The sequence below is a fragment of the Vibrio sp. J2-3(2022) genome, assembly GCF_021725735.1.
GTDB lineage: Bacteria > Pseudomonadota > Gammaproteobacteria > Enterobacterales > Vibrionaceae > Vibrio > Vibrio diabolicus.
The window spans coordinates 287,311-344,981 of the sequence record NZ_JAKKCK010000005.1 but is presented as its reverse complement, the minus strand read 5'-3'; the positions used below and the strand labels follow the sequence as shown (position 1 = coordinate 344,981).

General features: G+C 45.4%; 54 protein-coding genes (1 of these 54 running past the window's edge). 25 read left to right on the top strand and 29 right to left on the bottom strand.

The window, feature by feature from the left end; all coding sequences use genetic code 11:
* Positions 1 to 925: 925 nt before the first annotated feature.
* The 8 genes from L3V27_RS18775 to L3V27_RS18740 all read left to right on the top strand — a co-directional run bounded on the left by L3V27_RS18775 (position 926) and on the right by L3V27_RS18740 (position 8,090).
* The gene (locus L3V27_RS18775; RefSeq protein WP_012841496.1) at positions 926 to 1,219 is read left to right on the top strand and encodes a hypothetical protein; all 294 of its coding nucleotides are present in this window, start codon (positions 926 to 928) and stop codon (positions 1,217 to 1,219) included.
* Positions 1,216 to 1,665, top strand: coding sequence for a YaiI/YqxD family protein (locus L3V27_RS18770; protein WP_012841495.1), 450 nt, complete (start codon positions 1,216 to 1,218; stop codon positions 1,663 to 1,665). The genes L3V27_RS18775 and L3V27_RS18770 overlap by 4 nt, the downstream gene beginning before the upstream one ends.
* A gap of 194 nt (positions 1,666 to 1,859) precedes the next feature.
* Positions 1,860 to 2,849, top strand: a complete 990-nt coding sequence (locus L3V27_RS18765) for a ketoacyl-ACP synthase III (protein ID WP_237312511.1) — start codon at positions 1,860 to 1,862, stop codon at positions 2,847 to 2,849.
* Positions 2,846 to 3,832: an NAD(P)-dependent oxidoreductase gene (locus L3V27_RS18760; protein ID WP_109169605.1), complete on the top strand. Its 987-nt coding sequence runs from the start codon at positions 2,846 to 2,848 to the stop codon at positions 3,830 to 3,832. Before L3V27_RS18765 ends, L3V27_RS18760 begins: the two co-directional genes overlap by 4 nt.
* The gene (locus L3V27_RS18755; protein ID WP_109169604.1) at positions 3,801 to 4,664 is read left to right on the top strand and encodes an MBL fold metallo-hydrolase; all 864 of its coding nucleotides are present in this window, start codon (positions 3,801 to 3,803) and stop codon (positions 4,662 to 4,664) included. The genes L3V27_RS18760 and L3V27_RS18755 overlap by 32 nt, the downstream gene beginning before the upstream one ends.
* A complete protein-coding gene (locus L3V27_RS18750) occupies positions 4,652 to 5,920 on the top strand; it encodes a F390 synthetase-related protein (RefSeq protein WP_237312510.1) in 1,269 nt (422 codons plus the stop codon). The genes L3V27_RS18755 and L3V27_RS18750 overlap by 13 nt, the downstream gene beginning before the upstream one ends.
* Positions 5,908 to 7,020, top strand: coding sequence for an ATP-grasp domain-containing protein (locus tag L3V27_RS18745; protein WP_237312509.1), 1,113 nt, complete (start codon positions 5,908 to 5,910; stop codon positions 7,018 to 7,020). Before L3V27_RS18750 ends, L3V27_RS18745 begins: the two co-directional genes overlap by 13 nt.
* A complete protein-coding gene (locus L3V27_RS18740) occupies positions 7,017 to 8,090 on the top strand; it encodes a hypothetical protein (RefSeq protein ID WP_237312507.1) in 1,074 nt (357 codons plus the stop codon). Before L3V27_RS18745 ends, L3V27_RS18740 begins: the two co-directional genes overlap by 4 nt.
* A 108-nt stretch (positions 8,091 to 8,198) precedes the next feature.
* Here L3V27_RS18740 and L3V27_RS18735 read toward each other — a convergent pair whose 3' ends face one another.
* The 3 genes from L3V27_RS18735 to L3V27_RS18725 form a co-directional block, all read right to left on the bottom strand.
* Positions 8,199 to 9,785, bottom strand: coding sequence for an AbgT family transporter (locus L3V27_RS18735; RefSeq protein WP_237312506.1), 1,587 nt, complete (start codon positions 9,783 to 9,785; stop codon positions 8,199 to 8,201).
* Between the two features lie 230 nt (positions 9,786 to 10,015).
* Positions 10,016 to 10,141, bottom strand: coding sequence for a type B 50S ribosomal protein L36 (gene ykgO / locus L3V27_RS18730; protein WP_074191703.1), 126 nt, complete (start codon positions 10,139 to 10,141; stop codon positions 10,016 to 10,018).
* Positions 10,142 to 10,144: 3 nt separating this feature from the next.
* Positions 10,145 to 10,405, bottom strand: coding sequence for a type B 50S ribosomal protein L31 (locus L3V27_RS18725; protein WP_012841491.1), 261 nt, complete (start codon positions 10,403 to 10,405; stop codon positions 10,145 to 10,147).
* A 123-nt stretch (positions 10,406 to 10,528) separates the two neighbouring features.
* On the opposite strand from L3V27_RS18725, the gene tsaA reads away from it, so the two are divergent.
* From tsaA to L3V27_RS18700, 5 genes are all read left to right on the top strand, one after another.
* Positions 10,529 to 11,224 (top strand): tRNA (N6-threonylcarbamoyladenosine(37)-N6)-methyltransferase TrmO, encoded by a 696-nt coding sequence (gene tsaA, locus L3V27_RS18720; RefSeq protein WP_109169598.1) that lies wholly within the window; start codon positions 10,529 to 10,531, stop codon positions 11,222 to 11,224.
* 111 nt (positions 11,225 to 11,335) lie between these two features.
* Positions 11,336 to 13,051, top strand: coding sequence for a proline--tRNA ligase (locus L3V27_RS18715; protein ID WP_237312504.1), 1,716 nt, complete (start codon positions 11,336 to 11,338; stop codon positions 13,049 to 13,051).
* Positions 13,052 to 13,227: 176 nt separating this feature from the next.
* The gene (locus L3V27_RS18710) at positions 13,228 to 13,896 is read left to right on the top strand and encodes a tellurite resistance TerB family protein (RefSeq protein WP_046874978.1); all 669 of its coding nucleotides are present in this window, start codon (positions 13,228 to 13,230) and stop codon (positions 13,894 to 13,896) included.
* A 111-nt stretch (positions 13,897 to 14,007) separates the two neighbouring features.
* Positions 14,008 to 14,214, top strand: coding sequence for a YaeP family protein (locus L3V27_RS18705; RefSeq protein WP_005391765.1), 207 nt, complete (start codon positions 14,008 to 14,010; stop codon positions 14,212 to 14,214).
* Positions 14,214 to 14,405 (top strand): DUF4250 domain-containing protein, encoded by a 192-nt coding sequence (locus tag L3V27_RS18700; RefSeq protein ID WP_012841490.1) that lies wholly within the window; start codon positions 14,214 to 14,216, stop codon positions 14,403 to 14,405. Before L3V27_RS18705 ends, L3V27_RS18700 begins: the two co-directional genes overlap by 1 nt.
* A gap of 105 nt (positions 14,406 to 14,510) precedes the next feature.
* On the opposite strand, the gene L3V27_RS18695 is transcribed toward L3V27_RS18700, so the two are convergent.
* Positions 14,511 to 15,875, bottom strand: a complete 1,365-nt coding sequence (locus tag L3V27_RS18695) for a sodium-dependent transporter (protein ID WP_237312502.1) — start codon at positions 15,873 to 15,875, stop codon at positions 14,511 to 14,513.
* Positions 15,876 to 16,251: 376 nt separating this feature from the next.
* On the opposite strand from L3V27_RS18695, the gene L3V27_RS18690 reads away from it, so the two are divergent.
* Entirely contained in the window at positions 16,252 to 18,798 is a 2,547-nt protein-coding gene (locus tag L3V27_RS18690) for an Ig-like domain-containing protein (RefSeq protein ID WP_237312500.1), read from the top strand.
* A 134-nt stretch (positions 18,799 to 18,932) separates the two neighbouring features.
* On the opposite strand, the gene L3V27_RS18685 is transcribed toward L3V27_RS18690, so the two are convergent.
* Both L3V27_RS18685 and L3V27_RS18680 read right to left on the bottom strand, forming a co-directional pair.
* The gene (locus L3V27_RS18685; RefSeq protein ID WP_005385316.1) at positions 18,933 to 19,676 is read right to left on the bottom strand and encodes a YggN family protein; all 744 of its coding nucleotides are present in this window, start codon (positions 19,674 to 19,676) and stop codon (positions 18,933 to 18,935) included.
* A gap of 61 nt (positions 19,677 to 19,737) precedes the next feature.
* Entirely contained in the window at positions 19,738 to 20,217 is a 480-nt protein-coding gene (locus L3V27_RS18680; RefSeq protein ID WP_237312498.1) for a GreA/GreB family elongation factor, read from the bottom strand.
* A 76-nt stretch (positions 20,218 to 20,293) separates the two neighbouring features.
* On the opposite strand from L3V27_RS18680, the gene L3V27_RS18675 reads away from it, so the two are divergent.
* On the top strand, positions 20,294 to 22,219 hold the full coding sequence (locus tag L3V27_RS18675) for a RecQ family ATP-dependent DNA helicase (RefSeq protein ID WP_237312534.1): 1,926 nt from the start codon (positions 20,294 to 20,296) through the stop codon (positions 22,217 to 22,219).
* Here L3V27_RS18675 and dinB read toward each other — a convergent pair.
* The 11 genes from dinB to bolA all read right to left on the bottom strand — a co-directional run bounded on the left by dinB (position 22,216) and on the right by bolA (position 31,862).
* The gene (gene dinB / locus L3V27_RS18670) at positions 22,216 to 23,244 is read right to left on the bottom strand and encodes a DNA polymerase IV (protein ID WP_230198196.1); all 1,029 of its coding nucleotides are present in this window, start codon (positions 23,242 to 23,244) and stop codon (positions 22,216 to 22,218) included. The two genes, L3V27_RS18675 and dinB, sit on opposite strands and share 4 nt — an antisense overlap.
* 111 nt (positions 23,245 to 23,355) lie before the next feature.
* Positions 23,356 to 23,589: a DUF2789 domain-containing protein gene (locus L3V27_RS18665; RefSeq protein ID WP_012841486.1), complete on the bottom strand. Its 234-nt coding sequence runs from the start codon at positions 23,587 to 23,589 to the stop codon at positions 23,356 to 23,358.
* 231 nt (positions 23,590 to 23,820) lie between these two features.
* Positions 23,821 to 24,054 (bottom strand): (Na+)-NQR maturation NqrM, encoded by a 234-nt coding sequence (gene nqrM, locus L3V27_RS18660; protein WP_005436655.1) that lies wholly within the window; start codon positions 24,052 to 24,054, stop codon positions 23,821 to 23,823.
* 22 nt (positions 24,055 to 24,076) lie between these two features.
* A complete protein-coding gene (locus tag L3V27_RS18655) occupies positions 24,077 to 25,081 on the bottom strand; it encodes an FAD:protein FMN transferase (RefSeq protein ID WP_237312496.1) in 1,005 nt (334 codons plus the stop codon).
* A 155-nt stretch (positions 25,082 to 25,236) separates the two neighbouring features.
* A complete protein-coding gene (nqrF, locus tag L3V27_RS18650) occupies positions 25,237 to 26,460 on the bottom strand; it encodes an NADH:ubiquinone reductase (Na(+)-transporting) subunit F (protein ID WP_005380271.1) in 1,224 nt (407 codons plus the stop codon).
* A gap of 33 nt (positions 26,461 to 26,493) precedes the next feature.
* Positions 26,494 to 27,090 carry an NADH:ubiquinone reductase (Na(+)-transporting) subunit E gene (nqrE, locus tag L3V27_RS18645; protein ID WP_005380270.1) on the bottom strand — a complete coding sequence of 199 codons (597 nt, stop codon included), beginning with the start codon at positions 27,088 to 27,090 and terminating at the stop codon, positions 26,494 to 26,496.
* Between the two features lie 7 nt (positions 27,091 to 27,097).
* Entirely contained in the window at positions 27,098 to 27,730 is a 633-nt protein-coding gene (locus L3V27_RS18640) for an NADH:ubiquinone reductase (Na(+)-transporting) subunit D (protein ID WP_005380269.1), read from the bottom strand.
* Positions 27,730 to 28,500 (bottom strand): Na(+)-translocating NADH-quinone reductase subunit C, encoded by a 771-nt coding sequence (locus L3V27_RS18635; protein WP_006742550.1) that lies wholly within the window; start codon positions 28,498 to 28,500, stop codon positions 27,730 to 27,732. The genes L3V27_RS18640 and L3V27_RS18635 overlap by 1 nt, the downstream gene beginning before the upstream one ends.
* Positions 28,490 to 29,734, bottom strand: a complete 1,245-nt coding sequence (locus L3V27_RS18630; RefSeq protein ID WP_006742551.1) for an NADH:ubiquinone reductase (Na(+)-transporting) subunit B — start codon at positions 29,732 to 29,734, stop codon at positions 28,490 to 28,492. Before L3V27_RS18630 ends, L3V27_RS18635 begins: the two co-directional genes overlap by 11 nt.
* 5 nt (positions 29,735 to 29,739) lie before the next feature.
* Positions 29,740 to 31,080 carry a Na(+)-translocating NADH-quinone reductase subunit A gene (locus tag L3V27_RS18625; protein ID WP_041853022.1) on the bottom strand — a complete coding sequence of 447 codons (1,341 nt, stop codon included), beginning with the start codon at positions 31,078 to 31,080 and terminating at the stop codon, positions 29,740 to 29,742.
* A 473-nt stretch (positions 31,081 to 31,553) separates the two neighbouring features.
* Entirely contained in the window at positions 31,554 to 31,862 is a 309-nt protein-coding gene (gene bolA / locus L3V27_RS18620; RefSeq protein WP_005380262.1) for a transcriptional regulator BolA, read from the bottom strand.
* 243 nt (positions 31,863 to 32,105) lie between these two features.
* On the opposite strand from bolA, the gene L3V27_RS18615 reads away from it, so the two are divergent.
* The 4 genes from L3V27_RS18615 to L3V27_RS18600 all read left to right on the top strand — a co-directional run bounded on the left by L3V27_RS18615 (position 32,106) and on the right by L3V27_RS18600 (position 35,831).
* Positions 32,106 to 33,260: a methyltransferase gene (locus L3V27_RS18615; RefSeq protein ID WP_237312495.1), complete on the top strand. Its 1,155-nt coding sequence runs from the start codon at positions 32,106 to 32,108 to the stop codon at positions 33,258 to 33,260.
* Positions 33,261 to 33,292: 32 nt separating this feature from the next.
* Entirely contained in the window at positions 33,293 to 33,862 is a 570-nt protein-coding gene (locus L3V27_RS18610; protein ID WP_012841484.1) for a YajG family lipoprotein, read from the top strand.
* Complete coding sequence (locus tag L3V27_RS18605; RefSeq protein ID WP_053809811.1) at positions 33,862 to 34,407, top strand: peptidylprolyl isomerase; 546 nt, start codon at positions 33,862 to 33,864, stop codon at positions 34,405 to 34,407. Before L3V27_RS18610 ends, L3V27_RS18605 begins: the two co-directional genes overlap by 1 nt.
* A gap of 71 nt (positions 34,408 to 34,478) precedes the next feature.
* Positions 34,479 to 35,831, top strand: coding sequence for an MFS transporter (locus tag L3V27_RS18600; protein ID WP_006742554.1), 1,353 nt, complete (start codon positions 34,479 to 34,481; stop codon positions 35,829 to 35,831).
* A gap of 63 nt (positions 35,832 to 35,894) precedes the next feature.
* On the opposite strand, the gene L3V27_RS18595 is transcribed toward L3V27_RS18600, so the two are convergent.
* The 4 genes from L3V27_RS18595 to L3V27_RS18580 are packed head-to-tail and all read right to left on the bottom strand — an operon-like array spanning position 35,895 to position 39,131.
* The gene (locus L3V27_RS18595) at positions 35,895 to 36,554 is read right to left on the bottom strand and encodes a ChrR family anti-sigma-E factor (RefSeq protein WP_048625904.1); all 660 of its coding nucleotides are present in this window, start codon (positions 36,552 to 36,554) and stop codon (positions 35,895 to 35,897) included.
* Positions 36,551 to 37,135, bottom strand: a complete 585-nt coding sequence (locus tag L3V27_RS18590) for an RNA polymerase sigma factor (protein ID WP_005380255.1) — start codon at positions 37,133 to 37,135, stop codon at positions 36,551 to 36,553. Before L3V27_RS18590 ends, L3V27_RS18595 begins: the two co-directional genes overlap by 4 nt.
* A 44-nt stretch (positions 37,136 to 37,179) precedes the next feature.
* The gene (locus L3V27_RS18585) at positions 37,180 to 38,538 is read right to left on the bottom strand and encodes a DUF4397 domain-containing protein (protein WP_046874987.1); all 1,359 of its coding nucleotides are present in this window, start codon (positions 38,536 to 38,538) and stop codon (positions 37,180 to 37,182) included.
* Positions 38,535 to 39,131 carry an LON peptidase substrate-binding domain-containing protein gene (locus tag L3V27_RS18580; protein WP_053809813.1) on the bottom strand — a complete coding sequence of 199 codons (597 nt, stop codon included), beginning with the start codon at positions 39,129 to 39,131 and terminating at the stop codon, positions 38,535 to 38,537. Before L3V27_RS18580 ends, L3V27_RS18585 begins: the two co-directional genes overlap by 4 nt.
* Positions 39,132 to 39,454: 323 nt before the next feature.
* On the opposite strand from L3V27_RS18580, the gene L3V27_RS18575 reads away from it, so the two are divergent.
* The 4 genes from L3V27_RS18575 (at position 39,455) to csdA (ending at position 43,076) form a co-directional block, all read left to right on the top strand.
* Positions 39,455 to 40,270: an outer membrane protein OmpK gene (locus tag L3V27_RS18575; RefSeq protein WP_109169582.1), complete on the top strand. Its 816-nt coding sequence runs from the start codon at positions 39,455 to 39,457 to the stop codon at positions 40,268 to 40,270.
* A 108-nt stretch (positions 40,271 to 40,378) separates the two neighbouring features.
* The gene (gene panE / locus L3V27_RS18570) at positions 40,379 to 41,269 is read left to right on the top strand and encodes a 2-dehydropantoate 2-reductase (protein ID WP_237312493.1); all 891 of its coding nucleotides are present in this window, start codon (positions 40,379 to 40,381) and stop codon (positions 41,267 to 41,269) included.
* Positions 41,266 to 41,865, top strand: a complete 600-nt coding sequence (locus L3V27_RS18565) for a DJ-1 family glyoxalase III (protein WP_006742560.1) — start codon at positions 41,266 to 41,268, stop codon at positions 41,863 to 41,865. The genes panE and L3V27_RS18565 overlap by 4 nt, the downstream gene beginning before the upstream one ends.
* Positions 41,865 to 43,076 carry a cysteine desulfurase CsdA gene (csdA, locus tag L3V27_RS18560; protein WP_237312491.1) on the top strand — a complete coding sequence of 404 codons (1,212 nt, stop codon included), beginning with the start codon at positions 41,865 to 41,867 and terminating at the stop codon, positions 43,074 to 43,076. The genes L3V27_RS18565 and csdA overlap by 1 nt, the downstream gene beginning before the upstream one ends.
* Positions 43,077 to 43,109: 33 nt before the next feature.
* On the opposite strand, the gene L3V27_RS18555 is transcribed toward csdA, so the two are convergent.
* The 5 genes from L3V27_RS18555 to L3V27_RS18535 form a co-directional block, all read right to left on the bottom strand.
* Entirely contained in the window at positions 43,110 to 44,030 is a 921-nt protein-coding gene (locus L3V27_RS18555) for a GGDEF domain-containing protein (RefSeq protein WP_237312489.1), read from the bottom strand.
* A gap of 309 nt (positions 44,031 to 44,339) precedes the next feature.
* Positions 44,340 to 44,768 carry a cysteine desulfurase sulfur acceptor subunit CsdE gene (gene csdE, locus L3V27_RS18550; RefSeq protein ID WP_124008446.1) on the bottom strand — a complete coding sequence of 143 codons (429 nt, stop codon included), beginning with the start codon at positions 44,766 to 44,768 and terminating at the stop codon, positions 44,340 to 44,342.
* Between the two features lie 19 nt (positions 44,769 to 44,787).
* Positions 44,788 to 45,597: a tRNA cyclic N6-threonylcarbamoyladenosine(37) synthase TcdA gene (gene tcdA / locus L3V27_RS18545; RefSeq protein WP_005380241.1), complete on the bottom strand. Its 810-nt coding sequence runs from the start codon at positions 45,595 to 45,597 to the stop codon at positions 44,788 to 44,790.
* Positions 45,598 to 45,696: 99 nt separating this feature from the next.
* A complete protein-coding gene (gene mltA, locus L3V27_RS18540) occupies positions 45,697 to 46,800 on the bottom strand; it encodes a murein transglycosylase A (RefSeq protein WP_012841480.1) in 1,104 nt (367 codons plus the stop codon).
* A 273-nt stretch (positions 46,801 to 47,073) separates the two neighbouring features.
* Complete coding sequence (locus tag L3V27_RS18535) at positions 47,074 to 47,529, bottom strand: DUF2850 domain-containing protein (RefSeq protein WP_046874994.1); 456 nt, start codon at positions 47,527 to 47,529, stop codon at positions 47,074 to 47,076.
* Positions 47,530 to 47,691: 162 nt separating this feature from the next.
* Between L3V27_RS18535 and argA the strand changes: the two genes are divergently transcribed.
* Complete coding sequence (gene argA, locus L3V27_RS18530) at positions 47,692 to 49,029, top strand: amino-acid N-acetyltransferase (RefSeq protein WP_012841478.1); 1,338 nt, start codon at positions 47,692 to 47,694, stop codon at positions 49,027 to 49,029.
* A 400-nt stretch (positions 49,030 to 49,429) separates the two neighbouring features.
* Positions 49,430 to 49,618 (top strand): hypothetical protein, encoded by a 189-nt coding sequence (locus L3V27_RS18525; RefSeq protein ID WP_005380230.1) that lies wholly within the window; start codon positions 49,430 to 49,432, stop codon positions 49,616 to 49,618.
* A gap of 34 nt (positions 49,619 to 49,652) precedes the next feature.
* Here L3V27_RS18525 and recD read toward each other — a convergent pair whose 3' ends face one another.
* The 3 genes from recD to recC all read right to left on the bottom strand — a co-directional run.
* Complete coding sequence (gene recD, locus L3V27_RS18520; RefSeq protein ID WP_140340112.1) at positions 49,653 to 51,800, bottom strand: exodeoxyribonuclease V subunit alpha; 2,148 nt, start codon at positions 51,798 to 51,800, stop codon at positions 49,653 to 49,655.
* Positions 51,800 to 55,474, bottom strand: a complete 3,675-nt coding sequence (gene recB, locus L3V27_RS18515; RefSeq protein WP_237312533.1) for an exodeoxyribonuclease V subunit beta — start codon at positions 55,472 to 55,474, stop codon at positions 51,800 to 51,802. The genes recD and recB overlap by 1 nt, the downstream gene beginning before the upstream one ends.
* 327 nt (positions 55,475 to 55,801) lie before the next feature.
* Positions 55,802 to 57,671 carry the 3' portion of an exodeoxyribonuclease V subunit gamma gene (gene recC / locus L3V27_RS18510; RefSeq protein ID WP_237312487.1) on the bottom strand. The gene runs 1,622 nt beyond the window's last position, so the window shows 1,870 of its 3,492 coding nt (coding positions 1,623-3,492); its start codon lies off the right edge, out of view — the gene reads right to left on this strand; it ends in the stop codon at positions 55,802 to 55,804.

The window sequence follows — 57,671 nt, the reverse complement described above, 5'->3', positions numbered from 1 at the left end:
TACTATGGCCACATCTGTTCCTTGATTACAACAAACTTTATTTATCCGCAGATCGCAAACTCGATGAGCTTGAATATGCTCAATAACTGCGGGGCATAACACCTTGTAGAGAAGCCGAAAGTTAAACCAACTGATTGGAAAGGATATTGATCTGGATTGTTTTTTATTAAGTGTTATTAGGAATTTATAAATTTTGTGACACTGATATACCCAAGTCACCTCGAGGTGCTTAATTCAACGAGAACGACTAGGTATCTTTTTATATAAGAAAGACCCCGACACATAAGTATCGGGGTCATGGTCTTACTCGCAGCAGTCCGGCTACTAAAAGTGCTCCATGCATCATCCATAATAGTGGCTGATTCCGTCAGCTTATTCCTTACGTCGCCGTCCTAGCGGTGTCCTTATCATCCTGATAGCTAACATTCCCCGTTAGCACACATCACTTGTTCCTTGAGCGGTGTCCCTTGCATCTTCCTGACGCTGTCCATAACCTCTATCCTAGAGGGGTCCATTGTCTATCCTTAGTCATCAACATCCTATTGATGATAGTGTCCATACAATGTCCTACGCTCCATGCTTGATTAATCATCCTGACCAACCAAATCGTCTTCCTGACGATAACCAAATCCTTGGTGCTTTCCTGTTCCATGTCTGCTTCCTGCTGACAACTCTCAATTTACGCCTTTCCTAAAAATTGACAATCTATACTAGATAAATATTTATACGCCACATTGGTTAAATAGTTGTTAAATCATTATTTATCAATAACTTGATGTTTGTAATTTCTATTTTTCCGCTCACGAAATCGTTTTCTCTCACAACCCATGTAAGAGATCTCTCACACCACACATTCCAAATTGCTATTCGCCAAATTAGGGGACTCAACGTATGATGATAGATATATCGTTGTTAAGGATTAAAAATGTTAACTCAAGACGTTACTAAAGAATTAGAAGCGGTAATGGAACAACTGCAACAACAAGGAAAAGAACCAACCGTAGCGTTAGTAAAAGCACGCTTGAAAACGCCCGTCCCAATGCCTGCATTAATCACCGCAATAAAAAGTTGGAAAAGTGCTCAGCGTGTTCCCAAGGTTGAAGTCGCAGCGCAAGCGCATACCGATAATGATCGTCTTGCAGCGCTAGAAAGCACGGTGAAAAAACTAGTCGCTCGCATTGAAGAGCTAGAAGCCAAGCTAAGTGAGAAGTCATCATGAAGTTATGGGTAGATGCAGACGCATGTCCGAAAGTCATCCGCGAAACCATTGTGCGTGCCGCCGAACGCACGGGGATTGAATGTACGTTTGTCGCCAACCACGTTGTCCCGGTGCCCAAAAGAGACAACATCCACTCGCTGCAAGTTCCAGCTGGATTTGACATCGCTGACAACGAAATCGTTAAGCGTGTGGAGGCCAACGATTTGGTGATCACATCAGATATTCCGCTTGCAGATGAGGTCATCTCTAAAGGCGCTCAAGCCCTCAGTTCACGTGGCGAGCTTTATACGAAAGACACCATCAAAGCACGTCTAAATATCCGCGACTTCATGGAAACCATGCGTTCAAGCGGAATTCAGACTGGTGGTCCCGCTGCGCTTTCCCAAACCGATCGCCGCGAATTTGCGAACCATTTAGATCGTATTTTGGCTAAATTTAGGAAGTAATCCTCACTCTATTCATATTGAGCCAGCAAATCAAAGCCTGGCTCATTCCTGAAAATTCATTTTCAGCATTGCACCCAAAGCGTGCTCTTACTCCCATTTGTTTTGTTCTGTTTATTTTTCATCTCGCTCGCCATAGCTTCAATATGCAACGTGGTTTATTTTGAACGACGTTTTTAATAAATGTATAGAGAATAATGGGCTTTAACATCGTTTCTAGTGGAAGCTACCTGCCAACGAATCAATGGTCAGATCGAGAGATGGATCGCTTCCTAAAATTGGCGCCAGGGACCTGCCGAAATAAATTCGACGTTGAATATCGTCATGTAGCCAATACAAAAGAAACCGCTATTTACATGGCGGTGCAGGCGATAAAGCAGTGTTTAGGAAACATACATACCCTGAGCTCCGTTGATCTCCTTATCTACGCCAGTGGCACTCACCACCAGTCTCTGCCCTACGACGCCTCAGCGGTTCTCGCCGCGTTAGACGCTCCAACATGGCTAGACAGTTTTGATTTGAACAGCACCTGTTTATCATTTCTTTCTGCGCTTGATCTTGCTCAGAGTCTATTCTTCGCAAAACGATACCGTCGGATTCTCATTGTTACCAGTGAGCTCGCCACTGGCATCACACTGAATCGAAATTTTACGCTCAAACCAGAAGTTGCAACCTTATTCGCCGACGGTGCCGCCGCGTTTTTGCTCGAAGAACAAAACGGTGATGGATTACTCACCAGTCACTTTGAAACGCATCATACCGGGTATTCATTTTGTCAAATTAAGGGCGGAGGTAGTCATGTCAACCCTCACACCTCAGAGCATCAAGCTTATTTAAAAAGCTGCCAGTTTGAGATGGAGGGCAAAGCACTCTTTAAACATGTGCGTAAAACCTTACCGGCGTTTCTAAAAAAAGGCTTTGACGCCTCTCCGGTAACACTCAGCGATATTGATTACTTTCTTCCGCATCAAGCCAGTGCGCACGGATTAAAAAAACTTCCATCACTCACCGGGTTACCAACCGAGAAAACAGTTAATCACTTTTCGACTTTGGGAAACCAAGTCGCCGCCTCACTCCCAATTAACTTACACTGGCTGCGTAATCAGCCAGAAACAGCAGGAAAACATGTGTTATTAGCTGGCACCGCCGCAGGGTTGTCACTAGGTATGGGAGTGCTAAAACTATGAAGATATTAGTCACTGGCGGCAGTGGGATGTTGGGTAGCGCAATTCTAAGAATGTTTCACCAGCAGCATGAACTGCATTTTACAGCACGAAACACAGTCATCGCTAAACAACTCGCCGAGCAATTCGATGTTATCCCACATATAGTCGATTTAAGAGACCACTCAGCAGTTCATGCGGTATGCCAAGGTATGGATGCAATCATCCATTGTGCCGCTCTCTCAAGCCCATGGGGAAAGTGGCAGGCGTTTTATCAAGCCAATGTAGATGCCACCAAAAACCTCGTCAATGCGGCTAATACGCATCAAATCTCGCGTTTTATCCATATTTCCTCCACCAGCGTCTACTTTGACCATCAAGACCGTTGGAATATTCGAGAAACCGACGCCATTGCTTCACACTGGTGTAATGATTACGCACACACCAAATACCTATCTGAACTTGAAGCCATAAAAGGCCAAAGCAAAGCGATCATTTTAAGACCGCGTGGCATTTTTGGTCCCAACGATCGCGCGATTATCCCAAGAGTGCTTAAGGCGATAAAAAACAACACTCTGCTTCTGCCATCGGGTAGAAACCCAGTGGTTGATCTAACTTATGTCGACAACGTTGCCCATGCGGCGATGCTCGCTTGCACTCAGGCAGACCGGCTTCAGCATGGTGATGTCTTCAATATTTCCAACAACGAACCAATGCCAATTGAGACTGTACTGCAAGCTTTATGTGTGGGGTTGAACCTAAAAGTAACGTTACAATCACTACCATACGGTGTGGTATCACCATTATTAAAGCTCAGTGAGCAAATACGAAGGCGCTTACCACATCAGCCAGAGCCAAGGCTCACTTCATACAGCGCAGGATTGTTTAACTATCATCAAACTCTGGATATCAGCAAGGCGATAAAAAACCTGAATTACCAACCGCTTTTTTCAATTCAAGAAGGAATACAGCAGTATGCAAACTGGTCTAAAAATAAAAATCTTTGAGGCTGGACACTGCGTACACCCAGGCTTTGTTGTCAAACCAGGTTCTGGTATTAAGCCTAGAGCATTTCCGGCAGCCGTTGCGTTAATTCAGCACCCGACACAAGGCAACATCCTGTTTGATACGGGATATCACGAGCACTTTTTTAGCGCGACTCGTCCCTTCCCTGAACGCTTTTATGCTTGGACAACACCTTGCCGCTATCAACAAGAACATGGGATTGTTGCGCAGTTAGCAAAAGAAAATCTCAAACCTCATGATATTGAGCATTTAGTGCTCTCCCACTTCCATGCCGATCACATTGCTGCCGTGTCTGAGTTTTCCCACTCTCAATTGCATTGCCAACAAAAAGGGGTGGATGCAATTACTAAAAGTGGTCGAATTGGAGGCGTAAGAAAAGGCTACCTAAAAGCTTTACTCCCTCCACAGCTTGAATCTAACTTCATCATTCATGGTGATTTTTCTGTGCCAATCAGCCAAATTCTTCCTCAGTGCCAAGGGGTTAACTTGCTCTGTAAAGACATGTTCGACGATGGACTTATTTATATGGTTAGCTTGCCAGGCCATGCAGCTGGCCAAGTGGGCTTGCTGGTTAAAAGAGACCAAAGTTGGCTGTTCTTACTCGCCGATGCATGCTGGTTAATCGAGAGCTTGAGTGAAAATATCGATCAGCATTGGCTGGCAAACATGCTTTGCGATGATACAAAAGCCTATAAAAACACCCTCTCCGAGTTGAGAAGTTGCTACCAACAAACCCACCACGTTGTTCGCTTCGTACCTTCACATTGTCAGGAAACTATCCAGCAGCTAATCAAAGAAGGATGGATGAAGTGAGAACGCTTATCTCAGAATTCTGGCGAACCCGCTACCGCCCTTTCGGCTCAAGGGAACAAGTCGAAACGTGGCAGCAACATCATTTAACGCAACATCTGGATTGGGTATGCCGTCATTCACCGTATTACCGCTCTTTTAAAGGTGCACCACTCAGTGATTTCCCTATCATGAATAAGCAAACTATGATGGAGAACCTCTCAGAGTTAAATACGAAGGGCTTAGATGCTGAACAGTTAATGCAGCAGGCACTCAAAGCAGAGCAGTCACGCAACTTTGCCGCTTCGAAAGTTGGTGATGTTACGGTTGGGCTTTCTTCGGGCACATCAGGCATGCGCGGGCTGTTTCTTGCTGACAAGCAGGAAACACAACTGTGGGCCGGCAATATATTGGCTCGCCTTTTGCCCAACCTATGGCAAAAGCACCGAATTGCACTAGCCTTGCGAGCCAACAGCCCACTGTATAAATCCGTCGCGAAAGGGCCTGTCACATTCTTTTATGCCGATTTAACCAAACCTTACCAAGAATGGATAAAAGAGCTGGATGAGTTCCAACCCACGCTTTTGGTTGGTAGTGCGCAAGCTCTTCAGCTCTGCGCCCAGTTCAGCGGTCAATTTGGTCAACCCGCAATTCAACCACAGCAGATCATTTCTGGGGCAGAGGTTCTAACCGAGAGTGACCGTCACTATATTTCTCAACGGTTCGACAGCGAACTCCATGAAGTCTATCAATGTACTGAAGGTTTTCTTGCATGTACTGATCAGCATGGACAAATGCGCTGGAATCAAGATGTTGTTTACATCGAAAAACATTGGCTGAATACCGAACGTACTCATTACAGCCCAATCATTACCGATTTTCGTCGTAAAACTCAGCCAATTATTCGTTATCAGCTCGACGATATTATTGAGAATAAACAGGATAATGGCGTATTTGAACCTCTTGGCGCAATTGCCGGACGATGTGGTGATCGCCTCACGCTAAACTCAAACCACGTCCCAGTGACGGTGTTACCAGATCTCATCTACCGCGCTATAACACTATCTGCCCAAGGTCGCGTGGATTACCGAATCACCCAAACAGGGTCACAAACCATTCAAATTGAAGCGGATGTTCACCACCATAGGGTTATACATCAAGCCTTGATAAAGTTGTTTGACCAATTACGGCTTGATCCTGTCAGATTTAGTTACCGCCCTGCGCCTATTTGGACGCCAATGAATAAACAACGACGTGTGGTGAACATATGCGGGTCTTAATCACCGGAGCCCGAGCACCAGTTGCACTAGAGTGGGCAACCATGTGTATGCATCATGGCCATGAAGTAATTCTCACCGATTCGCTAAAAAAGCCTCTGGGATCATTTTTGCGAGGCATCGAGTCTTATATACCCACCGCTTCACCTCGATTTGCGTTTCCCACCTATCAACAGCAGATCCTAAAAATCATTACTCAGATGCGTATTGATATGGTGATACCCACTTGTGAAGAAGTGTATTACTTGGCTCATGTTGCCAAACAATGTCCAGAAGTAGATTTTTTTCTTCCCGATGTGGCGCTGCTCAATGCCCTACACAACAAGTTGACCGTCTTTGAACAACTTAAAGGCTTGCCAGAAATTACACTTCCAAAAACTCGTTTGGTCGCTGATAAAAGTGAGATTGAAATTAATAAGAGAACCGTTCTAAAGCCAGTTTACTCTCGGTTTGGCGGGCAAGTAATAAGAGATGTGACAACTCAGTCTATTTCTGCCGCCACGATATCACCCCTTTTCCCTTGGGTTCAGCAACAAAAAATCCATGGGACTCCGGTGTGTAACTATGCGATTTTTGAACATGGTGACCTTAAAGCACACCAAGCTTATGTGCCGAAATACTGTGTAAACGGCTCGGCCGCCAGTGCTTTTCAGCCGCTCTCATGCGAACGACTAGATACATTTATCGCCGCTTTTGGTAAACGTCATACTTATCATGGGCAAGTGTCGTTTGACTTCATCAAATCACAAAATGAACTCTACGTGATTGAATGTAACCCAAGAGCCACCAGTGGTTTGCACCTACTCTCGTCTCGATGCAATCAACTGCTTCCTAATATGGAGTTTACCAGTCCTTCCAAACAGCGATTGCATCATTTAGGGCCAATAACACTCATCGCTGAAGGTGGGTTATCCCTGTTCAAGGCTCGAACTTGGCAAGATTGGTGGTCTGGAGTGAATGTTATGCAACAGCATAACTTACCGGTCGGGAGCCAAATCCGGAGTGTGTTTGAATTACTCCGGTTAGCTAGGCAGAACAAGGCAAAATGGAGCGCCGCTTCTACCGTTGATATTGAGTGGAATGGAGAAGCGTTGCGATCATGACACTTTCCTCTCAAGAATGGCATCAAACCTTTATCACTCTTATGCAGTCGAATCCTATTGATGAATGCACAGCAAGCTTTGGTTGCTACTATATCGATGATGTTGCCATTCCCTACTCCGTAACACCAAAAATACCAAACAACTGTTATGCCGTGTCCCCTATGACACTGCTTAGTGGCTACGCCGAAGAAGAGCTTCACAAAGTCCAAAATGTGGCTGTACGATGGATATGTAAGCTACTTATTAATATGACTAAACCAATCTTATCATTGGCTGGATTGAATCAAGTCCAAACGCTCAACAATCAGTGCTTGTCCACCAATATGTATAGCGAACAATGGGAATCCTTAAACCTTGATGAACTGCGTCGCGTGGCACTCGATCAATACCCCACCTTTCCCTTGGTGCTTCGCTCCCTCAACCAACTTCAGCACTCACACTTAATTCAGCGATTAGAACAGCAACAATGGCAAAGCTTAGTAACGCGACAAGTGTATTTACTTGAGGATTGGCAAGCATTCAGCTTCAACCGAGATTTAACGAAAGACTTCAAGCTGTTTAATGATAAAGATTGGCAGTTTAAGCCACTGGCTACTGATGAAGAGTTTCAGCGTGCCAAAGCGTTATATGACATGCTTTACCTTGATAAATACAGCCGGAATAACATCCAGTTTTCAACCCAATATTTAAAACAGGCTAGCCAGAATAACTTAGTGCATTTAGTGGGACTATTTTATCAAGGAGAGATGCTGGCTACGTTAGGCATAGTAGAAATTGATAACGACATGACTTGCCCAATTTTTGGCTACGATACCAATAAGCCGCAGAGTTTTGCGCTGTATAGAAGAATATCTGCTTATACCATCCGCCACGCAATGATATGCCAGCGTCGCTTTAATATGAGCTCAGGGGCTCCAGCTTTTAAACGCAACCGAAAAGCCCTGCCAGAAATTGAATTTAGCTATGTTTATATTGCGCACTTACCTTGGTACAAACGCGTAATTTGGCAAAGCTTGTGCTGGCTCACTCAGCACTTTTATCGCCCTTTGTTGATGCGTTTTCAGCTATAAAACGACATCGATAGCCAAGCAAGCCTGCGTGCACACAATCTGGATCGATAAAAAAAGCCTGCGACGTTCGCAGGCTTTTGTAATGGAGCTGTGTGAGGTAACCGTTTTTTACGGTGTGTAGTATGTTGCTGCGCCAGGGCCTACTGGTAAACCAAATACGAATACCCATAGATAGAACAACACACTCCAACCGACAATGAAGCAGATTGAGTAAGGTAGCATGGTCGCGATCAGCGTACCGATACCTAAGTTCTTCATGTAACGAGTTGCTACGGCAAGAATCAAACCAAAGTAGCTCATCATTGGAGTAATAATGTTTGTCGTCGAGTCACCAATTCGGTAAGCAGCCTGAATCGTTTCCGGTGCATAACCAACAAGCATCAACATAGGAACAAAAATCGGTGCCGTCACTGCCCACTGTGCCGATGCCGAACCAATCATTAGGTTGATAAAGCCACACATGAGGATGAAGGCAAAGAACAACATTGGGCCAGTTAAGCCAATTTCTTGCAAGAAGCTAGCGCCAGCAACTGCGAATACCTGACCGAAGTTAGTCCATTTAAAGAAAGCAACGAACTGAGCAGCAAAGAAAACTAATACAATGTACATGCCCATAGAAGACATCGATTTCGCCATTGCATCAATTACATCGCGATCCGTCTTCATCGTGCCAACAACTTTACCAAACACAAAGCCTGGGATAGCAAAGAACACAAAGATGAATGCCACGATACTTTTCAGGAATGGAGAACCTGCAATTGTACCTGCATCAGAACGTAAGATGCCGTCAGCTGGAACAACCGTCCAAGCAAGCAACGCGGAAACAACCAGTACAGCAACACCTGCTAGTTTTAGACCTTTCTTCTCAATGTCTGTTAAGCCGCCCATTTTGTCGTTCGACAAATCTTTTGAGGCTTCTTCTTCACTGTATTTGCCAAGCTTTGGCTCAACAATTTTTTCAGTAACAAACGCACCAGTGATTGCAATGAAGAACGTCGAAACAAACATGAAGTACCAGTTAACTTCTGGACCAACAGTGTAAGTTGGGTCAATCATTTGCGCTGCTGTTTCAGTAATACCTGACAGTAGCGGGTCAACCGTACCGATAAGTAGGTTTGCTGAATAACCACCAGATACACCAGCGAATGCCGCAGCAAGGCCTGCAAGTGGGTGACGACCTAGAGAATGGAACAGCATTGCTGCCAGTGGAATAAGTACCACATACCCCAGCTCTGATGCCGTATTTGAAATGATACCAGCGAAAACAACAGTCACTGTTACCATGCGTTGAGATGCGCCCATGACCAAGCCACGCATAGCTGCAGATAGCAAACCAGAGTACTCGGCAATAGCAACACCCAACATCGCAACCAAAACCGTGCCTAAAGGCGCAAAGCCAACAAAGTTTTTCACTAAATTGGTAACGATAAGTTCGAGTCCATCAGCGTTAAGTAAGCTGACGACATGAATCATGCCATCTGCGGCACGACCTTTTGCGCCCTCAGGACGAGGGTCTACAACGGAAACTTCGAAGTATCCTGCAATGCCCGACATCACCAGAATGGCTAAACAGAAAATGGCAAATAGTGTGATCGGGTGAGGTAATAAGTTCCCCAAATATTCGACAGTATCCAAAAAGCGCGTAAACAGCGGCTTCTTAGGCGAGTTTTGTTTAATTGAATCAGATGAACTCATCTGTTCCCTCCTTGTTTTTATTCCTGTGCAAATGTGACAAAAATGTCAAAAAAGCGAGCGAAGGGTACTTGAGTAGAAGGTTAAAGAAAAGCCCTAAATGTTACAAACTGTGACCATTAGAGAGTTTTATAACCAATAATAAACAAAAATGTAGATATTTCATCCATATAAAACAGTTAAGTCAAAATTATCAATTAAACAAAACCATAAGCCAGAAATATGCAGAACGATTACTTCTGCACTGCTTTAAACCTCGGATTCGCCTTACAAATGACATATAGACGCCCTCTTCGTTTTACGACCTGGCAATCCGGATGACGACTTTTTGCACTTTTTAATGATTTTACTACCTTCATGATTTATTCCTTTTCGCTCTTAAATTGACCAAAACGACGGTTGAAGTTCGCAATACGACCTTCTGTTTGAACCACTCGCTGTTTACCGGTGTAGTACGGATGGGATGCTGACGACACATCTAACGTAAAGTAAGGGTAGGTTTTGCCATCTTTCCATTCGATGGTTCTCTCTGTTTTCAACGTAGAACCAACAACGAAGTATTCATCTACGCTGGTGTCGTGGAACACCACTGGACGATATTCAGGGTGGATTCCTGGTTTCATAATACTTTTCCTCTCAATTAAAATGTTATGTTATAACATTTTAATTAATAATCATTATCAACAAGAAAAGCAAGAGAAATTTGTGATACTTTTCATCTCAATGAATTCTTAAAGATGTCCACCATGTATTCCATTGAACCCATCGGCGTCATTGAGACACCGTACAAAGAAAAGTTTGCAGTACCGCGCCAGCCTCGCTTAGTACCAACAGCGAAAGCACGCGTAAAACTGTTAGGCGCAGCGAATAGCCCTGAAGCAGTGCGTGGGCTAGAACAGTTCTCTCACGTTTGGCTGTTATTTTTGTTTGATCAAAATCTGGAAGCAGGTTGGAAGCCAACCGTCCGTCCACCACGACTGGGCGGCAATGAACGAATAGGTGTCTTTGCCTCACGCTCGACTTTCCGCCCAAACGGAATCGGAATGTCAGCCGTTGAAGTGAAAGGAGTCACTAAGCAAGGCGATCAAATCTATCTTGATCTAGGCAGTGTTGATCTCGTGGATGGCACACCGATTGTGGACATTAAGCCCTATATCCCCTATTCGGACTCTATTCCAGAAGCACAAGGCGGATACGCAGACCAAGAACCAGAAAAGTCACAAGTCAACTTTTCTGCTCAAGCATTAGCAACGATAGAAAATCGATCCGATACTGACTATGTAAGATCAGTCATTGAACAAGTTCTGGCCCAAGATCCTCGTCCTGCATACAAGAAAAACAAGCCGGACGACAAAGAATATGCGGTAAATTTGTTCGACTTGAACGTAAAGTTCACAGCAACAAGCAACTTAATAACGGTTACCGCTATTGAAAGCTTTTGACAAACGCAATTGGCTGATATTATAGGCGGCTAATAAATTTCCCTTTCGGGAACTCCTATACTCCAGCTTATTCAAGCTTGAGTATCTAACTTAAATAAACGGATAAATTTAATGCGTACCAGTAATTATCTTCTTTCTACTCTGAAGGAGACTCCAAACGACGCAGAAGTAGTGAGCCACCAGCTCATGCTACGTGCAGGTATGATCCGTAAGCTGGCTTCAGGTCTATACACCTGGCTACCTACTGGTCTACGTGTACTGCGTAAAGTCGAAAACATCGTTCGTCAAGAAATCGACAATGCAGGTGCAGTCGAAACTTTGATGCCCGTTGTTCAGCCGTTTGAACTATGGGAAGAGACAGGCCGCAGCGAAAAGATGGGTCCTGAGCTACTTCGCTTTACTGACCGTCATGTTCGTCCGTTTGTACTTAGCCCAACCGCTGAAGAAGTGATCACTAGCCTTGTTCGCAATGAAGTGAGCTCTTACAAACAGCTTCCGCTAAACCTGTACCAAATCCAAACCAAATTCCGTGACGAACGTCGTCCACGCTTCGGTGTAATGCGTTCACGTGAATTCTCAATGATGGATGCGTACAGCTTTGACATTGATAAAGACGGCCTACAAAAGTCATACGACGCAATGCACGATGCTTACTGCAAAGCATTCGATCGCATGGGCCTGGATTACCGTCCTGTACTAGCAGATAGCGGTGCTATCGGTGGTAGCGGCTCTCAAGAGTTCCACGTACTGGCTGAAAGTGGCGAAGACATCATCGCATTCTCTAGCGAGTCAGATTACGCGGCAAATATTGAAAAAGCAGAAGCACTAGCTCCAGCCTCTGAAGCAGCGGCACCAACGCAAGAAATGACGTTGGTAGATACGCCAAACGCAAAAACAATCGCTGAATTGGTTGAACAGTTCGAGCTGCCAATTGAAAAAACAGTGAAAACTTTGTTTGTGAAAGCGTCTGACGAAGTTGATGCACCAATCATCGCGCTTATCATTCGTGGCGATCATGAGCTGAACGAAGTGAAAGCAGAGAACCTTCCTCAAGTTGCAGCTCCACTAGAGATGGCATCTGAAGAAGAAATTCGTGAGCTTATCGGTGCTGGTCCTGGTTCACTAGGCCCTGTTGGTCTTAAACTGCCGTTCATCGTTGACCGCAGCGTAGCAGTAATGAGTGATTTCGGTGCGGGTGCGAACATCGATGGCAAACACTACTTCGGCATTAACTGGGGTCGTGACGCAGAGCTTGGTCAAGTTGAAGACCTACGCAACGTGGTTGAAGGCGATCCAAGCCCATGTGGTAAAGGCATTATCCAGCTTAAGCGTGGTATCGAAGTTGGCCATATCTTCCAACTTGGCAACGCTTACTCCGCAGCGATGAACTGTGGTGTACTTGGTCCTGATGGTAAGAACGTCATCCTAGAAATGGGCTGTTACGGCATCGGCATCACTCGCGTCGTAGCGGCTGCTATTGAGCAAAACCATGACAAATACGGCATCATCTGGCCAGATGCAATCGCACCATTCCAGGTTGCGATCGTTCCAATGAACATGCACAAGTCAGAAGAAGTAAAAGAAGCCGCTGAGAAGTTGTACGCTGAGCTAACGGCAATGGGCATCGAAGTACTATTTGATGATCGTAAAGAACGCCCAGGTGTAATGTTCTCTGATATGGAGCTTATTGGTGTACCGCATACCATTATTATCGGTGACCGCTCGATGAAAGAAGGCAACTTCGAATACAAGAACCGTGCTACTGGTGAGAAAACGCCAGTCGCAATGACTGATATTATCGAGCACGTAAAAGCTCAACTAAAGTAAGCGCTCGACGAGTTCGCATTTGAAGTAATTTCAAATAATTAGAAAGGGTTGGCTTCGGTCAGCCCTTTTTTATTACTGGGCAACCTTACTACTCCCCTTTAGATCTATTCACTTTGTTAATCTTTGGTTCAGCTTCTTGCTATTAAACTGATTTCATCATCTAAAGGAGGTCAGTTATGGATTTAAAAAGTCTTCTAAACCAAGCACTCAAATCAGACTTACTCAAGCAAGGGGCTGATGCGTTAGGTAAACAAACTAACAACATCAAATCCTCATCAAACTCAAGTAGCCTGAAAACGCTAGGAGCAGGTGCCGTTGGCGGAGGCCTTATCGGTATGCTGATGGGCTCGAAGAAAAGTAAAAAAATGACCAAGAAAATAGGCTCGGGCGCATTAAAAGTCGGTGGCGCTGCTGCGCTTGGAGCATTAGCCTACAAAGTTTATAACGACTGGCAAGCCAAACAGTCCGGTCAAGGTGTTCATGAGACCTTTGATCCCGATGACAGCAAACACAGTGTACTAATTTTAAAAGCAATGATTGGAGCCGCAAAAGCCGATGGCCATGTCGATGAAGAGGAAATGGCCCGCATCGAGCAAGCCCTCGCGGATATGGGCGCAGATGAGCACGTACGTCAACTCGTTCAGCAAGAACTAAACAAACCGCTTGATCCTGCTGAAATTGCTAATCAGGCGACCTCTCCCCAACAAGCGTCAGAAATTTATCTCGCGTCTTTGATTGTTGCTGATGAGCAAAACTTCATGGAAAAAGCGTATTTGCAAGAACTGGCAAAACAACTTCAGCTTTCACCAGAAGTCACTCAGCAGTTAGAAGTACAAATGCAGTGATTAAATCTCGCTCAAGCAACTCCTCAACTTGAGCCAAAACAACTCTGCACTTTGAGTTTCAAATCTGCTGTGTGTATATTGAGATAAGTTATCATTTAGTGGAAAGAAAACATGCAAGTATACGGCTGTTGTGAACTGGTTCGTGAGCTTTATGCTCAAATTGGTAGTGGCGATCAAGCTTACATTCCTCAGGCAATTTCATGTGCTGTTAAAGCGCTGAACGATGTTGCGGCGGATGAGTCTTTGCCTAAAGAAGTGCGTGAAAAAGCGGCATTTGCTGCGGCAAACCTACTGATTTCAGATTTTGAGGATAAGTAATGAATCTAGCGAACTTTGAATCCATGGATCCTGTCATGCTCATGAGCATTGTAAATATGAAGCTACGCGACGACTTCGGTGGTGACTTAGATAAACTGGTAGCTTTCTTCGATATCGATCGCACAGCACTAGAAGCAAAACTGGCTTCTGCTGGTTTTGACTTTCTTCCAGAAGCAGGACAATTCCGTTAACCCGCAGCAATCACCGCGGGTAACTGAAACGGGGAATAACCAACATGAAAAAGGGCTTGATGATCACTCATCAAGCCCTTCTCTTTTGTCCAATAGACGTTTCGATTAGCCGAATGAAGCCCATATGACCGTAGCCACAAGAATTGGACATACAAACTTCACATACGCAGGCCATAACTTACCAAACCAACCTTGCGTAAACTCCGGGCAACCTTGCTCAAGCTCTTTGATTTTTGAGTTGCGATTCCATACCCAACCACCAAATAAGCAGAATAAGAGCGCAGCGGTTGGTTGTAGATACTGAGTAGCAACCGTCGCGACCATACCAAACAGAGCGCCAAAGTTATAAACAATCACCACACTGAGCAAGGCGATGAGACCACCTAAAACCCAGCTCGTTGCGCTACGCTTAGTGTTGAAACGCTCACTCACTAACGCCACTGGACACTCTAACATTGAAATTGAAGACGTTAGCGCCGCAATCGTCAGCAATAAAAAGAACACAATAGAGAACAATTGACCAAGCAAACCTAAGCTATCAAACATCAACGGCAATACGGTAAATACCAACGTATCAGAGCTTAATAGAGAGCCATCTTCAGCATAGATTTGAACGCCTTTTTGCATCGCAACAAACATCGCTGGCATCACCACTAACCCTGCAATGAAAGCAACGGCAGTATCTACCATGGTCACGTTCATCGCCATCTTTGGTAGGTTCTCTTTCTTACTCAAGTAAGAGCCATAAATCAGCATTGAACAGCCACCGATCGTAAGCGAGAAGAAGCCTTGCCCCATTGCAGCAAGAATCAACTTGCGGTCCCATACCTTTTCGAAATCCGGTACCAAGTAATGCTTTAGCCCTTCCATCGCACCGTTTTGCGTCATGATGTAAGCAAACAGCAGGGCAAACAGAACAAACAATGCTGGCATCAAGCGTGTTGACCACTTCTCAATACCTTGTTTTACTCCACCTTGTACGATAAGAATTGTTAGCACATAAAAAGTAATAGTTCCGAACAAGTTACGTTCAACGCTAAAGCCCTTTAGCCATTGAGTTGCAGCTTCTAACCCCATTAGATCTGTGATTGCACCCAGTAAAAAGCAGATCAACCAACCACCGACAATAGAGTAAAACGCTAAAACAGCGCTTGGTACGCTTAAACCAATCCAGCCCACAATACCGCCGAGCTTTTTACCTACCGGATGATTGGTAAGCGAGCACATACTATCCACCGGGTTGGCTTGACCATGACGACCAATCGCCATTTCAACCACCAGCATAGGAAATGCGACGATAAGAATCATCACCAAATAAACCAACAGGAAAGCACCGCCGCCATTACTGGCAGCTTGGGTTGGAAAGCCCCAAATATTGCCAAGGCCAACTGCGGCACCTGCGGCTGCTAAGATGAATCCGAGACGAGAGCCAAAATGCTCACGAGGCTGAGAAGAGGTTTGCTGTGTCATACTACTCACACAAAATATCATTGAACTAGCTAACTAGTACACTATAGCAATATTCACTATTCAACAAGAGCACTCCGGTTAAATACTCGACAGTTGAAACAATTCACAGTCATTCAGCTTGTAAATTTTAACGTACATCTCACATTCATCATTCTAAGACCTGGCGACTTTTGTCTTTTTCACACGCCTAGAATTTGTGATTCTCCCATCGTGAAGTGAGCCGAAAAATAATGAGCTTTGGTGTAAGGAACGAATAGTTCCTCGTGATACTGTGTCGAAAAGCAGAATATTGTGCTTCGCTTTTTCCCCCTTATGTCTATTTATCAGCTAGTTATTACTCTGTTCTCATTTATATCCATGACTCAAGGAGAGGAAAATGAAGGTCACTCTACTTCACGGAGCGATGGTTGCAGCACTCAGCGTCAGCTACCAAGCTCAAGCCTATAACTGCCAAAGCCTACCCGACTGGGACAGCACTGCGACTTATACATCGGGCACTTTAGTAAAAACGCAAGGAGCCGCTTACGAGGCCGCGTATTGGACGCAAGGCAATGACCCTGTTACCAATTCAGGGGCTTGGGAGGCATGGAAAGCGTTAGGGCAATGTGATGGTGGAAGCAACAACCTAGAGCCAACAGTGTCATTCTCCTCTCCAACAAACAACGCACAAATTCCCGAAGGCAGTGCGATCACCTTGCTAGCCAACGCAGCCGACGAAGATGGCCAAATCGCACAAGTTGAGTTTGTTGCAGGCAACCAAACGGTTGCTGCGGTAACTCAAGCACCATTCGAAGCATCTTGGACCGCTATTGAAGGTGTCTCGCAATTGACCGCGATTGCGACCGATAATGAGGGAGCCGTTACCACCACGACGATTTCTATCCAAGTTCAACCACAAGTCGAGTTGCCACCACCTAGTATTTCACTGACAAGCCCATCGGGAACGGAAGCGCTTAACGTGGGTGGGAACCTCACGGTGGCCGCTCAAGCTGATGATATTGATGGTGTGGTCACACAAGTTGAGTTCTTCGTGAACAATCAATCCGTTGCGATTGATACCAGCGTACCTTACGAATATCAATGGACCGCGAGTGCTGGTACACATTCGTTTAAAGCACAAGCGACTGATGACACAAACCTCTCAACCATGAGCCAAGAAATAACGCTTGTTGTTAGTAATTCAGAAACAGGGACGGGCGGATGTGCAGATGCAGTGCCTTACGCGGCGGGAACGAGTTATCAAGTTGGCGACCTAGTTTCTCACTTCAACCAAAAATATCGTTGTGACGTTGCGGGTTGGTGTTCCTCGGATGCGACATGGGCTTACGAGCCTGGTGAAGGGTTATATTGGCAAGATGCTTGGAGTGGCCTAGGTGCTTGTTCGACACCACCGCAAGTTGCCATTACGACACCAACGGATGGACAAGTTGTGCTCGCTGGCAGCAATAACGAAATCACGGCTAACGCAAGCGATGCTGATGGCACAGTCACGCAAGTTGAGTTTTTTGCGAACAACACCAGCTTAGGGGTCATCACTCAAGCACCATATTCCGTTACTTGGAACGCCACACTTATTGGCGCTAACCAGCTTAAAGCCGTCGCAACCGATAATGATAACAACACGTCAGAGTCCTTGGTTGGTGTGGAAGTCAGCGATAAAGATTTGGTCGTCTCACTGACTTCACCAAGTAGCGGTCAAACCGTCGGCTTAGGCAAAAACCTCACATTAAGTGCCAATGCAACGTCTTTAACCTCAGGCATTAAACACGTTGATTTCATGGTCAATGGTGCAGTTGTCGCCACAGATACGACTGCGCCTTATTCTGTGAACTGGACACCAGCCGCAATCGGACAGTTTACCGTAAGCGCCCAAGCTGTGGATTTGTCAGGAAGCAATGCATTGTCTGACGCAGCAGCAATAACGGTGGTTGAGCAAGCAGAGAAACGTCATAAACTCATCGGTTACTGGCACAATTTTGTAAATGGGGCTGGCTGTCCAATTCGTCTAGCGGATATGGCTGATGCGTGGGATGTGATTGATATTGCCTTTGCCGAAAATGACCGCAACAGTGATGGTACCGTGCACTTTAATCTATATTCAGGCGATATTTACAGCGATTGTCCAGCACTCGATCCAACACAATTCAAGCAGGACATGGCAGCGCTTCAAGCTAAAGGTAAGAAGTTTGTTCTCTCTCTTGGCGGCGCAGAAGGCACGATTACGCTGAATACCGATCAAGACGAAGCCAACTTTGTCTCTAGCCTAACAGGTCTTATCGCTGAGTGGGGCTTTGATGGTCTTGATGTGGATTTAGAGAGTGGATCTAACTTGGTTCATGGCTCGCAAATTCAAGCTCGCCTTGGTCGTGCTTTGCTTCAAATAGAGCAAAATATGGGTGGCGACATGTACCTAACCATGGCACCTGAGCATCCTTATGTTCAAGGCGGCTATTTGGCTTACAGCGGTATTTGGGGAGCTTACATTCCTGTGATAAACGAGACACGCAGCACGCTCGACCTACTTCACGTCCAGCTATATAACAACGGTGGCTTGCCAAACCCATATCTGCCAGGCAGTGCACCAGAAGGCTCTGTGGATATGATGGTAGCGCAATCTAAAATGCTTATAGAAGGCTTTGAATTGGCCGACGGCACTCAGTTTGCACCACTACGTGATGATCAAGTCGCAATCGGCTTACCTTCAGGTCCTAGCTCGGCAAATTCAGGGCAGGCTCCGACACAGAATATTATCAGCGCACTAGATTGTTTAACCAAAGGCACTTCATGTGGCACCGTTAAGCCAGCGTTCAATTACCCGAATTATGCAGGGGTAATGACGTGGTCTATCAACTGGGATCAGCATGATGGTTTTAATTTCTCAAAACCTGTCGGCGATAAGCTCACCGAGATGAACGCGCAATAAGCTATCAAAGAACAAGCGGGTAAAACGGAAATATCGTCTTGCTTTCATTAATTGTTCAAGTATGTAAAAACGAAAAGAGAGCACAATTGTGCTCTCTTTCTTTATACCATTGAGTTCTACTTTTTGAAGGGTAATTAAATCGTAAATACTCGGTAATCTTTTAGCTCAGGGATTTTCTTCAACAGATCGTCTTCTTGCCCTGCCATGTCATCCAGCGAATCGCACAAGTCTTCTGCTTGTTGTTCTACCTCTTTCGAATGCTCAGCTAAACGCTCTTCTACTTTCGCGCTGAGCTCAGCCATACTCTCTGATAATGCAGTGAGGTTTATCCCTCCCTCTTCCTTCATTTTTTTCGATAAAGCATCCAACGAACTGGCTAAAAACTCTTTATTGAAGATCTCTTGTGCTTTTGCAAAGTCTTCAGTCCACCCTTGTGTCATGGACTCAAAACTTTCCGCTGGTAGAATGAAATCACCATCTTTGTAGTAACGTGATTCAACATCAGCGAAAAAGTCCTGTACTGCGACTTTGACGTTATCAAACGCGCCAGGTGCGTCTAGGCTTTCCGCAACATCATCGATGATGTCATTTGCAAGCGCTAAACCATCACTCGCCAACTGCTTTGCTTGTGGAATATACGCGTTCATTTTTTCGCGATAGTCTTCAATTGCCGCTTTTTGGTCGGCATTGAGTTCAATTAGCTCACCTTTGATGAATAGGTTGTTATCCTCATCCACGACAGCTTTATCACCTGTCGTTTGGCGAATTTCCAAGCTTTGCCCATCCATACGGACTTCATTATTGATGTCCACACGACACTGCGCTGCATAACCAGTAGCACTGACCATCAGCAATGAGAGTGTAAAAAGCTTTTTCATGTCATTCTCTTTTATTTAACATTACTCGTGTTAAACATAACACTGAGTGATACATGAGATGTCAGCAAACCGTCACGACTTCGTAACAAGTTGTTTTTTCTCCTATTTTCACATCAATCTCATCACCTTCTTCTTTCCCGAATAACGCTCGACCAAGAGGAGATTTTGCTGTTAAGACAAAGACTTCCTGAGCCTGATATTTAACAGTCAGACCACCAGAACAAGGGCCTACAAAGAAGTGCTTTTCAAGCAAATTCTCATCTGCGAGAACGACGTAAGCACCTACACCAACAGGTGCGCCTTTAAACTCGCGAGTCACTAGAGCGCGATATTGACGCAGCTCGTCTTCACTCTCTTGGATTCGCATAGCTTGTCCATGAGCAAGATACGCGGCTTCAAGTGCTAACGTATCGTACTTATGCTCGGGAACAGTTTCTTCATCTGTCGCGGCATCAATGGCTCGCTGAGCCGATGCATGGGCCACTTGAAGTTTTTCTTCCAGATGTTGGATGATAATTTGGACTAAGTCAGCTTTACTCATACTTTTAGGACGCGCGTTTGGCACTCAGGGTGTGTTAATGTACCTAAGTTTACCATCAAAGAAAGGTTTCCCTATTATGCAAAGTGACTCGCTGCATCAAACACTTCAATCCGTATTTGGTTTTGACTCATTACGCCAAGGTCAACAACCCGTAATTGAAGCGGTTATGAATGGTTACTCTGCTGCGGCCATCTTTCCTACAGGTTCGGGTAAGTCTCTCTGTTACCAATTACCAGCAACCGTATTGCCCAATCTTATGTTGGTGATCTCGCCGTTGTTGGCGTTAATGAAAGATCAGCTGAACTTTTTGCAAAGTAAAGGGATCCCGGCCGCTTCTATCGATAGCAGTCAAAGCAGAGAAGAGTCACAACGCGTCATGGCAGGGGTAAAAAATGGACAGATCAAAATATTGATGATTTCTGTTGAGCGCCTAAAAAACGAGCGTTTTCGTGAGTTCATTCGCCAAGTACCGATCTCTTTGATGGTGGTTGATGAAGCGCACTGTATTTCCGAATGGGGACATAACTTCCGCCCTGATTATCTCAAGCTACCGCAATATCAACGTGAACTGAACATTCCACAATCTTTGCTTCTCACTGCAACAGCAACGCCCGCAGTTATTGAAGACATGAAACAAAAGTTCGATATTGCCAGTGAACATATTACCGTTACAGGCTTCTACCGCCCCAATCTGGATATCTCGGTTATCCCATGCGAGGAAGCAACGAAACAAGAAAAGCTAAGTGAAATCATCGCCTCTTCTCCTAAGCTTCCGACTATCGTATACGTGACACAACAGCAGACAGCAGAGCAAGTAGCAAAATCACTAATCCATATTGGCATTAATGCTCACGCGTACCATGCGGGTATGAAAAGCGACATCCGTGAACAAATCCAACAGCAGTTTATGGATAGCCAAATTGACTGTATTGTTGCCACGATTGCATTTGGTATGGGGGTCGATAAATCTGATATCCGCCGCGTCATTCACTTCGACTTACCCAAATCGATCGAGAACTACGCACAAGAGATTGGACGTGCAGGCAGGGACGGGCAACGTTCTGAGTGCATTCTGCTGGGCAATACGTCCGGCTTAACGGTGTTGGAAAACTTTGTCTATGGTGACACACCTGAACTAACCTCGATTAACTATGTAGTCGGGCAAGCGAAAGAACATGCTCCACAATGGGAGGTAGTGCCACTGCGTTTATCGCGTGAAAGTAATATCCGCCAATTGCCACTCAAAACCTTGTTGGTTTATTTGGAGCTACATAAACTCATTGAAGCAAAATACAGTTACTTTGCGGAATATCGCTTTAAGTTTTTGCACGATCAGCAATTTATTGTGAATCAATTTCAAGGCGAGCGACGTCAATTCGTGGAGGCTATTTTCTCCTGCTCGCAAAAAGCCAAAGTGTGGTGCCAAGTTGACCTAGAAGCGTTATGGATGAACTATCAATCGGAACGCAGCCGAGTTGTCGCAGCCCTCGACTATTTTCACCAGAATGGTTGGATAGAGCTAGAGAGCAAACAACTGACCGACGTGTACTCAGTTTCGCCAACCACACAGAGCTCTGATGTTTTAATCCAACAACTGTATGAACTGTTCCAATCCAAAGAAAGCAAAGATATCGAAAGAATTCACACCATGCTGCGCTTGTTCCAGTCAGAGCACTGTTTGAGCTCACAATTGGCGAACTACTTTGCTGACCACAATGCACCAGAGCAATGTGGTCACTGCTCCGTGTGTCGCGGTCAAGTCGCCTCGTTCCCAACACCACAAGGTGAGGATATTGAGCCACCTCAAGTAGCTATGTGGGTGCAGGAATTTATTCAGCTCTCCCCTTCCGCTATCAGCAATGATGCTGTCGCCCGCTTCTTGTGTGGAATTAGTACCCCTTTAATTAGCCAGCTAAAAGCTTCAAAACTGGCGGGTTATGGTGCGATGGCCAATACAAGCTTTGAACAAGTATTAGCTCAGGTAGAAGCAGTAAGAGCCTAGAAAAAGCTCAATTGGCGCGCTTGGTTCTCGGGCTTGAGCATCACGTTCAAGCCTAAAAGGCGTATTTCCCGTCCGTTTTGGCGCTTAAGAATATCTCTTAGCAAGATCTTGAAGTCCTCAAGCTCTAATTGCGGATGGATATGCTCAATTGTTGTCAGTTGAAAGTCGGCAAATTTAACTTTAATACCTTGTTTAATAATCGATTTATCTGGGCTTGCACGCTCTAAGCGTTTCTCGAGTTCAGGATAAAGTTTATCCTCGATCACTTGCCAACATTCATCATAGCTCGAGATATTCTGGCTAAATGTCCGTTCCACACCGACGGATTTCCTCTCTCGCTCAACGACGACTTCTCGATTATCAATTCCATGGCTACGCTGCCATAAAGAGGCCCCCTGACGACCAAACTGCCTCAGCAATTCACGATAGTCGCTGTTTTTAATATCCTCACATCGATAAAAGCCCGCTTGATGCAATTTCTCAAGACTCACCTTCCCTACTCCAGGAATGTTTTCCAGCGGAAGTGTATCGATAACTTCCTGAACCTTATCTGGTGGGATAACAAACTGACCGTTGGGTTTATTCATATCAGAGGCGACTTTGGCAAGGAACTTAATCGGTGCAATGCCCGCCGATGCCGTCAGCCCAAGCTCATTCCATATGTCGCGTCGAATAGACTCCGCGATCAACGTTGCGGAGCCACGACAAGCTGTCGAGTCCGTAACATCGAGGTATGCTTCATCTAATGAGAGAGGTTCAATGATAGGCGTATAACGCTCAAAAATAGCACGAATCTGCTGAGAGACTTGTTTGTACACGTGCATTCGACCGGGAACGACTAGTAAATGGGGGCAGAGTTGCAATGCTCGCGCCGTTGACATTGCACTACGAACGCCATATTTGCGCGCCTCATAATTGCAGGTGCTAATCACACCACGCTGTTTTTCATGACCGCCAACGGCGAGTGCAATGCCACGATAACTAGGATTATCTCTCATCTCAACGGCAGCATAAAAACAATCCATATCGACGTGAATGATTTTTCTGATTCGGTCTGACATAGCCATTAAATACTGTTCAAAAAAACAGTATAAATTAAATCTGCCTTGATAGAAATGAGAGTTTGTAAACGTGCCTTAATCTCGTAACATCACATCAAGCTGATCGACCAACTCTGCCCAGTCTGCGTCTTCTTCAATGGCTTGTTTGAGAAATGTGGCCTGCGAACTTGTCCAAAAGCTGGCTTCATGCAGAGGGGCTGAAGCTCTTTTGTGCCGATGTTCGTTAATAAAGTCCTTTATCTCTTGAGGAGAGCTGCCGAGGCCTAATTGTTGAAACAATTCAGCCATACCGTGTTGATGCATTTCCATATTTCCTCCTAAGTTAACGCGCTTTAGTTTGAGTATATAACCAAATAACAGTTAAGTACGGTGATTAAAGGGAAATGACTTGGCTGCGAAGTCTGCACCGACTTAAGCTTCCGGTCATCCTAGATTAAACGTAGCAAGCAAAGTATAAACTCTCAGAGAAGTAGAGCGAGAAATATAAAAAAACCCAGCTTTAGCTGGGTTATTTTGTATTACTCTTTGGATGACCGATACTTAAGCAATTCGATCTTTTTCCCATGCAGCCAATTTCTCAGCTCGCGCCGCTTCACGTGCTTCACGTTTCTTACGCGCGTCACATGGTTCTGGACAGTTACATACTTTCTCAATACCTACTGCACCAAGACCGCCACAGCTACCCTTCACTACTTTCTTCTGGAAGATGTAGCCAACAGCCATCGCTGCGATTACCGCAACAAAAACTGCAAACGTAATTAGAAATGTACTCATAAGAACATGCTCACTTCTGTTGTTATTTCTTCATGAACGGCTTGTATGCTTCCGAAGCCAGCTCTTTAAAACCATTTTCCGTCTTCACAATCATGAAAACAGGAATATTATTTTCGTTCGCAATTGCCATGCCTTTGTCCTCACCTAGCACCATAAGACCAGTTGCAAGACCATCAGCAGTCATCGACGATTTATCTAATACCGTTACAGACACCACTTTATGATGAATAGGTTTGCCTGTTCTTGGATTAATAATATGAGAGTATCTCACACCATTACTCTCAAAGTAATTACGATAGTCACCACTTGTTGCAATTGCCATGTCCCCTGGCTCAATAATTTCTTGAATTGAGCGCTCATCAATAGTCGGCTTTTCAATCGCAATGCGCCACGGCACGCCTTCACGATTCACGCCTTTGAGGCGCATTTCGCCGCCCACTTCTACCATGAAGTTATGAACCCCTTCAGATTGAAGGTAGTCAGCAACCACGTCAACCCCCCAACCTTTAGCAATAGTTGATAAATCGACATACAAGTTAGGAATATCTTTGGACAATTTATTGCCATCAACAGATAGGTGGTGAATGCCAGTATTGGCTTTGCGTGCCGCTAGCTCTTCATCTGTAGGAACGACATCAGGGCGAGCTTCTGGGCCAAAGCCCCACAGGTTAACTAAAGGACCGACTGTCACATCCAATGCGCCTAAAGTAAGACCGTTGAGACGAATCGCTTCTTTGACTACGATTGCTGTTTGTGTCGATACAGTAAATGGCTCACTCGTTTGATGCTGGTTAAAGCGACTTAATTCTGAATCATCACGGTAGGTCGACATTTGGTCATTGACTTCTTCCAGTAAGCGATCAATTTCCGTCTGCATCGCTTTTGGCGTAGGAATACCATCTTGCTCGATATATTTGATGTTATAAGAAGTCCCCATGGTAGGGCCACTTAGATGAATTTGATCTGCTGGCTGCTCACAGCCAGCCAAAATCAATAGAGAAGCGAATGCAACAAGCCACGTTTTCACTTGTTAACTCCCAATGTTGTTGAATTGATATGGGGAATGGGACCGATTACTTAAATCCAATTACCTATATCAACTGTTGAATATTATTTTTACTTCTACAAAAAATAATGGCTAGCTCTTAGAGAGCTAGCCATAGATTCAATCACTTGGAGGGATTAACCACCGAAGTCATCTAGTAGGATGTTTTCATCCTCTACACCTAGATCTTTTAGCATGCCGATAACAGCCGCATTCATCATAGGTGGACCACACATGTAGTATTCACAGTCTTCTGGCGCTTCGTGATCACGTAGGTAGTTCTCGTAAAGAACGTTGTGAATAAAGCCAGTGTAACCATCCCAGTTATCTTCTGGAAGTGGATCAGACAGTGCACAGTGCCATACGAAGTTGTCATTCTCAGCTTGTAGCATATCGAAGTCTTCTACGTAGAACATTTCACGCTTAGAACGTGCGCCGTACCAGAAAGACATCTTACGCTTAGAGTGTAGACGCTTAAGTTGGTCGAAGATGTGTGAGCGCATTGGAGCCATACCAGCACCACCACCTACGAATACCATTTCTGCATCTGTATCTTTCGCAAAGAACTCACCAAATGGACCAGAAATAGTACACTTGTCGCCTTCTTTTAGAGACCAAATGTACGAAGACATGATGCCTGGTGGTACGTCTGGGTTGTTCGGCGGCGGAGTCGCGATACGAACGTTAAGCATGATGATACCGTGCTCTTCTGGGTAGTTAGCCATTGAGTATGCACGGATTGTCTCTTCGTTAACTTTAGACTCGTAACGGAAAAGGTTGAACTTCTCCCAGTCTTCACGGTATTCCTCAGGAATATCGTAGTCTGCGTATTTCACGTGGTGAGCAGGTGCTTCAATCTGGATGTAACCACCAGCACGGAAAGGTACTGATTCGCCATCTGGAATTTGTAGCTTAAGCTCTTTGATGAATGTCGCTTTGTTATCGTTAGAGATAACGGTACATTCCCACTTCTTAACGCCGAAGATTTCTTCAGGAAGCTCGATGTCCATGTCAGTTTTCATAGCAACCTGACACGCTAGACGCTCACCTTCACGCGCTTCACCTTTAGTAATATGGTCAAGCTCGGTTGGTAGGATGTCGCCGCCACCTGATTTAACTTTTACGCGACACTGACCACATGAGCCACCGCCACCACAAGCAGAAGATACGAATACGCCAGCACCGGCTAGCGCACTCAGTAGCTTACCACCTGGTTGTGTAACGATCGCCAGAGAAGGGTCATCGTTCACAGAAATTGTAATGTCACCTGTTGGTACAAGCTTAGACTTAGCGAAAAGAATCACTAGTACTAGTGCAAGTACGATCAGAGTAAACATCACTACACCAAGAATAATGTCCATTGACTATTCCTTAATTGTTGCGGTTTACCCGACTTACAGTTGAACACCAGAGAAAGACATAAAGCCTAACGCCATAAGACCTACAGTGATAAATGTGATGCCAAGACCACGTAGACCTGGAGGTACGTCAGAGTACTTCATCTTCTCACGGATACCTGCAAGAGCAACGATTGCCAGCATCCAGCCCACACCAGAGCCGAAACCGTAAACGATAGATTCAGCAAAGTTGTAGTCACGTTGTACCATGAAAGATACACCACCGAAGATTGCACAGTTTACTGTGATCAGCGGTAGGAAGATGCCTAGCGCGTTGTACAAAGGTGGGAAGAAACGGTCTAGAACCATCTCTAGAATCTGTACAAGTGCTGCAATTACACCGATAAAGGTGATGAAGTTTAGGAAGCTAAGGTCCACGCCCTCAACTAACGCGTTCTCTCTCAGAACTAGGTTGTATACTAGGTTGTTCACAGGAACAGCGATAGTCAGTACTACCACAACTGCAACACCTAGGCCGAAAGAGGTCTTAACCTTCTTAGATACGGCAAGGAAAGTACACATACCTAGGAAGAAAGACAGAGCCATGTTTTCGATGAAAATCGATTTAACTAACAGACTAATGTAATGTTCCATGACGTCCTTACTCCTTCGCTTCTACTTGTTCTGGTTTCAGAATACGGATTACCCAGATAAGGAAGCCGATTAGGAAGAATGCTGATGGTGCTAGTAGCATTAGGCCGTTAGGCTGGTACCAACCACCGTTGCTCACTAGAGGTAGAACTTCTAGGCCAAATAGCTTGCCTGAGCCAAATAGCTCACGGAAGAAACCTACAGTGATAAGAACGAAACCGTAACCTAGACCGTTACCAATACCGTCAATAAGAGATGGTACTGGCGCAGACTTCATTGCGAATGCTTCAGCACGACCCATTACGATACAGTTAGTGATAATCAGACCAACGAATACAGATAGCTGTTTAGAGATATCGTATAGGTAAGCTTTTAGCACCTGGTCTACCACGATTACTAGCGATGCGATAATTGCCATCTGAACGATGATACGCACACTGTTAGGAATGTGGTTACGGATCAATGAAACAGAGAAGTTAGACAGCGCAGTTACAAATGTTACCGCTAGCGTCATTACAAAAGCTGTTTCTAGTTTAGTTGTTACTGCAAGAGCAGAACATACACCAAGAACTTGTAGCGCGATTGGGTTGTTATCCAATACTGGCGCTAGAATGCTCTTTTTAACGTTTTGTGCACTAGACATTAGTTAAGTTCTCCGTCACGAACTTTTGCTAGGAAAGGACCAAAGCCCTTGTCACCTAACCAGAAGTCAAATGTGTGTTGAACACCATTACTAGTGAGCGTTGCTCCTGATAGGCCATCAACACCGTGCTCAGAACCTTGCGGTGCGCCGCCTTTCACGACCTTAATCGCTGGCTGATGATCTTCATTGTACAATTTCTTGCCAATGAATTGATCGCGCCATGAAGGGTTCTCTACTTCACCACCAAGTCCAGGAGTTTCACCTTGCTCGTAGTAAGTAATAGCAGACACAGTGTTACCATCAGTTTCAACGGCTACAAAGGCATACATCATCGACCATAGTCCTTTACCGTGCATAGGCAAGATAACTTTTTGGACTTCATCTTGGTCTTTTACTAAGTACACCACTGCTGTATTCGCACGACGACGGATATCAGCGACGTCTTCTTCTGGTGTCAATGCGATTGAACGTTCTGCATCTTTTGATGCTTCACGCTGATCGTACGTAGATGCATTACCCTCAGTAAAGTTACCTGTTTCAAGGTCTACCAGACGAGGTTCGATGTACTCAGCAAATAGCTCTGGTACTTTCTTACCGTTCGCGTCAATGCCTGCAACTTCAACGATCTTTGATTGCTTATCTAGGACAGCGTTAGCTTTTTGCTTATCACGCAGACCTACTGCTGCTGTTGATACGATGATTGAACAAACAAGGCTCAACCCGATAACAACACCCAGCGTCTTTTTAATGCTGTCGTTATTACTTGCCATAGCGTGCTAGTCTCCGCTTGATGTTCTTCTCAATCACTACATGGTCGAACAGAGGTGCGAATAGGTTCGCGAATAGAATCGCCAGCATCATACCTTCTGGGTACGCCGGGTTAACTACACGGATCATCACACACATTGCACCAATCAGGATGCCGTACCACCATTTACCTTTGTTAGTAAATGACGCTGATACTGGGTCCGTTGCCATGAAGAACATACCGAATGCAAAACCACCTAGAACTAGGTGCCAGTGCCATGGCATGTTGAACATTGGGTTAGTGTCAGAACCGATCACGTTAAACAGAGTCGATACTGCAATCATACCGATCATTACGCCCGCAATGATGCGCCATGAAGCGATTCGCATGTAAACGATCATCGCTGCACCGATCATTAGAGCTAGAGTCGATACTTCACCAATAGAGCCAGGGATGTTACCGATGAAAGCGTCCATCCAAGTGATAGGAGAACCAGTTACTGTGTTAACTAGAGCACCGTTACCACCTTGAGCCCATTGGCTAAGAGCAGTTGCACCAGAGAAGCCGTCAGCTGCAGTCCATACTACGTCACCCGAGATTTGCGCTGGGTAAGCGAAGAATAGGAATGCACGACCTGCAAGTGCAGGGTTAAGGAAGTTACGACCTGTACCACCGAAGATCTCTTTCGCAACAACAACACCAAATGTGATACCTAATGCCGCTTGCCATAGAGGTAGCGTTGGTGGAACGATAAGTGCGAACAAGATAGAAGTAACAAAGAAGCCTTCGTTTACTTCGTGCTTACGCACCATACAGAAAAGCACTTCCCAGAAACCACCAACAAGGAATACTGTTGCGTAGATAGGTAGGAAGTAGGTCGCACCTAGTAGCATCTTACTGCCAACCCCTGCATCAGCGGCAATCGTTCCGCCCAGCATTTCAGTTAGCCAGTAGTGCCAGTTACCAGAGATAACTGTCGCTAGTTGATCACCAGCATACATGTGGTTAAGCGCTGCAATAGCTTGGCCACCTGCGTTGTACATACCCCAGAACATTGCTGGGAATACCGCAAACCAAACCATGATCATGATACGTTTTAGGTCAACGCTATCACGAACGTGCGAGCTTTTATTTGTTACGATACCTGGAGTGTAAAAAACTGTTGCTACAGCTTCGTACAGGGCAAACCATTTTTCGTGTTTACCACCAGGCTCAAAATGATGCTCGATGTCTTCAAGAAACTTTTTAAGAGCCATGAAAATTACCCTTCCTTCTCGATAGTATCTAGGCATTCACGAAGTAACGTACCGTACTCGTACTTACCTGGACATACAAAGGTACACAATGCTAGATCTTCTTCATCCAGTTCAAGCGCACCCAGTGCTTGAGCACTGTCTGTATCACCTGCACATAGATCACGAAGCAGCAGAGTAGGCTCCATATCTAGAGGCATTACGCGTTCGTAGTTGCCAATTGGAACCATTGAACGATCACTACCATTGGTCGTCGTTGTCATATTGAACAACTGACCTTTGAATACGTGACCAAGGAAAGAGCGAGTTACCGAGAACTTATTCTTACCAGGCATTGCCCAGCCAAATAGTTCTTTCTCACGGCCTTCACGTAATACAGAAACCTGTTGATGGTAACGGCCAAGGTATGCGTGTGGACCAGTTGCATGTGTACCTGTCAGTACAGAACCAGAAATCACACGAACTTCGCCAGGCATCAGCTCGTTATCTGTTAGGTCATCTAAGCTTGCACCGATTACGGTACGAACTAGACGAGGGTTATTCACAACTGGACCAGCTAGAGACACAACACGATCTGTGTATAGCTCACCAGTTAGGAACAGCTTACCGAACGCGATAACGTCTTGGTAGTTGATGCTCCATGCCACATTTTCTGCATTCACTGGGTATAGGAAATGCATGTGGGTGCCAGCAAGACCTGCTGGGTGAGGGCCATCGAAGACGTGTTCTTCTACGTTAGACTGTGAAGAGCGTGGCAAACTAGTGCCAGATTTACATACGTAAACCTTGCCTTCTGTCAGGGCTGAAAGAATGTCTAGACCAGCAATGAATGCTTCTTGTTGCTCATTAATGATCAACTCAGGCTTAGCTGCTAATGGATTAGTATCCATTGCAGTTACGAAAATAGCCTTAGTAGAAGACTCGATTGCAGGAACCTTGCTAAACGGACGAGTACGTAAAGCGGTCCATAGGCCAGAGTCAACCAACTGAGTCTTGATCACTTCACGATCTAGACCTGAAAGTTGAGCGGCTTCGAACTTATCAAATGTCACCTGCTCTTCACCTGCCACTTCAATCACTACAGATTGAAGGACACGTTTAGCGCCACGGTTAACTTCGATCACTTTACCGGCTGCTGGTGCAGTAAATTTCACGCCAGGGTTCTTTTTATCTTCAAAAAGAACTTGCGCTTTTTTCACTTCATCACCAACGCGGACATGCATGGTAGGACGCATGCCAACGTACTCTTCGCCAAGCAAGGCGACTTTTTTGATGGTCTTACCATCATTAATCACCTGGGATGGAGTTCCTGCGATAGGAAGATCCAAGCCCTTCTTTATTGTAATCATACGCACTTGCACTACTTTTATCGGGAAAAAGATTCTTTTGATTGCGTAACTTTTAGACACGACATCAGTGTCCGGTTTTGATGTTGTTTTAAACATCAAAATCGCAACATCCTATTAAAAATCTCGTCACAAGGAATACGCGAGATTTATCAGGTGCCGTAGTCTAGCATTTTTTAGGAACTTGATGCCATGACCAATCATTAGAATAGAGGGGTTATTTCGGTAGAATCAGGTCTAAAAGGTCAAAGAATAGTCATAACTTTGACCGATCGCACAAATGCCATATTCCATACATATCTTATGGAAAAGTCATATTCATCGCCTGAAATATCCTGCAATTTCCATTCATTTGTTGAAACACTGTTAACACATTTTTTAACCAGAATTTGTGCCACATCAATGCCCCTAAAGAATGTAAAACGAAAAAAGATGGCCTTAGCCACCTTTTCTCTGCACCTTTATATTTTGCGTCTTTAGTGACCGCCACCCATACACATAGGGCTATCAGGAGCGCCATCTTGTTCTCGCTTCCACTCTTCATCAGTGTATGTATGAATAGCTAGTGCATGAATGTGGTTATCTAGCTCATCTGCCAAAATTTGATGAACTTGGCGATGGCGTCCAATCAAACGCTGTCCCGCGAACGAATCACTCACAACAATCACTTTGAAGTGACTCTCCGAGCCTGGTGGCACATTATGCATGTAGCTCTCATTAATCACTTTGAGATAGCTTGGTTGCAGCTCACTGTGTAGTTTCTTCTCTATGATTTCTTGGATCATATTCGTTCCTCATTGATGCGAATTCCATAAGTATATACCTAAGTAAAGCAGACGTGTATCACTCAAACATCACTCTCATTATTGATGCATTTTACGTTCAACTGATTTCAAAGCGCTTGACGCTATGAACATGCCTAGAGAGCGAGCACCACTGAACACGTAAAATTTGACAGCTTTTTGTATCTCGACACGTCATCATTTGCGACAATAACACTTAATTTCTAAATCAACTTACATTTAGCTATGAAAACCGAACTGAATCTTCACGAGCGAAGCCTAACACTTTATCGTTTCCCAAAACGCAGCAATGAAACTCTACAAGCGTGGGATGCCGGTGATGAGTATCTTATTAATCATGTTGAAGAACTTGCTTTGCCAGACAATCAAAACATCCTCGTGATTAATGACAGCTTTGGTGCCCTCTCCTGCTGGTTTTCAGAAAAGCACCATGTGACGCTAATGAGTGATTCTTTCATTTCTCATAAAGGTGTGCAGCAGAACCTTGAGCAAAACCAGTGCAATAAGGTAGCGTTTGCAACCACGATGGACCCCGTACCTTCCAATACTGATCTCGTATTGCTGCAACTGCCAAAAAGTAACCGTCACCTCGTTTGGATACTCTGTCAGTTAAGAAAAGCGCTGCCTGCATCCTGCCCCGTCATTGCAGTTAATAAAGCGAAAGACATTCATACTTCAACGCTAAAACTGTTTGAAAAATATTTGGGTGAGACAAAAACATCTCTGGCCTGGAAAAAGCACCGATTGGTATTTGCTCAAGCAACGGTTGAACCAACAATTGAAGTGAGCCCTTTCACTACTTGGCGCGTTGATGGCGAAGATATCGAACTCAAGAACATGCCAAATGTCTATTCAGGAGAAAGCTTAGATTTAGGTGCGCGTTTTATGCTGCAGCACCTACCTCAAGACCCATTGATAGATAATGTTATCGATCTCGGTTGCGGTAATGGTGTTCTGTCTGTGAAGTTTGGTCAGCTGAATCCGAATGCTCGATTAACATGTGTTGATGAAAGCTTTATGGCGCTTGAGTCCGCGAAGCAGAACCTGCTAGATAACCTTGGTGAAGATAGAGACATAAAGTGTGTTGCAAACAATTGTTTGGACGGTTTTAAACACAACAGCTGCTCTATGATTATGTGTAACCCACCCTTTCACCAACAGCAGGCCATCACCGATCATATTGCTTGGCAAATGTTCTGTGATGCAAAGCAAGTATTGAGTGAAGGTGGTAAGTTACTGGTGATTGGAAATCGTCATCTTGGTTACGACGCAAAACTAAAACGGCTGTTTGGCGATAAGAATGTGAAACTTATCGCTTCCAACAATAAGTTTGTGATTTTACAGGCCACAAAAAATCCTGCTAAATTAAGCGCAAAATAAGCTTTAGCAAAATAGTTAAAAGGAATAATAAAATGAGAAAATTGGTACTTGCGGCTTCGGTTGCGTTGCTTGCTGCGTGTTCAGCGCCTCAACAGCCTCAGCTGAATTTGATGCCAGAAAGCACACTGAGCACCAATCCAATTGTTCAAGGCAAGACTTACAGCTTGACCAGCAAAGATGTACGTGCAGCGCAGTACGTGGCGTTGGTGGATAACGGCCGTTCGAACATTCTTCCTCTTCATGCTAAACAGAATTTACGTATTGCGTTAGAAGAAGCATTAGAGAAGCAGTTTTCATCTCAGGGCTTCCATGCCGATCTAAACAGCAACAATGCAATTGAATTAAACGTTCAAGAAGCATTAGTTAACGTAAAACATTCGGTGATGGAAAATGAGATGGATGCGAAAGTCGTGCTTGAAATCACCGCAGAAACACCAGAAGGCAAACTGGTCAAAACTTACACAGGCACTGCGAAGCGTTCTGGCACATTGAGTGCGTCTGATGCCGACATTGAGCAAACACTGAATGATGTAGTGACATTAACACTTAAAGAAATTGCCAATGATCCTGAGCTTCGTCAGTATATGCAGGAGCGTTTCTAATGTTACGCAAGGCAATTCTTTCTCTCGCGCTACTCAGCTGCAGCGTTTGGGCTGGACCAAAAGTGGCGTTTGAAACAACGTTAGGTTCATTTACTGTCGAACTGAATGAAGATAAAGCGCCGATTACGGTAGCGAACTTCCTGAAATATGTAGAAGACGGTAGCTATGAAGGCACTATTTTTCACCGCGTTATTCCAGGCTTTATGGCGCAAGGTGGTGGCTTTAACCAAGATATGCAAATGGTGAAGACTTACGCTCCAATCAAAAACGAGGGTAATAACGGTTTAAATAACGACCGTGCGACGATTGCAATGGCACGCACCAACGCGCCTGACTCTGCTACTCGTCAGTTTTTTATCAATTTAGTCGACAATGATTTTCTAAACTACGGCGCTCGTCCACCGGGTTATGCGGTATTTGGCGAGGTCACGGAAGGATTCGACATTATCCAAAAAATGGCAAAACAGCCAACTACGACGACTCGCGGTATGCGTGATGTTCCCGAGACTCAAATCGTCATCACTAAAGCAACACTACTTAAATAGCCCAACCGATAAGCCCTTTGAATAATCGAAGGGCTTTCTCTTTCAATGGCTTCATTTTATTGGATTGATTTATGTCTTCATTACCTTCCATCACTTGGTTGGAAACGGTAAAAAGTTACCTCGATAAACGACTCATGTGGGTTTTCATGTTGGGCTGCTCTAGCGGCTTTCCGTGGGTACTTATCGGTTCAAATATGTCTGGCTGGCTAAAAGACGCTGGTTTGACCCTATCCGCAATAGGTTACTTTGGTAGTGTCTTTGCGGTTTATGCAATTAACTTTCTCTGGGCGCCACTCGTAGACCGGGTGAAGCTACCAGTGCTCTATAGACTACTTGGACAAAGGCGTAGCTGGATTTTCTTCTGTCAAAGTATTGTACTCGTCGCGACGGTATTTATTGCGGGCGTGAATCCAGCAGAGAACTTGGTGTTTGCGTCTCTACTCGCCTTGTGTATTGCAACCGCATCAGCAACACAAGACATTGCGATTGATGCTTTTCGTATTGATACTTTCCCAAAATCAGAAGAATCTAAGCTGCCACAAGCTTCTGCAATGGCAGTTATTGGCTGGTGGACAGGTTATTCATTACCGGGTTATTTAGCGTTTGTTAATGCTGATAGTGTCGGTTGGAATGGCGTGTATTACGGGATGGCGGTGATAGTCGGCATTCTAATGGTCTTTACGATTTTAGTCGGAGAGCCTAAGACTCAACGCGAACAACTTCAGTCTGCCGCTGAACAACGCCACAAAGAAGTGGTTGGTTCAAAAGTCGTGGCTTGGTTTACTGTGACTGTTGTAGAACCTTTCCTTGACTTCTTTAATCGCAATGGCGTCCGTGTCGCGATTACTCTTTTGCTGTTCGTTTTCCTATTCAAAATTGGCGAAGCGTTTTTAGGCAGGATGTCGATCGCGTTCTATAAAGATATTGGTTTTAGTAACGAACAAATTGGTTATTACTCCAAACTGATCGGATGGGGAGCCACTATCTTCTTTACCTTTGTCGGAAGCATGTTCAACGTCAGGTTTGGTATTGTACGTGGATTAATGATCGGTGGTATTGCTATGTCTGCCAGCAACTTGATGTTTGCTTGGATTGCATCGGTAGGCCCAAATGAGCACCTATACTTAGCAACCATTATTGTCGATAACTTTACGACTGCTTTCTCAACCGTCGCTTTTGTTTCATTTTTAACGATTCTAACCGGACAAGCATTCTCAGCAACGCAGTATGCTTTGCTCGCCTCTTTGGGGAACTTCGGACGAACGACTCTTGCTTCTTTCAGTGGAGAACTGGTGGACTACCTCAATGACTGGAGCACGTTCTTTGTGCTTACCGCTGTTATGGTCGTGCCAAGCTTGATTATGTTGTACTCGCTACGACATTACTTTGATGCTCTATTGGAAAAAGCACGTCACAAGCACTAAGAAGCGCATCAAAAAACCACCGAATTCGGTGGTTTTTGTTTTGCGAGATATAAGATAAGAGGTCTATGGGTATAGCCCTTTGCCAAACATATTAAATATACGTGCCACACCTTGAGTAAAGATCATCGGCTCAGTCAGTACGGTTAAACACAAGCAATCTTCTCCGGCCTTAGTGTAAGGGCTGTGCTTCACTGACGCGTCTCGAATCATCAAGTCGCCCTCTTCATATTGGCCATCCTCATCACTAAACCCACCATGTAGGATCAATGTAGATTCTAAGCCTTTGTGCGTATGTTGAGGGATTTGCACATCTTCTCCGATGTACATTAAGCTAACACGAGCATCTTCCCCTAGATCAATCTGAGCACTGAAAACCTTGCCTCCGTAACTTCTCCATGACCCTACAAGGTCAGAGAAACGCGCTAAGGTTTTGGGAAGTTCAAAGCTCTTTCCTGCAACATTCACTGCGGCAGGATCTCGGATAACGATGTTATCTGTCGCTGGCTCCGCATTGATAATATCATTGAACATATCGTCGAATTCAGGGACATATTCAGAGGGGATGTCGCTCACGATATTCGCTTGGCTGGCTTCGACTTGGTTCACATAAGCTCGGCACTTGGTGCATGTTTCTAAATGGGTTGCGACCACAAGACCAGAAACTGCATCAATGCTTCCCGAAGCGTATGCTTCTAACAAGCTGTTATCTGGGTGTTTGTTCATAGTTGCTCCGTATGCATTGAATGCCTTAGCTTTTCTACTGCAAGCCTCAGCCTGGATTTTACGGTACCGAGGGGTATATCAAATAATTCAGCGACCTGCTGATGAGGTAGCTCTTCAAGATACACCGCTTGTAAAACGTCTCTCTGATTTTTCGGTAAAATATCTAAAAATTTAACCACCTGTTCTTTCAACATGTCTTGCTCTGGTGAATAATGATCAACAAGATCTGGTGGATAATATTCTGACGGCCAAATGTCATCAGAATGAATGTGCAACTCCTTACCTTTCTGCTTTCTCAACAGATCAAAGCATAGGTTTCGGATTATGGTGTATATCCAAGTCGATAACGCGCTCTTTTCCCCATCATAGAGGTGCGCTTTCTGCCAAACTGTCGCCATGGTCTCTTGCACCATCTCCATAGCAACTTGCTCATTACCAACATGTTTGTAAGCGAATTGCTTCAGCTTGGGTGCGTAAAAACGGAATACAAAAGCGAACGCATCTTTATCTCGAGCCTTCACTTTGTCCATGTAATCGTTCCAATCACTGCGCCCCAGTTTTTTTGGGCTATCACTCATCATAATCGGCCTTAATTTTAGGGAGGAGCCATCTCCTCCCATTCGTCCTAATCGGTAACGTCATCAACCAACAAGTTGAAGCCACCGTTGTTCCCATCATCAATGGCAACCACCTGATACACAACACCATTCATCACATTGACTGGTGCTGAATCAACAGCAACCGTACTTGGATCGCCTGCCACTGTCACGGTTACATAATAGGTACCTTCAGCGACATATAATCCCTGAACGCTATCTTTGTACGCAAAATTAGCAATAGTTGGATCACTTCCATCTATTCCAGCGCTTGTAGTGAGATAAATATCCACCATTTCCGCTACGGGATTCGCCGCCGCATGTGTCACATTCAGCGTCGCGCTAGTTGCCACTGCACGTCTCATGTCTTCAACAACTAGAGGTTCGATATCAATCGTTGGGCTAACAACACCGACTGCGTAAACACTGTAATCCATTCCGCCCGCAACCATTAATCCGTCAACATCGATAATAGGGTTGGTTGTTGTGCCATCCACGTAAACGTCAATATCGTAAGCGCCAGCATCGAGATCCAAATAACCACGAATCTCTTTGAACGCTAAGTCGGCAAGAGGACCGAAGGCCGCCCCGTTAACGTTGACATCGACGATTGGCGCTCCATCGACAAGATGTCCAACTCTTACTTCAGCTTGGCTGCCCATATCCTCGATTATAGAAGATCCTGAACCATCCAATACCAACAGCTTAACCGGTGACGTGCTATTTGAATCTCCGGTACTGATAGCGGCAATCGTCAAGTTTGAATTAGCAGCAAGAGATATTGTGCCCGAGTCAAAAGCAACGCTATCCCCAACAGCAAGTCGAACTTGGTACTCACCAGCGGGGATGTTCAATACGTCTGTAGATGCTTTATATGCAAGATTCATAAGCGGTGTCGCGCTAGCAAGATCAGCCCCTGGCTCAGTGACGTAGAGATCAACGGCAGGAACGCCAGACGCTGCATGAACAACTTGAACATCTAAACTATTGGCATCAGCCATTGAATCGGCGCTGCGAGTCACAACTAAAGGTTCTACTGGGTTTGGTGAACCATTGGCATCACCAACAACGAACACGTTGTAATTGAGGTCTGAATCAAGGTCTAGTTCTGTTTTAGGTATTACGGTCGCGGTTTCATCGCCTGGAAGTTGAACATCAACTTGAATGGAGTTCATGCCCTCGCGTAACTTCATGTAACCAGAACCCATACCATAATCAACACCTGTCAATGATGATTTATCGTTTATCCACACATTTGCAAGCGGCGCATCAGAAGACGCATGTACTGCTTGCAAATTGGAATACTCGATGGTGTCGCTGTCGGAGCCACACGCCGCCAGTCCTAATGCCGCCACCATAGTTAGCGCAGCTCTGCTAAATCCTTTCATATCCTTGCCTCTTTGTTAGTCGGGGCTTCTATGGCTTCTGTCAGAAATTGCAACGCAGGAATGCAGTTCTCTGCGCCAACGAGCTGTTCGAACAGATTGCAGTCTAAAGGAAGTAATTCAAGCCAGCGCTGGGTCACCCAAGCTGAGTCATCGTAAAAACGATGCTGGTAGAGATTTCCAAGTTGAGGAAACTCTTCATAAACATGGGATAACTGCTTGCTTAAATAGAAGAAATCTGGTGAGTTGTCTGGATGTTGCCAATTTTCTAACCATTCGACCTCTGCATGGCGTAAGCCGTCCGCATCTGCACGAACTCGTTTGACAACAAAGCGTTTCTCACCAGCGACTGTAATACCAAGAAGACCATCACTGAGTGTTTCAAAATCAACGATCCTGACCAAAGTTCCGATAGATGAAACATTTCCCACGTCTTTAGGGTCACCTTCATTACCTACTAGGCAAACTCCAAAACCCACATTTTGTAGGCTGCATTCCTTTACCATTCGCTTATATCGTGGCTCAAAAATGCGCAGATTCATTTTACCTTCAGGGAGTACAACTGAAGTGAGTGGGAATAACATGACTTCTTTCATTCAAACGTCCTCTTTGATTCACCGATACATACGAATCCCTTATCACTCCGATCACTAACGATTTATGTTGGTTAATCGACTGGCTTAAAAAGTCATAAAATCGCTTACGCAAACGATCCAAATCACATATTTATTGCAATCAAATGCAACAAACAAAAAGTTCCGTAAATAAAGATAATTTCGTGACGCAACTCACCAAAAACGTTCAATTTTGCACCCTTTATCACTTTCATTTGGGATTTTTATCGCTATTATTCCCGCCAATTGGAAAGCGCAGCACAGATTGCGTGTTCTGAATCATTACAAACATAGAGAGTCCCCTTATGCGTAAATCACTTTTAGCTCTTAGCCTTCTAGCGGCTACTTCAGCTCCAGTTATGGCGGCAGATTACTCTGACGGCGATATCCACAAAAACGATTACAAGTGGATGCAATTTAACCTAATGGGTGCATTTGACGAACTTCCAGGTGAGTCTTCGCACGACTACCTAGAAATGGAATTCGGCGGCCGCTCTGGTATCTTCGATCTATACGGCTACGTTGATATCTTCAACCTAACTTCAGATAAAGGCAGCGATAAAGCAGGAGATCCTAAGATCTTCATGAAATTTGCACCACGTATGTCTCTAGATGCAGTAACTGGTAAAGATCTATCTTTCGGTCCAGTACAAGAGCTATATGTAGCAACGCTTATTGAGTGGGATGGCACAGATTACAAAACTAATGCATTCTCAGTAAACAACCAAAAAATTGGTATTGGTTCTGACGTAATGGTTCCTTGGTTTGGTAAAGTTGGTGTTAACCTATACGGTACTTACAACGGCAACAAAAAGGATTGGAACGGTTTCCAAATCTCGACTAACTGGTTCAAACCATTCTACTTCTTCGAGAACGGTTCATTCATTTCTTACCAAGGCTACATCGATTACCAATTCGGTATGGATGATGATGCAGGTAACAAATTTGGTTCAACCGCGTCAAACGGTGGTGCAATGTTCAACGGTATCTACTGGCACTCAGACCGCTTCGCAGTGGGTTACGGTCTAAAAGGCTACAAAGACGTGTACGGTATCAAAGATACTGATGGGTTTAAGTCAACTGGCTTTGGCCACTACCTAGCTGTAACTTACAAGTTCTAATTGAACCACTAAGTTTGCTCAAAAATGGCGCCTTTCGGCGCCATTTTTATTTGCTTTCCTTTTTTCCCTCATTATCCTTGCAGCAAACCTTTTTAATGAGAGCGTTTGGTGAATATCCTTATCCTCGGTCCAGGTGCGGTGGGCTCACTCTGGGCAACAAAATTTCAGCTTGCCGGACACAATGTTTCATTGTGGGGAAGAAGTTCAGAGAGACAACAATCACTTCAGTTGGATGACACACCTGCAACCGTATTCTGTAATCAAGATATTTCCTCCGTAAATAAAGCGGATCTCATTTTGATCACGGTAAAAGTTTGGCAAGTGGAAGACGCCATTCAGCCTTTACTGCCTCATATCAACGCTGACACGATTATCATGCTGATGCACAATGGTATGGGTACCGCCTCTGGCGTGGAGAAGGCTCTGCCAAACAATCCGATAGTGCTCGCCACAACGACGCACGGCGCATACAAACCAGATAACCAACACGTACTGCATACCGGTCACGGAACAACGCAAGTGGGTGGTTATAATGACAAAGGAATGCAGTGCGCTTTTCTGCAAGATGTTATGCATCATGCCCTTCCAGAGGCCATTTGGAATCCACACATCCAATCTGCGTTATGGACTAAGTTAGCAATTAACTGCGCGATTAACCCACTGACTGCGATTCACCAGTGTAAGAATGGTGAGCTTGCGCAGCCCGAGTTTAAGATACAACTCGAAAGCATCACTCAAGAATTGGTTGAAGTAATGAGTAAAGAAGGTATTGCTATCGAGTATCGCTCTCTTTTCGATACGGTAATGCAAGTGGTGAACGCCACAGCTGAGAACTATTCTTCAATGAGACAAGACGTATTCCATCAGCGTCGAACGGAAATTGATTTTATAACCGGATACTTGTTAAAGGCTGCCGAGAAACATCGCATCAATACGCCTGAGAATTTAAAACTTTACCAACGCATCAAACAAATAGAACAAAGCTGGACAGAACAATGAGTAAGAAAATCTTAGTGCCAATCGCTCCGGGCACCGAAGAAATGGAAGCCGTCACCGTTATCGACATGATGGTTCGCGCGGGTTATGACGTTACGGTAGCGAGTGCTGCTTTTGATGGCTCATTGACGATGAAAGCTTCTCGCGGAGTCACATTAACAGCCGATTGTAAGCTGGTCGATATCGCTGATGATGAGTTTGACGCCATAGCGCTTTCTGGTGGTGTTGGTGGTGCAGAAATTTTTCGTGATAGCACGGTGATGATAGAAATCCTTAAGCAGCACATCTATGAGGGAAAATTGGTCGCTGCTATCTGCGCAGCACCGGCGTTGGTATTGCAACACCATGATCTTTTCCCACAATCACTGATGACCTGTCACCCGAGCTTTCAGTCACATATCCCGGAAGAGAAGTGGCGCAGCAAACGCGTGACCTTTGATATCAACCACAACCTGATCACCAGTCAAGGTCCGGGTACAGCTTTAGAGTTCGCGATGGAAGTAATCATTCAACTCTCAGGTAAAAAACACGCATGGTCAGTTGCTGAACCAATGATCCCTCTGCCTACTCTGCACTACCACAAGCTTGGTGAAGAATAATGTTTGACGTAAATGCTGTACGTGAGCAATTTCCTGCTCTAAACCAATCCGTCAACGATACGCCCTTAGTGTATCTAGATAGCGCAGCGACAACGCAAAAACCGCAATGTGTGATTGATGTCATCAGTCATTACTACAGTGCGCAAAATGCCAATGTTCACCGTGGCAGTCATAGTTTAACGGCTAATGCCACCAGCCAATTTGAAGCGGCACGAGAACGAGTGGCAAACTTTATTGGTGCAAACAGCTCTAAAGAGATCATTTGGACACGGGGCGCAACCGAAGCACTGAACTTAATTGCTCAGACTTACGCCCGCAGCACGTTACAACCGGGTGATGAGATCTTGATTAGCGAGATGGAGCACCACGCTAACATCGTGCCTTGGCAAATCGTGGCAGAGCAAACGGGCGCCAAAGTCATAAAAGTTCCATTGACATCAGATTGCCAGTTCGACATCAGCGCATTTAAGGCGCTTCTGTCTGACCGCTGTAAAATTGTTGCTTGCGCACAAATCACTAACGTAACGGGCACACGCCAACCTATCGAACAAATCACTGAACTAGCGCACAGCGTTGGCGCGGTTGTTGTAATTGATGGCGCGCAAGGCATCGTACATGAGCAACTAGATTTATCGGCATCAGATATCGATTTTTACGTATTCTCAGGTCACAAACTTTATGCGCCAGCAGGTATTGGCGTTTTATACGGCAAGCTTGAACTTTTGGAAGCCATGCCACCATGGCACGGCGGTGGTAAAATGGTTGAACGCGTTTCGTTCGAGAAAACGACGTTTTCTGCACTTCCTGGTAAATTTGAAGCGGGCACACCAAACGTTGCAGGCGCGATTGCTCTAGCGAAAGCCATTGAGTGGTACCAAGGTTTTGACCATCACGAAGTAGAGGATCATCTCCATGCGCTTCAGGATAAGGCCTACCAAGCACTAAGCGCGTTGGATGACATCCATATTCTAGGCTATCAACCGAATGCCTCTATACTGACGTTCGTCATGGACGGCGTTCATCACCAAGACATGGCGACGCTGCTCGATCAACAAGGCATTGCGGTACGAGCAGGACACCACTGCGCTCACCCATTGATGGATGCGCTAAACGTTAAAGGCACGGTACGCGTTTCTTTTGGTATTTATAACACGGCTGAAGATGTGGATAGACTCATCGCCGCCGTAGAAAAAGCCGTCGACATGCTATAACCCCAACGGTTTGATTTGGAGTAACCAACAAGGTTACTCCATCTGCCTATCCAGAGTCGCCACGCAATTTCTGCCATTTCTTTTCGCAGCATAAAGCGCTTTATCTGCATGCGCATACAAACGTTTGGTGGTTTCATTTCTGCCTATTTCCACCACGCCTACACTCACCGTGACCGGAATTTCAACCTTTTCAAATTCGAACTGACAATTTTGAATGTGGGAACGAACTTCCTCTCCTACCTCTTTCGCCGCCGATAGAGAGGTTTCTGGCAAAATAATCGCAAACTCCTCCCCTCCGACTCTTGCAAAAATTTCGTCTTTGACGAGTAAGTGAGAAACCAAATCAGCTAACGTCTCTAAGACATAATCTCCCGCATCATGACCACGTTTATCATTGATGACTTTAAAAAAATCCAAATCAAATAATAACAACGCGGAGTGATAATCCGGAGCTTGGGATTTAATAACTTCTTCTGTGAGCTTTTCGAAAAAGACACGTCGATTGTAGATGTTGGTAAGAGCATCAATTTGGCTTTGATGGCGAAGAAGGGTTTCAACTCGGTGGCGATTGGAGATGTTGCGTGTAAGAATAAGGACAACGCGACGACCTCGGTATTTTATAGCGAGTGGGCAGATCTTGCCTTCGTAGTATAGGTCGCCTCTTGGCCCACTGTTAGCATCTATTCCCTGAATGCTGTCGGCGCACATCTTGTACTCGATCGTCACAATACTGTCTTGTTTCAGTGACCGATTTATCTGTTCGATAAACCAGTCAGCTTTATCTTTCTCAAGTACGCTGTGCAGCGTCTCACCTATCAAATTACTTCCATCGTGATAGGCTTTTTTATCTGTTCCTCCAAAAACATCAATATAGATACCATCTTCACTCAGAATAAAAGTGGGGTCTGGCATTCCGGATAACACGTCTTGCGCATGTTCCAAGGTGAATTGCATATAGGGAGGTTCCTAGCATTTGTATCTAAGTAACCCAATCGCTTCCAAGTGTATTTCCACATTGGGGAATAGGAGCGAATGGGGCATATGTCTATTATCTAATATAGACAAATTTTAAATACAATTGAGTTTATAAAAACCAAGTGGACAATATAATGAACCAGGATCAATAGAATGGTTAATTAGCGCTAAAATAGTCGACCATTTGCATATTTTTTACCCATATGCAAAAGATGTCTCAACTCAGATACAAAAAACGCCAAACAGCTAGGCTATTCGGCGTTTTTTAAGAATTGGGAAAATGACTCATTACACGGCGGTTTGCTTAATCTGCTCTACAATAGCTTTCAAGCCATTACCACGTGACGGGCTTAAATGTGCAATAAGCCCCAGTTGATCAAAATAAGCATCGATGTCAAATGCTTGAATTTGATCGGCCTTTTTTCCGTCATAAGCCGCCATCACCAAGGCAATCAATCCACGGACGATACGCGCATCGGAGTCCGCACAAAAATGCCAAACGCCATCTTGCTCTTGGCTCACTAACCACACCAAGCTTTCACAACCCGAAACGGTAACTTGTTCTGATTTCAGCTCTTCTGGCATTTGTGGCAGCTTTTTACCCCACTGAATAACCTGACGGTAACGATCTTCCCAGCCTTTAAATTGCTGCATAGTCGCTACAATGTCTTCGCTGGTGATATCTGTACCAAATGGAGAAACGGGAAAATCTGTCATGATGCGCTCTTCTTCTAGTTTACTTCTTATATTTTGAAATCAACTTCTCAACGATTCGCGATACCGCGACAAAGCCAAACGTTGCAGTTACGACAGTCGCCGCACCAAAACCGCTAGCGCAATCCATACGTTTTGGACCTTCCGCTGTCGACTTCACACCACACACTGAACCGTCTGCTTGAGGATACTTCAGCTGCTCGGTTGAAAACACGCAATCAATACCAAACTTACGAGCCGGATTCTTAGGGAAGTTATGATGACGACGCAAAGTGTCTTTGATTTTCTTCGCTAAAGGATCTTGAATCGTTTTCGTTAAATCAGCGACCATGATCTGCGTTGGATCAACCTGACCACCAGCGCCACCCGTGGTGATCACTTTGATCTTGTTGCTGCGGCAATACGCCAACAAAGACGCTTTCGCTTTTACGCTGTCAATCGCATCCAACACGTAATCAAACTCTTTGCTTAAGTACTCATGTTGATTGTCTGGCGTAATGAAATCATCAATCAGATTAACTTTACACTCCGGGTTGATCAACTTGACGCGCTCGGCCATCACTTCAATTTTGCTTTGACCAACGGTACCCGTCATCGCATGAATTTGGCGGTTAATGTTCGTGACACAAACATCGTCCATATCAATCAGAGTCAACTCACCGATCCCAGTACGAGCCAGCGCTTCCACCGCCCATGAACCTACGCCACCAATACCAATCACACAAACGTGTGCAGCGCGAAGAATGTCCACTTCGCTGTTGCCATAAAGACGACGAGTGCCGCCAAAGCGTTGATTGTAGCTGTCAGATGCTGGGGTATCGAGTTCACGCATATTGAAGTCCAGATGATCGATAGAAAAACAAAGAGTGCGATTTATACGCACTCTTTGATGAAATGTCTAGATAAGAGAGTGTTCCTCTCTCTTGGACGACTATTGTAGCTTTTCTGGCGGTAAAGCCCAAGGCGCTTGAGTTGGTGAGTTTTCTAACCCAAGTTTCCACACTCGACCAAAATGCTTGTAGTGCCCTGCTTCCGTTCCTGCTCTCGCACCAATGCCATGATACAGATCCAAATGGTTTTGTTTTACCGCACCACCTGTGTCTAACACGATCAGCATGCGCAGTTGGTGAGCGCCGCTCCACGTACCATCGGCATTCAACAACGGCACTTCCGCCAAGATTGGCGTGCCCATTGGTAAGATTGAACGATCGCCCGCGACAGCGGCCATTGGCAACAACGGAATACCAGCCGAGCCTGTTACAGGCGCTTCCGCTTTTGGTGCAAAGAAAACGTAAGAAGGATTTTGCTCCAACAACTCGCGTACTGTTGCATCGTCGTTGTCCATCACCCACTCTTTGATTGCTTTGAGGGACATTTTTTCACGCGGGACTTCACCACGCTCAATCAAAATGCGGCCAATGCTGACGTAAGCTTTATTGTTTTTACCCGCGTACGCAAAGTACTCCAACGTATCATCATCTTCAAAATGCACGTAGCCACTGCCTTGCACTTCCATCATAAATGGGTCGATACGATTAGGCGCGTAACCTAGCACCAAACCTTGTCCATCTAGTGCTCCATTGTAGATCTCCGCGCGAGTCGGACAATCTGATGAGCAGTTTGGTTTGCCATAAACTGGGTACTTAAAAATGTCGTTTGGTGTATGACGCAGTTCCATCACGGGAGAAAAATATCCGGTAAACAACACATTACCTTTTTTATCACCACCACCCAATTGCGCGGCTTGAATGCCAAACGCACTCAACGCACTGGTATCTCCGCTCTGTTGCGCCCACTCACTTAATCGTTGATATAGCGGTTGGTACATCTTCGCCATGGATGGTGACTTTATCACCACTTGCTCAGCTTGCTTGTTAAATTCAGTAAAATCGCGTGGTTTGTTAGACTCAACCACATCCACTTGATTGAGGATCTGAGGAAACTCACCATCAAGATATTGCTGAGCACGATCATTTTGTTGAGCACAGCCAAAGAGTAGGCTCAAAGAGATAATAGGAAGGAGTTTTTTTAACACGTGTCTTTTCCGTAAAAGAGAATAGCAAAAGGATGGCAAACAAATGCATACGACGCAATTGAAAAGCAACGACAAAATGTTTCAACGCTAAGCCAATCCGTTTACTCGTTGTGAATTCATTCAGTTAATGCAACATGATAACAGCGGAAGAATTACGGAATTGTCCGGATTATGTTTGAAAGTAAGATTTACCTATTGAGAGATGAAATTGTGATCATCCATGTGACTCACAGACGCAAGGACTCTCTGCTTAAAAGACAATGATAAAAACGACTATCTTACCGCAATCCTTGAACGCCCCTCTAAACGGAATACAGGTAGATAATGTGCATTGGCATCCAGCTTCATTTCTGCATGCTGCTTACCCACAAAATTGAAGTGCCGCTCATTTGAACCCACTCGATACGAAAACGAATCCCCATCGAATTCAAAACTGGTCGCCACTGTAGAACCATTTACAGTAACACCACGCTCACTCAACACAAATTCTTCACGAGCATAAGGCGCAACATCTTGCTCAACCCAGCGGCCATAAATAGTCGATTTAGGAATAGGCGGATTAATGGTTCGAGTAATCAAATCACTATACAGCATGCACACGACAACGGTTCCAACTATCGCTATAAGCATAAGAGAACGCTCTAGCCACTTACGAAGCATTGATTTAGATGACGTTTTTGACAGATTTGAAGCAGTGATCGCAGCATTCTTATTAACAGCAGAAGACATGAGGTTCACGTGTTGAGAAAAGACGCGCTCATTGTAACTCTCCCCCTCAACGGGACCAAGAACCTACCTCAATATGTTTGTGCTTTATTCCAAAATTTCACCTTGCCACCAAGTGAATAAAAAGGCATTATTTTAACATAATTAAACAAAGGAATGGCTGTAGTGAAAATTCGTAGTACTGCTCTCGTAAAAGGATTCCGTCAATCAACACCTTATGTCAATGCTCACCGCGGAAAAACCATGGTGATCATGCTGGGCGGAGAAGCCGTCGCACACAAAAATTTTGGCAATATTATTAATGATATCGCACTCATGCACAGCCTCGGAATTAAAGTCGTGGTGGTGTATGGTGCACGTCCTCAAATTAATCAGCTGCTAGAAAAACAAGACCTCACTACGCCTTACCACAAAAATATCCGCATTACGGATGAATCGGCTTTATCTGTTGTTATGCAAGCTGCCGGACAACTTCAACTTGCGATTACTGCGCGCCTATCAATGAGCCTCAACAACACTCCGATGGCAGGCACCCAGCTCAATGTCGTTAGCGGAAACTACATCATTGCTCAGCCACTCGGCGTTGATGATGGTGTGGACTATTGCCATAGTGGACGCATTCGCCGCATTGACACCGACGCGATTAATCGCACGCTCGACCAAGGCTCTATTGTGCTACTTGGCCCCATTGCGAGCTCTGTGACTGGCGAGTGTTTTAACTTACTTTCTGAAGAAGTTGCGACACAACTGGCGATCAAATTAGGCGCAGACAAACTGATTGGTTTCTGTTCAGAACAAGGTGTCATTGATGACAACGGTAATGCTGTCGCCGAGTTGCTGCCAATTGAGGCGGAGCATGTCATCAAAACGCTCTCTGAAAATACGTCTCCTGACCTAGATTACAACACTGGGACACTGCGCTTTCTTAAAGGGTCTATTGCCGCTTGCCGTGCCGGAGTACCTCGCAGCCACTTGATCAGTTATAAAGTAGATGGAGCCCTAATTCAGGAGTTGTTCTCTTTCGACGGTATCGGAACCCAAGTCGTTATGGCGAGCGCTGAACAAGTGAGGCAAGCCAATATTGACGATATTGGCGGTATCTTAGACCTCATTCGTCCTTTAGAAGAACAAGGTGTACTCGTTAGGCGCTCTCGAGAGCAGCTAGAGCAAGAGATTGGAAAGTTTACCATTATCGAAAAGGACGGTCTGATTATTGGCTGTGCAGCCCTTTATCCATACCCAGAAGAGCGCAAAGCAGAGATGGCTTGCGTAGCGATTCACCCTGACTATCGTGATGGGAACCGAGGTTTGTTACTGCTCAACTACATGAAACATCGTTCTAAATCCGAAACCATTGATCAAATCTTTGTCCTCACGACACACAGTCTGCATTGGTTCAGAGAGCAAGGTTTTTACGAAGTCAGTGTCGACTATTTGCCCGGAGCCAAACAAGGGCTATATAACTTCCAGCGTAAGTCAAAAATCTTAGCGCTAGATTTGTAGCTTAACCTTAAATCACGAAGCAAAATTTAACGCTCCGCTATACCAAAACCTCAAGGTGCGGGATTCAGCTCATTGACGCTCAATCCTGCACATCAAGTTTGTTTTGGAGTAAGGCCTCACATAAATCCTGCTTCGAGCTAGCGAGTCATCATATAAACACCAACTTAGAAATACGCAAACCATTGCTTGATTTTCGTTCCAATTTTATCTTTTAAATATACATTTGGTTGGCTATACTCTGCTCGCTAGTGATTGGTTTTTAACCAATACGAATGGATCTAGGTGATGAAATGTAGCCTTCACCCTAAAATACTGGGCAATTGAAAAACTAGTTAGCTCCGTATTGCGTACCAAGGACAGTTGTTAATCTGACTTTAAATAAGCCGAGACGAGCACTGTTATGAGAACAATCATTTGTAATTCGCTTCAAAGCTTCTGGGATATGGCTGACAATCAGTTTTTAGAAGGCCTAGACGTCCACTGTGTTTTCCCCGTAAATGACGCTATCCGAGATTTTATTCTTGCTTATCAACAGCAATACAAAATACGCAGCGTGTCTTTTACCAATGCGTTTGCAAAACATGCATAAAAGAAGACCGAGCCATAAGCTCGGTCTTCTTGTTTTAGTTAGTAAGCCGCTGTACTAAACCACTCGCTCGAGTAGTTTTCACTTTAATGCCTCGCTTCAGAACATTGAGTTCGGCGTAAAGAGCTAAACGCTTTTTCGCGCGGGTAATGCCTGTGTAAATCAACTCACGGGTTAATATCGGGCTAAAGTCTGGTGGCAAAATCATCAGGGTGTAATCAAACTCACTGCCTTGCGATTTATGGATGGTCATGGCGTAAGCCGTTTCATGTTCAGGTACTCGGCTTGGCAAGACCGATTTCACACTGCCGTCAGGTAACTCGAAAAAGACTTTCAAACGCGGTTCTTCTTCACTGTCATCTCGCATGCAAATACCAATATCACCGTTATACAAACCTAAACCATGATCATTACGCGTAACCATGACGGGTCTGCCGTGATACCAAATTTCATCCTGAACTTGAATGAACTTGCGCGCCGCGAGCGCTTTCTCGATGCGTTGGTTTAGCCCAGCCACACCGAAGTCACCTTCACGGATCGCGCACAGCAGTCGGCATTGGTTGAAGGTATCTAACGCCGCTTTGGCTTTGTGCGTTAGCGACTCTGGCTCTCCGGTTTTAGGATCGATTTCTTGTTGTCCAATGCGTTTGAGGTAACGACCGTATTCCTGCACCAACGTCTGCATCATTTGGTTGTAATGTTGACTACTTAATGCGAAATGTTCGATATCGGAAAAGTCACGCGCCCAGACATTATCTACGCTCGCAGCAGAACCTGAGTTAACCGCTTTTGCCAACTGACCAATGCCTGAGCGAGCGTCAAATCGGTAGCTCTTTTGCAGCATACATAAGCTATCGGCAATGCTGGAGGCACTGCTCCCCGTATGGGCTAAAGTATCGAAACCCGTCAGTTTTGCGATGGCTGACGCCTGCTCTTTGCCATAACCCAATGCATGGAACGAACAGATATCACCCAACACTGCCCCTGCTTCAACTGAGGCAAGTTGGTCTTTATCACCTAGCAAAATCAGCCGCGCATGTTTCGGTAAGGCATCGACCACTTTGTACATCATTGGCAAATCGACCATCGACGCTTCGTCGATAACCAAAATATCCAAATGCAGTGGATTTTGCTTGTTGTGACGAAATTCTGCGCTATTAGGAATCGCGCCCAGCAACCTATGTAAGGTGCTCGATTCAGTCGGAATTTTGGCTTTTAGCTCCGGAGAAACTGGCAGCTCTTGCACTGCTTTACCAATGGACTCGGTTAATCGCGCCGCCGCTTTCCCCGTCGGGGCCACCAGCTTGATGGTTAGATTTTTCTCGTGCGTCGCCTGTTCAATCAAAGCAGCAAGCAATTTGGTTACTGTCGTCGTTTTACCCGTACCTGGGCCACCAGAAATCACAGCAAATCGACGAGTTAACGCAACCGCCGCCGCGACTTTTTGCCAGTTCACACAAGCAGAAAGTGGCACCAGTTCATCCAGTTGCTGCAAATCCTGAACCTTGCGCGCATTGCTAAGCACGGAATCAATGGCGTGCCAATCCAACGATTCGCTTGCGACCACATCAAGGTGGTCACACACCAATTGCTGACGCAACACTTGGTTGCTGCTTCCCGCTTCTACTGCTTTGCCCAACGCGTTAAACAGAAAATGGTATTGGCGTGCGAACAGATGGTTGAGCAACTCCGATAATCGCGCAAACTCTTGTGGTTGCAAGTTAACTGCGGCGCCCAACTGATTGAGCTTTTCCGCCAGTGTCACTTCATAATGCCAATAGCGGTGCAGATACAGACGCTCGCCATCGAACATCAGCGGCAAGGCTTCTCCTTGCGCGCCGACCACGGTGGAATTTTTTAATACTTGAATCCAGTCTATGCCTTGCAACTGTGTGTTGAGCGCCAATGCCGACTCACCAAACAGCCCTAGCTTACTGGCTAAATCCGTAGATTGCCCTTGTGCATCGAACAGAGACAGACAGATATGTCCTTTGCCAAGCTCACTACTGACAACACCCGCGATAAACGCCAATGCTTGACTGTCCGACTGTTCATCATGCGTTTGAGAATCAATAAAACAGGCGAATTGGTAGTCGAGCTGACGAATAGCACCTTTGTGCGCCAAGCGTTCCAGCACTACCAATAAACTATCTTGGCCAGAATGAAGATTGTGATTTGTCGTCATTAAAGTAGCTCCATCTGCCCGGCTTGAGTTGAGCGCGTTTCAAGTACTTGACCATCAATCAAACGATCCATCTCTTGTAAGAAGTCTAAGGTTGGTTTCGCGGCAAAAATGCCGTGGTCACTCTGCCCATCCATGCCGCGCAAGAACAAGTAATACACGCCACCGAAGTGCTGCTCATATTGATAATTCGCCAATCGGCTGCGTAGGAAACGATGCAGTGCTAACGCATAAATCTGATACTGCAAATCGTAGCGGTGATCCGCCATGGCCGATTTCAGAGCCTCACCATGGTAGCTCGTTACATCGTCGCCAAGATGATTCGATTTCCAGTCAAGCACGTAGTATTTACCTTGATGTTCAAACACCAAGTCGATAAAACCTTTGAGCATGCCTTGCACGGTTTGGAAACCTAAATCCCCCGCTTTCGCCGACAACGGGTCGTGACGTTGAATGACTCGGTTTAACGCCGGCGCAGACAACACTTCAATCGGCAACAAAAATTCCATCTCCACCAAACGTTGCGACGGTGCTTTTTGATTCAGCAGCAAAGACTTACCATCCAACGGCGTCGCGAGTACGGTATCAATCAATTGCTGTAAAATGGGCAACCACTCTTCATCGAGCTGTTCACTTTCCATCAAGCCAAGGATGATTTGTGTATTCTCTTCCGTCGTGGCTGGCTGAGTAAATTCAATTTCCTCAAACAGGCTGTGCAGGAACGTACCCGGACGCGCACCGCGAGGGAAGGTAAAAATAGAACGCTCTGGCTCCACCAAATCCGCTTCGTCTTGCTCTTCAGATGAGTCGATATCAAAACCCGTAATCTCAATCGTGGCATCATGCTCGGCGTGATGAGAGCCTTGCTTGACCAAGCCAGAATAACTGGTGATGCGCCAGTTTCTGTCGATAGGGTTTTGCAGCTCTTTCGCGCTAAGATCGTGTATTTCTTCTTGTGGCGCTACGTACTTGTCTTCGAGTTGCTGCGGCGGATCGGCCACAACGACACAATCAAGCTCGTCTTGTTGCTGTGTTAAACCTTGGTGCAAATCGTTAATGCCACCTTCTTGACCATTCTGAATCAAATAGCCAATCGCACTGCGGTGTACGCCAGTTGGCTCTTTGGTCGAACGACCATTGCGCAAAGGCGAGGCTCCAATAAAACACGCATACACAGCACGCGTTAGTGCCACGTATATCAAGCGTAAGTCTTCCGCCAAACGCTCTTTATCCGCTTGCTTCATGGACGCATCGTTGCCTGTGATATCCAGTACCGTGCAGTCATTGGCTGCATCGTAATATTTGGCTTCGCTGGCTTCTCGATAGCTGAACACAAACGGCAGAAATACGAGGTCATACTCCAAGCCTTTTGATTTGTGAATAGTTACGATCTGCACTAAGTTACGTTCCGATTCTAAACGTTGGATTTGGTCATCACTGCCACCCAAACCGTTTTCCGCATCACTGATAGACTGAGCGAGCCAACGCAGCAGACCGTGGTCACTATCCAGTTCATTACTGGCTTGTTGAAGCAGTTCACCAATGTGCATTAAATCGGTAAGTACTCGCTCACCATTCTCACCCTGTGAACTCGCGCCTTCTTCTAGTAATCGCTCGGCAATATGGCGTTTGCTGATCACCGCGCGCAACATCGGCAGCACACCACGTTGAACCCAAAGTTTGCGATATTCTTTGAATTCGTTTACGGCGTTTTCCCACACAATTTCATCGTTATTAAGTGCATCCAAACTTGCTGCGTCGAGGGCAAACAGCTCAGAAGCAAGACTTGCACGCAGCGCACGGTCATTTTCTGGAGTCAGCACCGCTTGCAGCAAACGCTGTAAATCCTGCGCCACCGAACTGGTAAACACACTGTCTCGGTTAGACAGGTACACGCTGGCAATGCCTTGATCAGCCAACGCTTGTTTGATCATTCGACCTTCACTACCTGTTCGAACCAACACTGCGATATCGCCCGCTTGAACCGCTTTCTGTTTTTCGCCATTCACCAGACACGCTTGCCCCTGTTGAGCCTGCGTCAAAATAGTTTGGATTTGGCTTGCGGTCGCCTCCGCCATTCGAGTCAAATACTCGCCTTTTGGTAGCGGTTTATCGTCCGCTTCTTGCAACCAATAAGTCAGCGCGGGTTGCTTTTGACCACCCATAGTCCAAATGCGTTTTTCGGCATTGGGACTGTATTTTACGGGTAAGAACGGGATGTCCGAATCATAGATAAATGGACTGTCTGGCAAAGCAAATACTTGGTTTACCGCCTGCACCATATCTGCGCTAGAACGCCAGTTGGTTCCTAACGTGTAGTGGGCACTTACTTGGTTACGCGCTTTGATATAGGTGAAAATGTCTGCGCCACGAAAGCCATAAATCGCCTGCTTGGGGTCACCGATCATAAACAAACCACATTCCGGGTTGTTCAGATAAATACGGCTGAAAATACTGTATTGAAGCGGGTCGGTATCTTGGAACTCGTCAATCATTGCGACAGGGTACAAAGTACGAATACGCGCCGCTAAAAGCTCGCTTTCGTCCGTATCGATAGAAGCAGAAAGTTGCGTCAGCAAATCATCGAAAGAGAGCCACTGTTTTTGATTTTTCGCGTTGGCCAGCATCACACGACAATGCTCAATCGCATGAGCAAGCAGTGGCGCTTTTAAGCTGATTGGATTGGCAAGAAATGTTTCAATGGCTTCAAATACCGCATGCTGCGGCGCACTGCCTTTCGGTGTTTTTTCCAACAAGACGTTTTGCGCGAATTTCTCCAGCTTGTCTGGATAATCGTAACCTGTGGTTTCCGTTGCTGCCCAAGCGTTTACCGCCTCCAACCACGTCGGCAGAGACTTTTTGGTGTAGCTGCGTTTGTTAATATCTGAATCTGAAATCAGCGTGAAGAAGTCATCTTGGCTTTCTCGCCACTGTGCTTTTAATTCATCAATTTTTTTCAAATTTTCAGTATGAAGATCAGCCAAACTGCCTTTCATTGCAGGAACGGAAAGGCTTAACGGTGCACCAGTTAAGTAATTGCTGATGTCAGACAACAACGCAGATGGAGAGCTCCATAGCTGGCGAATTTCCCCAGCCAAGGTAAATGGCAACGGGTAGAAATTGCGGCGCCAGTAATCGGCTACAACTTGCGCTTTTAGGTGACTTTCATCGGTCACAAACTCGTTGTTAAATCGGCTGCCAGATTCAAACGCATTTTGCGTTAGCATACGTTGGCAAAAACCGTGAATGGTGTAGACCGCCGCCTCGTCCATCTGACGCTCTGCCTGCAATAAAATTTCTGCGGCTTGCTTGTGATCGTCAAACTCATTAAGCAAAGGTTGGATCACCGGATCGGAACTCTGTCCACGCGCAAACGCGATTCGCGCATCATGGATCCTTGCCCTGATACGATCGCGTAATTCCGCAGTTGCCGCTTCAGTAAAGGTTACGACCAGAATTTGGTCGACCGTAAGCGGTACGCGGTGCCTAGTTTCCGCGCAGCCGTGACCAAGCAAAAGGCGCAGATATAAACCTGCAATAGTGAAGGTTTTACCTGTACCTGCTGATGCCTCGATTAACCTCGCACCATGCAGAGGAAACGTCATCGGTTCTAGTGGCGTTGGTTGAGGCCGCTCTGTGCTGTCTAACGTATGTAGAGGACACTCTGCACCTGACATTTGATCCATAACGCTGAATCTCTCCGGATTATTTACTAGGACGTATCACCTAATAAATGTGATCTATAGTTAAAAATTCTATTAATATGTTTAACAAGTTGGATAATTTAGAGCTTTGTGAGATCTTTCTCACGGTTATCCATAAGACGTACCGTTAGTATGCGCCCCACGAGATAAGCCAAACCTTTTTGGCGGCACAACTCAAATGAATTAAACAAAAGTATCATGGTCCCTCTGACCTTGTGGCCGTACAGCGAACGCCCTACAAAAAATAATGATTTTCTGGCGGCCACCCTACTCTTCCTTCTCTTTATCCAACTGTCTTTATTACGCTTTTACGTCATCAGCGTCTTGAACCGCTAAGCGCGCACCTTGCAGTACTAATGCTGTCAGCAAACGAACTTCTGAGGCCAACTCATCATTCCAAGCAGGCCAAATTCGAGAGATGTACGCGTTATTGCCTTCGCCCGGACTCATGAAGCCATCATTGAATGCGTCAGCCATTTTCTTCAAAGATTTCTCTTCGTCATCGACCCACTGACCGCGGCTAAAACCTGCTTCAACACAAGCCAACGCCGTTTTCGGGAAATAAGGCAAAGGCTTAGTCATGCCTTCGAAGAATAAGCGAACTAATTCAGTCAGTAGCTGTTTGGCATACTGCGCATCGGCAATTTCTGGGTAGATCAAATGCAGCGCGCCTTCTTTACGATCGTAGCCAATCAGATGGGTTTTCTTAGCATGACCCGACGCCGACATGGCAAGGTGATCGATCCACGCAGCAAGGTAATCCTGCGATCGAATCTTACCGCTTCGATAGCGAATCAACCCAGATTGGTAACACTGGGTTAGCCAACCTGTTAGGCGAACGTTTTTCTCTTCGCCTTCATTTCGCTCAAATAAGGAGTCAAACGTCAGGTCGATTTCCAAATCGTCTTGAGGCGCACCAGATAAAAACGCCAGTTTATCCACCAGCTCTTCCGCCTGAACTCGGTTGGTTTCAAATTCGATATCACCAAACGCCCCCACCGGCAGTTTGCCTTGCGCACGCTGTTGACTCATAAAGTGTTTAAGCACCTCTGTTTTTTTCTCTGGCTGCATCAATGTCGTTTCAAGCAAGGCTTCTAACAGCTCATCACGCATTTGATAACTTTCCAAACCACCTAAAACAAAGGGTTCGTCGTCTTCCATCACCGGCAGTGGCGGTTCAAAGATTACTTTTAAGCGACGATTGAAAAAATACTGCACAGGTAAGCGCCAGAAACGTTGCAACTCGACTAAGTCGAGCTCAAGTGGGAACGTCGCTCCTAACAGATAGTCGTCTAATGCCCGATTAAAATCACGACGAACATAGCCTTGCGATTGACTACTTTGAGTCAATGCCGCTGGAATCCACTCTTTCGCGTAGCTGGCGTGCGTGCCTTGGAACGCACTTGGGCTAAACGGCACCATGGCGTGGGTATTCACCAACGCATTTAATAAATTGTCGCCAGATTCATCAACGGGCAACGCTTCATCACCACTTAAACAATAGTTTTGGTGGCAGTATTCCATCAGCTCAGAAACCAGAACCGAAGGCACTCGCTCTGTGTTGTCTTGGATTGAACGGCCAACATAACTGATGTAGAGCGTTTGCTGTGCAGACAACATCGCTTCGAGGAATAGGTAACGGTCATCATCTCGGCGCGAACGGTCGCCCGGTTTGGTTCTTCCCGTCATCAAGTCAAAGCCTTCCGGCGGCATGGAACGCGGGTACACGCCGTCATTCATCCCCAGCAGACAAACGGTTCTAAACGGAATAGAGCGCATCGGCATCAAGGTACAGAAGTTCACTTGACCAGCCAGGAAGCGCTGGCTGACTCGTGTGCCAGATAATTTGTTTTGAAGGTATTGGCTGATGATCGACGGCGATAACGCATCATCAAATGCGGCATCAGCCAATTGCTCTTTGAGTTGGCTGAGCGTATCGCGAATGGATTTGAGCGCCATTTCGCCTTCTAACTCAACTGAGAAGAAGTCATCCAGCAGTGAAACCAAAGTCTCTCGCCAACCATCAATAGTCTGAACATGAGAAAGTTTGCTGCGATAAGTGCTAATTTGTTGGATAAAGTGTGCCAACTTGCCCGCAAGCTCTGCGCCCATGCCTTGCACTTCGTTGTACGGAGATAAACTACCTTGCTCGGTTTCAAATAAACCTGCG

What these genes read in the sequence shown, in the direction of transcription:
- L3V27_RS18775 (WP_012841496.1), top strand. Translation starts at nt 926, where the DNA reads ATGTTAACTCAAGACGTTACTAAAGAATTAGAAGCGGTAATGGAACAA.
- L3V27_RS18770 (WP_012841495.1), top strand. Translation starts at nt 1,216, where the DNA reads ATGAAGTTATGGGTAGATGCAGACGCATGTCCGAAAGTCATCCGCGAA.
- L3V27_RS18765 (WP_237312511.1), top strand. Translation starts at nt 1,860, where the DNA reads ATGGGCTTTAACATCGTTTCTAGTGGAAGCTACCTGCCAACGAATCAA.
- L3V27_RS18760 (WP_109169605.1), top strand. Translation starts at nt 2,846, where the DNA reads ATGAAGATATTAGTCACTGGCGGCAGTGGGATGTTGGGTAGCGCAATT.
- L3V27_RS18755 (WP_109169604.1), top strand. Translation starts at nt 3,801, where the DNA reads ATGCAAACTGGTCTAAAAATAAAAATCTTTGAGGCTGGACACTGCGTA.
- L3V27_RS18750 (WP_237312510.1), top strand. Translation starts at nt 4,652, where the DNA reads ATGGATGAAGTGAGAACGCTTATCTCAGAATTCTGGCGAACCCGCTAC.
- L3V27_RS18745 (WP_237312509.1), top strand. Translation starts at nt 5,908, where the DNA reads ATGCGGGTCTTAATCACCGGAGCCCGAGCACCAGTTGCACTAGAGTGG.
- L3V27_RS18740 (WP_237312507.1), top strand. Translation starts at nt 7,017, where the DNA reads ATGACACTTTCCTCTCAAGAATGGCATCAAACCTTTATCACTCTTATG.
- L3V27_RS18735 (WP_237312506.1), bottom strand. Translation starts at nt 9,785, where the DNA reads ATGAGTTCATCTGATTCAATTAAACAAAACTCGCCTAAGAAGCCGCTG.
- ykgO (WP_074191703.1), bottom strand. Translation starts at nt 10,141, where the DNA reads ATGAAGGTAGTAAAATCATTAAAAAGTGCAAAAAGTCGTCATCCGGAT.
- L3V27_RS18725 (WP_012841491.1), bottom strand. Translation starts at nt 10,405, where the DNA reads ATGAAACCAGGAATCCACCCTGAATATCGTCCAGTGGTGTTCCACGAC.
- tsaA (WP_109169598.1), top strand. Translation starts at nt 10,529, where the DNA reads ATGTATTCCATTGAACCCATCGGCGTCATTGAGACACCGTACAAAGAA.
- L3V27_RS18715 (WP_237312504.1), top strand. Translation starts at nt 11,336, where the DNA reads ATGCGTACCAGTAATTATCTTCTTTCTACTCTGAAGGAGACTCCAAAC.
- L3V27_RS18710 (WP_046874978.1), top strand. Translation starts at nt 13,228, where the DNA reads ATGGATTTAAAAAGTCTTCTAAACCAAGCACTCAAATCAGACTTACTC.
- L3V27_RS18705 (WP_005391765.1), top strand. Translation starts at nt 14,008, where the DNA reads ATGCAAGTATACGGCTGTTGTGAACTGGTTCGTGAGCTTTATGCTCAA.
- L3V27_RS18700 (WP_012841490.1), top strand. Translation starts at nt 14,214, where the DNA reads ATGAATCTAGCGAACTTTGAATCCATGGATCCTGTCATGCTCATGAGC.
- L3V27_RS18695 (WP_237312502.1), bottom strand. Translation starts at nt 15,875, where the DNA reads ATGACACAGCAAACCTCTTCTCAGCCTCGTGAGCATTTTGGCTCTCGT.
- L3V27_RS18690 (WP_237312500.1), top strand. Translation starts at nt 16,252, where the DNA reads ATGAAGGTCACTCTACTTCACGGAGCGATGGTTGCAGCACTCAGCGTC.
- L3V27_RS18685 (WP_005385316.1), bottom strand. Translation starts at nt 19,676, where the DNA reads ATGAAAAAGCTTTTTACACTCTCATTGCTGATGGTCAGTGCTACTGGT.
- L3V27_RS18680 (WP_237312498.1), bottom strand. Translation starts at nt 20,217, where the DNA reads ATGAGTAAAGCTGACTTAGTCCAAATTATCATCCAACATCTGGAAGAA.
- L3V27_RS18675 (WP_237312534.1), top strand. Translation starts at nt 20,294, where the DNA reads ATGCAAAGTGACTCGCTGCATCAAACACTTCAATCCGTATTTGGTTTT.
- dinB (WP_230198196.1), bottom strand. Translation starts at nt 23,244, where the DNA reads ATGGATTGTTTTTATGCTGCCGTTGAGATGAGAGATAATCCTAGTTAT.
- L3V27_RS18665 (WP_012841486.1), bottom strand. Translation starts at nt 23,589, where the DNA reads ATGGAAATGCATCAACACGGTATGGCTGAATTGTTTCAACAATTAGGC.
- nqrM (WP_005436655.1), bottom strand. Translation starts at nt 24,054, where the DNA reads ATGAGTACATTTCTAATTACGTTTGCAGTTTTTGTTGCGGTAATCGCA.
- nqrF (WP_005380271.1), bottom strand. Translation starts at nt 26,460, where the DNA reads ATGGACATTATTCTTGGTGTAGTGATGTTTACTCTGATCGTACTTGCA.
- nqrE (WP_005380270.1), bottom strand. Translation starts at nt 27,090, where the DNA reads ATGGAACATTACATTAGTCTGTTAGTTAAATCGATTTTCATCGAAAAC.
- L3V27_RS18640 (WP_005380269.1), bottom strand. Translation starts at nt 27,730, where the DNA reads ATGTCTAGTGCACAAAACGTTAAAAAGAGCATTCTAGCGCCAGTATTG.
- L3V27_RS18635 (WP_006742550.1), bottom strand. Translation starts at nt 28,500, where the DNA reads ATGGCAAGTAATAACGACAGCATTAAAAAGACGCTGGGTGTTGTTATC.
- L3V27_RS18630 (WP_006742551.1), bottom strand. Translation starts at nt 29,734, where the DNA reads ATGGCTCTTAAAAAGTTTCTTGAAGACATCGAGCATCATTTTGAGCCT.
- L3V27_RS18625 (WP_041853022.1), bottom strand. Translation starts at nt 31,080, where the DNA reads ATGATTACAATAAAGAAGGGCTTGGATCTTCCTATCGCAGGAACTCCA.
- bolA (WP_005380262.1), bottom strand. Translation starts at nt 31,862, where the DNA reads ATGATCCAAGAAATCATAGAGAAGAAACTACACAGTGAGCTGCAACCA.
- L3V27_RS18615 (WP_237312495.1), top strand. Translation starts at nt 32,106, where the DNA reads ATGAAAACCGAACTGAATCTTCACGAGCGAAGCCTAACACTTTATCGT.
- L3V27_RS18610 (WP_012841484.1), top strand. Translation starts at nt 33,293, where the DNA reads ATGAGAAAATTGGTACTTGCGGCTTCGGTTGCGTTGCTTGCTGCGTGT.
- L3V27_RS18605 (WP_053809811.1), top strand. Translation starts at nt 33,862, where the DNA reads ATGTTACGCAAGGCAATTCTTTCTCTCGCGCTACTCAGCTGCAGCGTT.
- L3V27_RS18600 (WP_006742554.1), top strand. Translation starts at nt 34,479, where the DNA reads ATGTCTTCATTACCTTCCATCACTTGGTTGGAAACGGTAAAAAGTTAC.
- L3V27_RS18595 (WP_048625904.1), bottom strand. Translation starts at nt 36,554, where the DNA reads ATGAACAAACACCCAGATAACAGCTTGTTAGAAGCATACGCTTCGGGA.
- L3V27_RS18590 (WP_005380255.1), bottom strand. Translation starts at nt 37,135, where the DNA reads ATGATGAGTGATAGCCCAAAAAAACTGGGGCGCAGTGATTGGAACGAT.
- L3V27_RS18585 (WP_046874987.1), bottom strand. Translation starts at nt 38,538, where the DNA reads ATGAAAGGATTTAGCAGAGCTGCGCTAACTATGGTGGCGGCATTAGGA.
- L3V27_RS18580 (WP_053809813.1), bottom strand. Translation starts at nt 39,131, where the DNA reads ATGAAAGAAGTCATGTTATTCCCACTCACTTCAGTTGTACTCCCTGAA.
- L3V27_RS18575 (WP_109169582.1), top strand. Translation starts at nt 39,455, where the DNA reads ATGCGTAAATCACTTTTAGCTCTTAGCCTTCTAGCGGCTACTTCAGCT.
- L3V27_RS18565 (WP_006742560.1), top strand. Translation starts at nt 41,266, where the DNA reads ATGAGTAAGAAAATCTTAGTGCCAATCGCTCCGGGCACCGAAGAAATG.
- csdA (WP_237312491.1), top strand. Translation starts at nt 41,865, where the DNA reads ATGTTTGACGTAAATGCTGTACGTGAGCAATTTCCTGCTCTAAACCAA.
- L3V27_RS18555 (WP_237312489.1), bottom strand. Translation starts at nt 44,030, where the DNA reads ATGCAATTCACCTTGGAACATGCGCAAGACGTGTTATCCGGAATGCCA.
- csdE (WP_124008446.1), bottom strand. Translation starts at nt 44,768, where the DNA reads ATGACAGATTTTCCCGTTTCTCCATTTGGTACAGATATCACCAGCGAA.
- tcdA (WP_005380241.1), bottom strand. Translation starts at nt 45,597, where the DNA reads ATGCGTGAACTCGATACCCCAGCATCTGACAGCTACAATCAACGCTTT.
- L3V27_RS18535 (WP_046874994.1), bottom strand. Translation starts at nt 47,529, where the DNA reads ATGTCTTCTGCTGTTAATAAGAATGCTGCGATCACTGCTTCAAATCTG.
- L3V27_RS18525 (WP_005380230.1), top strand. Translation starts at nt 49,430, where the DNA reads ATGAGAACAATCATTTGTAATTCGCTTCAAAGCTTCTGGGATATGGCT.
- recD (WP_140340112.1), bottom strand. Translation starts at nt 51,800, where the DNA reads ATGACGACAAATCACAATCTTCATTCTGGCCAAGATAGTTTATTGGTA.
- recB (WP_237312533.1), bottom strand. Translation starts at nt 55,474, where the DNA reads ATGTCAGGTGCAGAGTGTCCTCTACATACGTTAGACAGCACAGAGCGG.